The 57,671-nt window shown below is 30.1% G+C and carries 56 protein-coding genes (2 of these 56 only partly in view); 1 reads left to right on the top strand and 55 read right to left on the bottom strand.

The window, feature by feature from the left end; all coding sequences use genetic code 11:
• Nucleotides 1–15: the start of a response regulator transcription factor gene (locus QMG30_RS21615; protein ID WP_281819093.1), read on the bottom strand. Its footprint begins 1,530 nt before the window's first position; 15 of the gene's 1,545 nt are visible here — the first part of the coding sequence; it begins with the start codon at nucleotides 13–15; the stop codon falls past the left edge of the window.
• A protein-coding gene (locus QMG30_RS21610; protein WP_281819092.1) for a sensor histidine kinase crosses the window boundary here: on the bottom strand, nucleotides 1–1,795 show its 5' portion. The gene continues 8 nt to the left of window position 1, outside the view; the window shows 1,795 of its 1,803 coding nt (coding positions 1–1,795); the start codon lies at nucleotides 1,793–1,795; the stop codon falls past the left edge of the window. Before QMG30_RS21610 ends, QMG30_RS21615 begins: the two co-directional genes overlap by 23 nt.
• A 227-nt stretch (nucleotides 1,796–2,022) precedes the next feature.
• Nucleotides 2,023–2,745 carry a nucleoside phosphorylase gene (locus QMG30_RS21605; protein WP_281819135.1) on the bottom strand — a complete coding sequence of 241 codons (723 nt, stop codon included), beginning with the start codon at nucleotides 2,743–2,745 and terminating at the stop codon, nucleotides 2,023–2,025.
• Between the two features lie 98 nt (nucleotides 2,746–2,843).
• The gene (locus QMG30_RS21600; RefSeq protein WP_281819090.1) at nucleotides 2,844–4,046 is read right to left on the bottom strand and encodes an MFS transporter; all 1,203 of its coding nucleotides are present in this window, start codon (nucleotides 4,044–4,046) and stop codon (nucleotides 2,844–2,846) included.
• A gap of 7 nt (nucleotides 4,047–4,053) precedes the next feature.
• Complete coding sequence (locus QMG30_RS21595) at nucleotides 4,054–4,869, bottom strand: energy-coupling factor ABC transporter ATP-binding protein (protein WP_281819089.1); 816 nt, start codon at nucleotides 4,867–4,869, stop codon at nucleotides 4,054–4,056.
• Nucleotide 4,870: 1 nt separating this feature from the next.
• Nucleotides 4,871–5,731: an energy-coupling factor ABC transporter ATP-binding protein gene (locus tag QMG30_RS21590; RefSeq protein WP_281819088.1), complete on the bottom strand. Its 861-nt coding sequence runs from the start codon at nucleotides 5,729–5,731 to the stop codon at nucleotides 4,871–4,873.
• The gene (locus QMG30_RS21585; protein WP_281819087.1) at nucleotides 5,719–6,510 is read right to left on the bottom strand and encodes an energy-coupling factor transporter transmembrane component T family protein; all 792 of its coding nucleotides are present in this window, start codon (nucleotides 6,508–6,510) and stop codon (nucleotides 5,719–5,721) included. Before QMG30_RS21585 ends, QMG30_RS21590 begins: the two co-directional genes overlap by 13 nt.
• Before the next feature lie 15 nt (nucleotides 6,511–6,525).
• Nucleotides 6,526–7,140 carry an ECF transporter S component gene (locus QMG30_RS21580; RefSeq protein WP_281819086.1) on the bottom strand — a complete coding sequence of 205 codons (615 nt, stop codon included), beginning with the start codon at nucleotides 7,138–7,140 and terminating at the stop codon, nucleotides 6,526–6,528.
• A gap of 41 nt (nucleotides 7,141–7,181) precedes the next feature.
• Complete coding sequence (locus QMG30_RS21575; RefSeq protein ID WP_281819084.1) at nucleotides 7,182–7,748, bottom strand: CD3072 family TudS-related putative desulfidase; 567 nt, start codon at nucleotides 7,746–7,748, stop codon at nucleotides 7,182–7,184.
• Between the two features lies 1 nt (nucleotide 7,749).
• Nucleotides 7,750–9,789, bottom strand: coding sequence for a nucleoside hydrolase (locus QMG30_RS21570; RefSeq protein WP_281819082.1), 2,040 nt, complete (start codon nucleotides 9,787–9,789; stop codon nucleotides 7,750–7,752).
• A gap of 164 nt (nucleotides 9,790–9,953) precedes the next feature.
• Here QMG30_RS21570 and QMG30_RS21565 point away from each other — a divergent pair, with 164 nt between their 5' ends.
• The gene (locus QMG30_RS21565) at nucleotides 9,954–10,727 is read left to right on the top strand and encodes a Crp/Fnr family transcriptional regulator (RefSeq protein ID WP_281819081.1); all 774 of its coding nucleotides are present in this window, start codon (nucleotides 9,954–9,956) and stop codon (nucleotides 10,725–10,727) included.
• A gap of 57 nt (nucleotides 10,728–10,784) precedes the next feature.
• Here the strand turns inward: QMG30_RS21565 and QMG30_RS21560 are convergent, their stop codons facing one another.
• The 45 genes from QMG30_RS21560 to QMG30_RS21340 all read right to left on the bottom strand — a co-directional run bounded on the left by QMG30_RS21560 (nucleotide 10,785) and on the right by QMG30_RS21340 (nucleotide 57,645).
• A complete protein-coding gene (locus QMG30_RS21560) occupies nucleotides 10,785–11,384 on the bottom strand; it encodes a class I SAM-dependent methyltransferase (RefSeq protein WP_281819079.1) in 600 nt (199 codons plus the stop codon).
• 40 nt (nucleotides 11,385–11,424) lie between these two features.
• Nucleotides 11,425–12,474, bottom strand: a complete 1,050-nt coding sequence (locus QMG30_RS21555) for a hypothetical protein (RefSeq protein WP_281819077.1) — start codon at nucleotides 12,472–12,474, stop codon at nucleotides 11,425–11,427.
• 62 nt (nucleotides 12,475–12,536) lie between these two features.
• On the bottom strand, nucleotides 12,537–13,283 hold the full coding sequence (locus QMG30_RS21550) for an MBL fold metallo-hydrolase (RefSeq protein WP_281819076.1): 747 nt from the start codon (nucleotides 13,281–13,283) through the stop codon (nucleotides 12,537–12,539).
• 19 nt (nucleotides 13,284–13,302) lie between these two features.
• On the bottom strand, nucleotides 13,303–13,845 hold the full coding sequence (locus QMG30_RS21545; protein ID WP_281819075.1) for a GNAT family N-acetyltransferase: 543 nt from the start codon (nucleotides 13,843–13,845) through the stop codon (nucleotides 13,303–13,305).
• A 144-nt stretch (nucleotides 13,846–13,989) separates the two neighbouring features.
• Nucleotides 13,990–15,060, bottom strand: a complete 1,071-nt coding sequence (locus QMG30_RS21540) for an FAD-binding protein (RefSeq protein ID WP_281819073.1) — start codon at nucleotides 15,058–15,060, stop codon at nucleotides 13,990–13,992.
• A gap of 147 nt (nucleotides 15,061–15,207) precedes the next feature.
• On the bottom strand, nucleotides 15,208–16,023 hold the full coding sequence (locus QMG30_RS21535; protein WP_281819072.1) for an ABC transporter permease: 816 nt from the start codon (nucleotides 16,021–16,023) through the stop codon (nucleotides 15,208–15,210).
• Nucleotides 16,024–16,815, bottom strand: a complete 792-nt coding sequence (locus tag QMG30_RS21530; protein ID WP_281819071.1) for an ABC transporter ATP-binding protein — start codon at nucleotides 16,813–16,815, stop codon at nucleotides 16,024–16,026.
• A gap of 15 nt (nucleotides 16,816–16,830) precedes the next feature.
• Complete coding sequence (locus tag QMG30_RS21525; protein WP_281819069.1) at nucleotides 16,831–17,643, bottom strand: ABC transporter permease; 813 nt, start codon at nucleotides 17,641–17,643, stop codon at nucleotides 16,831–16,833.
• A gap of 195 nt (nucleotides 17,644–17,838) precedes the next feature.
• The gene (locus QMG30_RS21520; RefSeq protein WP_281819067.1) at nucleotides 17,839–18,561 is read right to left on the bottom strand and encodes a CpsD/CapB family tyrosine-protein kinase; all 723 of its coding nucleotides are present in this window, start codon (nucleotides 18,559–18,561) and stop codon (nucleotides 17,839–17,841) included.
• A gap of 2 nt (nucleotides 18,562–18,563) precedes the next feature.
• Nucleotides 18,564–19,253, bottom strand: coding sequence for a YveK family protein (locus QMG30_RS21515; RefSeq protein WP_281819066.1), 690 nt, complete (start codon nucleotides 19,251–19,253; stop codon nucleotides 18,564–18,566).
• 26 nt (nucleotides 19,254–19,279) lie between these two features.
• Entirely contained in the window at nucleotides 19,280–20,068 is a 789-nt protein-coding gene (locus tag QMG30_RS21510) for a tyrosine-protein phosphatase (protein WP_281819065.1), read from the bottom strand.
• Nucleotides 20,069–20,111: 43 nt separating this feature from the next.
• Nucleotides 20,112–20,810, bottom strand: a complete 699-nt coding sequence (locus QMG30_RS21505; protein WP_281819064.1) for a hypothetical protein — start codon at nucleotides 20,808–20,810, stop codon at nucleotides 20,112–20,114.
• 83 nt (nucleotides 20,811–20,893) lie between these two features.
• Nucleotides 20,894–23,383, bottom strand: coding sequence for an S-layer homology domain-containing protein (locus QMG30_RS21500; protein ID WP_281819062.1), 2,490 nt, complete (start codon nucleotides 23,381–23,383; stop codon nucleotides 20,894–20,896).
• Nucleotides 23,384–23,486: 103 nt separating this feature from the next.
• On the bottom strand, nucleotides 23,487–25,424 hold the full coding sequence (locus QMG30_RS21495; RefSeq protein ID WP_281819061.1) for a polysaccharide biosynthesis protein: 1,938 nt from the start codon (nucleotides 25,422–25,424) through the stop codon (nucleotides 23,487–23,489).
• A gap of 349 nt (nucleotides 25,425–25,773) precedes the next feature.
• Entirely contained in the window at nucleotides 25,774–26,940 is a 1,167-nt protein-coding gene (locus QMG30_RS21490; protein ID WP_281819060.1) for a nucleotide sugar dehydrogenase, read from the bottom strand.
• A gap of 58 nt (nucleotides 26,941–26,998) precedes the next feature.
• Nucleotides 26,999–28,012: an NAD-dependent epimerase gene (locus QMG30_RS21485; RefSeq protein ID WP_281819059.1), complete on the bottom strand. Its 1,014-nt coding sequence runs from the start codon at nucleotides 28,010–28,012 to the stop codon at nucleotides 26,999–27,001.
• Nucleotides 28,013–28,059: 47 nt separating this feature from the next.
• The gene (locus QMG30_RS21480) at nucleotides 28,060–29,250 is read right to left on the bottom strand and encodes a Coenzyme F420 hydrogenase/dehydrogenase, beta subunit C-terminal domain (RefSeq protein WP_281819057.1); all 1,191 of its coding nucleotides are present in this window, start codon (nucleotides 29,248–29,250) and stop codon (nucleotides 28,060–28,062) included.
• A 253-nt stretch (nucleotides 29,251–29,503) separates the two neighbouring features.
• Nucleotides 29,504–31,036, bottom strand: coding sequence for a lipopolysaccharide biosynthesis protein (locus tag QMG30_RS21475; RefSeq protein ID WP_281819056.1), 1,533 nt, complete (start codon nucleotides 31,034–31,036; stop codon nucleotides 29,504–29,506).
• On the bottom strand, nucleotides 31,026–32,174 hold the full coding sequence (locus tag QMG30_RS21470; RefSeq protein WP_281819054.1) for a polysaccharide pyruvyl transferase family protein: 1,149 nt from the start codon (nucleotides 32,172–32,174) through the stop codon (nucleotides 31,026–31,028). The genes QMG30_RS21475 and QMG30_RS21470 overlap by 11 nt, the downstream gene beginning before the upstream one ends.
• 37 nt (nucleotides 32,175–32,211) lie before the next feature.
• A complete protein-coding gene (locus QMG30_RS21465; RefSeq protein WP_281819053.1) occupies nucleotides 32,212–33,159 on the bottom strand; it encodes a glycosyltransferase family 2 protein in 948 nt (315 codons plus the stop codon).
• 77 nt (nucleotides 33,160–33,236) lie between these two features.
• Nucleotides 33,237–34,370 (bottom strand): CapA family protein, encoded by a 1,134-nt coding sequence (locus QMG30_RS21460; RefSeq protein WP_281819051.1) that lies wholly within the window; start codon nucleotides 34,368–34,370, stop codon nucleotides 33,237–33,239.
• A 14-nt stretch (nucleotides 34,371–34,384) separates the two neighbouring features.
• Nucleotides 34,385–35,299, bottom strand: a complete 915-nt coding sequence (locus QMG30_RS21455) for an ATP-grasp fold amidoligase family protein (RefSeq protein ID WP_281819049.1) — start codon at nucleotides 35,297–35,299, stop codon at nucleotides 34,385–34,387.
• Between the two features lie 54 nt (nucleotides 35,300–35,353).
• Nucleotides 35,354–36,571 carry an O-antigen ligase family protein gene (locus QMG30_RS21450; RefSeq protein ID WP_281819048.1) on the bottom strand — a complete coding sequence of 406 codons (1,218 nt, stop codon included), beginning with the start codon at nucleotides 36,569–36,571 and terminating at the stop codon, nucleotides 35,354–35,356.
• A 52-nt stretch (nucleotides 36,572–36,623) separates the two neighbouring features.
• Complete coding sequence (locus tag QMG30_RS21445) at nucleotides 36,624–37,715, bottom strand: glycosyltransferase (RefSeq protein ID WP_281819047.1); 1,092 nt, start codon at nucleotides 37,713–37,715, stop codon at nucleotides 36,624–36,626.
• Between the two features lie 87 nt (nucleotides 37,716–37,802).
• The gene (locus QMG30_RS21440) at nucleotides 37,803–38,918 is read right to left on the bottom strand and encodes a glycosyltransferase family 1 protein (RefSeq protein WP_281819045.1); all 1,116 of its coding nucleotides are present in this window, start codon (nucleotides 38,916–38,918) and stop codon (nucleotides 37,803–37,805) included.
• Nucleotides 38,919–38,933: 15 nt separating this feature from the next.
• Nucleotides 38,934–40,028, bottom strand: a complete 1,095-nt coding sequence (locus QMG30_RS21435; RefSeq protein ID WP_281819044.1) for a polysaccharide pyruvyl transferase family protein — start codon at nucleotides 40,026–40,028, stop codon at nucleotides 38,934–38,936.
• A gap of 48 nt (nucleotides 40,029–40,076) precedes the next feature.
• Entirely contained in the window at nucleotides 40,077–41,099 is a 1,023-nt protein-coding gene (locus tag QMG30_RS21430) for a glycosyltransferase family 2 protein (protein WP_281819043.1), read from the bottom strand.
• 84 nt (nucleotides 41,100–41,183) lie between these two features.
• On the bottom strand, nucleotides 41,184–41,903 hold the full coding sequence (locus QMG30_RS21425) for a sugar transferase (protein ID WP_281819133.1): 720 nt from the start codon (nucleotides 41,901–41,903) through the stop codon (nucleotides 41,184–41,186).
• A gap of 25 nt (nucleotides 41,904–41,928) precedes the next feature.
• Nucleotides 41,929–43,140 (bottom strand): DegT/DnrJ/EryC1/StrS family aminotransferase, encoded by a 1,212-nt coding sequence (locus QMG30_RS21420; protein WP_281819042.1) that lies wholly within the window; start codon nucleotides 43,138–43,140, stop codon nucleotides 41,929–41,931.
• Nucleotides 43,141–43,290: 150 nt separating this feature from the next.
• Nucleotides 43,291–43,770, bottom strand: a complete 480-nt coding sequence (locus QMG30_RS21415) for a VanZ family protein (RefSeq protein WP_281819041.1) — start codon at nucleotides 43,768–43,770, stop codon at nucleotides 43,291–43,293.
• 194 nt (nucleotides 43,771–43,964) lie between these two features.
• Nucleotides 43,965–45,095: an aldo/keto reductase gene (locus tag QMG30_RS21410; RefSeq protein WP_281819040.1), complete on the bottom strand. Its 1,131-nt coding sequence runs from the start codon at nucleotides 45,093–45,095 to the stop codon at nucleotides 43,965–43,967.
• Between the two features lie 149 nt (nucleotides 45,096–45,244).
• Nucleotides 45,245–45,694 carry a dUTP diphosphatase gene (gene dut, locus QMG30_RS21405; RefSeq protein ID WP_281819039.1) on the bottom strand — a complete coding sequence of 150 codons (450 nt, stop codon included), beginning with the start codon at nucleotides 45,692–45,694 and terminating at the stop codon, nucleotides 45,245–45,247.
• On the bottom strand, nucleotides 45,682–46,944 hold the full coding sequence (locus tag QMG30_RS21400) for a M16 family metallopeptidase (RefSeq protein ID WP_281819037.1): 1,263 nt from the start codon (nucleotides 46,942–46,944) through the stop codon (nucleotides 45,682–45,684). The genes dut and QMG30_RS21400 overlap by 13 nt, the downstream gene beginning before the upstream one ends.
• A 178-nt stretch (nucleotides 46,945–47,122) precedes the next feature.
• Nucleotides 47,123–49,222 carry a polyribonucleotide nucleotidyltransferase gene (locus QMG30_RS21395; protein ID WP_281819036.1) on the bottom strand — a complete coding sequence of 700 codons (2,100 nt, stop codon included), beginning with the start codon at nucleotides 49,220–49,222 and terminating at the stop codon, nucleotides 47,123–47,125.
• Nucleotides 49,223–49,460: 238 nt separating this feature from the next.
• The gene (rpsO, locus tag QMG30_RS21390) at nucleotides 49,461–49,721 is read right to left on the bottom strand and encodes a 30S ribosomal protein S15 (RefSeq protein ID WP_281819035.1); all 261 of its coding nucleotides are present in this window, start codon (nucleotides 49,719–49,721) and stop codon (nucleotides 49,461–49,463) included.
• A 264-nt stretch (nucleotides 49,722–49,985) separates the two neighbouring features.
• Nucleotides 49,986–50,909 (bottom strand): bifunctional riboflavin kinase/FAD synthetase, encoded by a 924-nt coding sequence (locus tag QMG30_RS21385; protein ID WP_281819034.1) that lies wholly within the window; start codon nucleotides 50,907–50,909, stop codon nucleotides 49,986–49,988.
• Between the two features lie 12 nt (nucleotides 50,910–50,921).
• A complete protein-coding gene (truB, locus tag QMG30_RS21380) occupies nucleotides 50,922–51,821 on the bottom strand; it encodes a tRNA pseudouridine(55) synthase TruB (RefSeq protein ID WP_281819033.1) in 900 nt (299 codons plus the stop codon).
• The gene (locus QMG30_RS21375) at nucleotides 51,818–52,780 is read right to left on the bottom strand and encodes a DHH family phosphoesterase (RefSeq protein WP_281819032.1); all 963 of its coding nucleotides are present in this window, start codon (nucleotides 52,778–52,780) and stop codon (nucleotides 51,818–51,820) included. Before QMG30_RS21375 ends, truB begins: the two co-directional genes overlap by 4 nt.
• Nucleotides 52,781–52,782: 2 nt before the next feature.
• A complete protein-coding gene (rbfA, locus tag QMG30_RS21370) occupies nucleotides 52,783–53,145 on the bottom strand; it encodes a 30S ribosome-binding factor RbfA (protein WP_281819031.1) in 363 nt (120 codons plus the stop codon).
• A 35-nt stretch (nucleotides 53,146–53,180) separates the two neighbouring features.
• Complete coding sequence (gene infB / locus QMG30_RS21365) at nucleotides 53,181–55,148, bottom strand: translation initiation factor IF-2 (RefSeq protein WP_281819030.1); 1,968 nt, start codon at nucleotides 55,146–55,148, stop codon at nucleotides 53,181–53,183.
• Nucleotides 55,149–55,179: 31 nt separating this feature from the next.
• Entirely contained in the window at nucleotides 55,180–55,482 is a 303-nt protein-coding gene (locus tag QMG30_RS21360; RefSeq protein WP_281819029.1) for a L7Ae/L30e/S12e/Gadd45 family ribosomal protein, read from the bottom strand.
• Nucleotides 55,475–55,750, bottom strand: coding sequence for an RNase P modulator RnpM (gene rnpM, locus QMG30_RS21355; RefSeq protein WP_281819028.1), 276 nt, complete (start codon nucleotides 55,748–55,750; stop codon nucleotides 55,475–55,477). The genes QMG30_RS21360 and rnpM overlap by 8 nt, the downstream gene beginning before the upstream one ends.
• Before the next feature lie 48 nt (nucleotides 55,751–55,798).
• The gene (nusA, locus tag QMG30_RS21350; RefSeq protein WP_281819027.1) at nucleotides 55,799–56,911 is read right to left on the bottom strand and encodes a transcription termination factor NusA; all 1,113 of its coding nucleotides are present in this window, start codon (nucleotides 56,909–56,911) and stop codon (nucleotides 55,799–55,801) included.
• Between the two features lie 74 nt (nucleotides 56,912–56,985).
• On the bottom strand, nucleotides 56,986–57,453 hold the full coding sequence (rimP, locus tag QMG30_RS21345) for a ribosome maturation factor RimP (protein WP_281819026.1): 468 nt from the start codon (nucleotides 57,451–57,453) through the stop codon (nucleotides 56,986–56,988).
• A gap of 18 nt (nucleotides 57,454–57,471) precedes the next feature.
• Nucleotides 57,472–57,645, bottom strand: a complete 174-nt coding sequence (locus QMG30_RS21340; protein ID WP_281819025.1) for a hypothetical protein — start codon at nucleotides 57,643–57,645, stop codon at nucleotides 57,472–57,474.
• Nucleotides 57,646–57,671 lie beyond the last annotated feature (26 nt).

The following is a 57,671-nucleotide window of genomic DNA, read 5'->3' as shown; positions in this document are numbered from 1 at the left end:
TATCAATGCTTTCAATAGTATCAACCCTCTCATCTGGAAGTAATATCGTAACTTTTGTACCTATATCTATATCACTATCAATCTCCAATCCATAGGAACTACCGTAATAGAAGTGTATTCTTTCCTCTATATTCTTAAGCCCTATTCTATTATTTGTTGAATCTTTCCCCATTAGAGATTCCTTCAATTCCTTAAGTTTTTCTTTTTCCATTCCTATACCGTTATCTTCAATAACAATACTTAAATAATCATTTATCCTCCTGATGTCAATTAGTACATGACCATTACCTCCCTTAACACCTATACCATGAATTATAGAATTCTCTACGATAGGCTGGATTATAAGAGGTAATATGCAATACTTCTCTAAAGACTCTTCAACCTTGATGTCATAACTGATACTCTCTCCAAATCTAAATTTTTGTATTGTAAAATAGCTTTCCACGAATTTCAACTCTTCTTCAATAGATACGATATCATTAGTCAATTCAAGATTTCTTCTTATCAGCTGACCTAACAATTTGACAATATTGGATATTTCCTTTTCTCCCTGTAAATGTGCCTTCATCCTAATTGATTCCAGTACATTAAATAGAAAATGAGGATTAATCTGATTAGCTAACATTTCAAATCTTATTTTCTCCTGGTTGATTAAGAATTCCTGCTCTTTCTCATGCATATCTGTAATCTCAGCCATGAGATCTTTAATACTCTTAACCATAGTATTCAGATTTCTAGAAAGCTGACCTATTTCATCATCACCATTGATTACTGATACATTACCAAAATCTCCTTGTGAAACTCTATTCATGTCATTCCTTATCTGCTTAATCCTCTTAGCGAAGCCATTAGAAAATATAATTATAAGTATTGTAGCTGTAGTTAAACTTATAAGAATAACGGATAAACCTAACATACTAGCTTGATTAGCAGATTTCAATATCTTTTCTATAGGAAAAGCGGCAACTATCTGCATCTGTTCATTAACCTTGTTATTAGTGACAGTATGTACAATCATCTGAGAACGCTTGCCTCTATAATTAGTAACCCATAGTCCCTGTTCATTATTGAAATCCACTTCTTCCAAATCATTGATATTGGTACCTATTTCATCTGGTATTTTAGATACTATGATATTACCATTATTATCGATAATCATAGTCTCGAAAGTCTCATCTTCAATTAAGGAAACCAAATAATCTATATCCACCAGAATCATTATGACTGCTTTATTTTTCGTATTACGGTAATACCGATTTATAGCAAGAAAATTCTTATTTTTTATCTTGTCATAATAATACTCACATGTAATTTTACCATTGGCTTCTACTGCTTTTTGGTACCACTTCTTATTCTTTATCTCATCAGTGGCCTGCATGAAATCCAAGTTATCAAGTAGAGTTGAATTCTCAACATATATTCTTATATCTTCAATATCTCTATAGGTGATTTCATAATCAGATAATGTAGTATAGGATGAATAATTTCTGAATATCTCTAAAGCATCACAATACTCTCTACTAATTATTTCATAGACTTTCAAGTCCGCAATGATCTTATTCTCAATGAGTTCAGATAATTCCAGAATCTCGAGTAATTCACTTTCTATCCTATCAACATCACCTTTAGCCTCTCTAACAGATTGCTCCATAGCGTTTTTTTTCATATTATCAGTCAAAAAAACACCTACAAAAAGTACTGGTATGAACACTACCAGCACAAAACTAAGAATAAGCTTATTTTTTATTTTGATATTACTTAATCTCATAGAAAATTTAATTTTCCCTTGTCTCATAGGCGTTTTCCTTCCTTATCCATCTATTATATCCTTTAATAACTCCTACATTACAAATACATTGATGATAGATTACAAGTATCACCAATGTATTTTTCAGTATATAATATAATAATATCAGTGTCAAATTCAAATATTGTATTATATTAATAACACATGACCTAAAAAAAGGTCATAGTCAATTGTTATGGCTAAGACCTCTGATTCACATTTTCTTCATTTCTATTTTATTCTTTATCCGATTCTATTATCTTCATCAATGCCTCGCAGGCAATTACTATAGTTTCTTTCATATTCTTAAAACTCATAATCGCTCCTGCTCGACATTCTCTTATGGAGGAAATTACAAAAAGTGCTGCGGTTTCCATTTCACTTGCCATAACATTTCCATTGCACCATGCATCCCAACGCTGTTTCAATATATCTCCATTAGGTAGACCGCTAGGATCATGCTGACCATAAAAACTATCTTTACTCTGTACTATGCCTTCAATATAATTAAGATGATTTGCCTTAGCTGCATCCGCTAAAGCACCAACAATATGCCTATCAGCTACTGCTGGATATTCAATAGGTATGTAATGCCTTGTTGTTCCTTCATCTCTTACAGATGCAGTACATATAACACCATCTAAACTTTCGTCCCATGATTTTTTACAAACGTGACCAGCTGTTCCGATTCTAATAAATGTATCAGCTCCGCAATGAATCAATTCTTCCAAGGCGATTGCCATAGAAGGACATCCCATTCCTGTAGAAGTAACACTGACTTTCACTCCATCCAAAGTTCCAGTCCATGTTTTATGCTCTCTATTATGAGCAACCAATTTTGCATCATCCAAATAACTTGCTATCAAATCTGTACGGAAAGGATCCCCTGGAAGCAAAACATATCTTCCTACATCACCTTTTTTACAACAAATATGATATTGTTCACCTTTATCATTCATAACTTCTTTTACTTTCAAAATACCTACCTCATTTCTTATTGACTATCGTCTATACACACAATACTTTTTTAAAAATTATCATTTTCCTTTAATAAGAATTAATTACATTCCAAAATTTCTAAAGGCTCTTTTGTATTTGGGTTTCTTTTGTATTTTATTCTATATAAGAACGAAGATATCACACAAATAATACACATAACAGTACAATAATAAAATATTGACTTTACACTAGTAACTCTAATAATGAATCCTGTTATTAATGGAGATAAAATATCTGCTCCTCCTCCGACAAATCCTACAGCTGCAGCTGCCATTCCAGCATGGAGAGGATTCAAGCTGACTGATATTGATATGAGCAATGAAAATAATACCCCGCAAAAAAAGCCAGCAATAAAATATGTTATAAAAAATACAGTCGGAATATGATATATAGCAGCTACCACCAAACAAATGAATGTTAATAACATATTGATCCATAGAATTTTTGTTTCACTCACTTTTTTTAATATAGGAATAAATGCAAAAGAGCCAATCATACATCCTACACTATAAACCGTTAATACTGACACGGAAATACTTTCATCTATACCAAAACTTTGTACAAAAGTTGAAGTATATGTATGAATGGTATTAGTAGTTCCAAAATATGTGAAACACATTATACCGAAACAGATATATTTCCACTTATTCTTCTTTAGATTGAAGCAACGAATATTAAACTGTTGTGAACTCGTTACCTTTTTATCCTGAGGTAATTTTAAGAAGGGTATCAAAATCAGCATGAGTATCCCAATTATCCCAATTATAAAATAAACTATTTTAAAATTCAATTCTTGAGCTAGTGCAATTCCCATTAGTAATGGTGATATGAAACACCCGATACTGAAAAAAGCCTGTCCTGCACTCAAGGAACTACTATAACTTTCTGGAAACGTCTGTTTTAAAATAATCGCACAGCAGGTATCCTGTGTACTCATACCCACACCTGCCAAAGCTGACAAGACTAAAGCGACAAAATAATTTGTTGTTATCATTGCTCCAAAAAGGAACAATATAAAATTTATTACCCCAATCGTTAATGTAAGTTTTGCCCCGAATTTTTCTGTAAATGCTCCAACTATAAATACAGTAGCCACCCTTCCTATAGCAAAGGCTGATGCTAATACAGAAATCGCTGATAGGCTTTTACTATACTGCTGCATTAAAGATGGGATGCTACTACCAATCACAACACAAGTAGCACCTGTTAACAGATACATGGCAAAAACAGTAATTGCTGCAATTATACGTTGTTTTTTCATTTTAGTATTAACCTCTATCATATATTTCTTTTATGCTTTCTACTGCTTCTTCTATGGAAATAACATTGTTTCCGATTTTCAATTTTCTACATAACTGTGATACATAAGTTTGCTTCAACATGGCTTTATCCATTGTTTCAAAATCCCAGAATATCTCTTTTGGAGTACCGGTTTTGACTACTTTTTTATTTGCCATTACAATTATTCGATTAAAATTATTTGTAACGAACTCCATATCATGAGAAATTGTTATCACGGTTTTACCTTTTTTATGTAATTCTTTCAAAATACTTGCTAAGCGTTTATTACCTACAAGATCTTGACCTGCAGTTGGTTCATCAAAAATCATGACCTCAGTATCCATAGCGATAACGGCTGCAATAGTAACAAATTTTCTTATAGATAATGGAAGATTATAAGGGTTTTCCTTACTTACTTCACTCAATCCAGTTATATCTAATGCATAGTCCACTATCTCAGTTAATTTTTCTTTCTCTATTTTCATCATCCTAGGTCCAAATACTACCTCATCATATACAGTTGAATGAAAAATCTGATCATCTGGATTTTGAAAAACATATCCAACCTTTCTTGATATTTGCGCTGTCGTATAATCTTTTGTATTCATATCTCCAATTAAAACATCACCCTTAGTAGGTTTTAATAGACCGTTAAACATCTTTACGGTAGTAGTTTTTCCCGCACCATTTTGACCGATAATTGCAACATTTTCATTTTTATTGATATTTATATTTGCTTCATCAACTGCAACGAATCCATTGGGATATGCAAAGGTAACATTGCCTAGAGAAATATATGACATTTCATTTCTCCTCCTTTAGGGTAACTTTTCCAATTACTTTTTCTGCTTGTTTTTCTGTTACTGGGATATAATCCAGAGGGATGCCCTGTTTCATCAATTCATTACCAAGAATAGCCATTTGAGGAAGCTGTACTCCATGTTCTATCAAAGAAATATCACTCAAAATTTCTTGTTTATCACCAAATCTTATCATTTCTCCTTTTTCTAGAACAATAATTTCATCAGCATATTCTGCAATTAAGTCTATCTTATGCTCAACTAATATTACCGTTTTCTTACTTTCCTTTAACTTAGCGATTATCTCAAATACGCTTTCCGTACCTTCTGGGTCTAGTTGAGAAGTAGGTTCATCTATAACAAGAATATCCGGTTTCAAAACCAGTACAGATGCAAGAGCTACTCTCTGTTGTTGTCCTCCTGATAGTTCAAATGGATTTTTCTCAGCTATATGACTTATTTTGGTAGATTCCATTACTTCAATAACTCTTTTTTCTATTTCATCCACAGGAATACCAAAATTCTCAAGACCAAAAGCTATTTCCTCAAAAACAGTTTCTTTAACACCACTAATCTGATTAAAGGGATTTTGAAATACATATCCAATCTTTAGAGACAGTTCACCTGTTTTATATTCAACGGTAGGTTTACCATTTATCAATACTTCACCTTTTAGTTCCCCTTGATAGAAACTAGGAGCGAATCCTCTGATTAATAAGCAAAATGTAGTTTTTCCGGAACCATTCTCTCCAATAACTCCATAAAATTTACCTTTTTCCAATTTACAGTTTAAGTTTTTAACTGTTGGTTTATCTGTCAGAGGATAATTATAAGTTACATTTTCAAATTCTATTACAGTGTCCATAATAAGATCCTCCATATTAAAATTGCTACAGTAATCATAATAGCAATACCATCAGCTAATTTTTCATTTCCAGATTTAACAACTTCAAACAAATGTGTCTTGGGACCATTAACATCAAATCCTTTTGATTCCAAAGTCAAAACTCGTTCTTCAGTATTGGTAATTGCTCCAAGAATAAGGGGAACCATGGATGGAAAGAATGCTTTGCTCCTTACAATTATATTTCCTTCCGTTTCCACACCTCTTGCCTTTTGTGCATTCATAATAGTTTTACTACTATTTCCCAAAACTTTTACCATTTGTAGAGAACTAATAAAAACATAACAAATTTTATAATTCAGACCAGAATTTTCTAATACTCTAGATATTTCTTTATTCTCAGTCGTCTTAAAATACCAAATAAAAATACCAGCTATAGTAAGAATTGAAAATGATAATGCTATACCACTTGCAAGTCCTGCTTTATATACTTTTATGAATTTCCATCGCCATACAATAATTTCACTAGGTATAAATAAACTCTGTACAATAAAGATAAGCGCAGCTATGAATAATACCGCCTTTATAGCTTTTCTAAATTCTTTCCATACGCCACTTGCCAAACATAATATAGGAACAACCAGAAACCAAGGAATCAGAAATATAGAATATGTATCAACTTTTATGGTTCCGATAATTATTACACACAAAATATATAGACATACAATCAAAAACTTAGAAGATGGATGTAACGCTGCTATTTTATTATCTTTCTTAACTTTTAGTTTCTCTTTCCACATATTAACAACCTCTTATTATTTTGATATATTTTTGTTAATAAAATTTTCACCACAACTTAATTTTACAAGTATTCTTTCTGGAATAACTTTCATCACTGCATAACTAATGAAATAAGAAATTATTCTATCCAATACTGTAAATATACCTTCAGTACCAAAAACTGCTGCCCAAATATTTGCGCCAGCTGCCATAGCTGTTGCTGTAATAATGGAAGTTCCACCACCTGTAATGCCACCGAATACGTACACAACAATTGGTGCAGCTACTATTATGGAAACTAATCCCATTATTATCATAGAAATCAACCATTTCCACCAAACATTGAACATATTTTTTCTTGATAGATATCCAGTAACTAGACCTAATACAACACTAACAGGAATAAATGCAAAGTTAACTGGATTTGCTATACCTGTTAATACATTTGTTAGTAAACCAGTTGCAGCTCCTACCCATGGTCCACAAAGCATAGCTGCAAAAATTGTTCCTATCGTATCAAGATACATTGGTAATTTCAGTAATGAAGCCAGTTGCCCTCCTACAAAATTAACCGCTACAGCAATAGGAATAATTAACAGTGCCATCATTGAAAAATCCGTTTTAATAGAATACTTCTTTTCTTTTGCCATTTTCTTTCCTCCTAGTTTAATAATTGTTATTCTTTACTTAATCATTCGTCTACTAAATCCAAACATTTATTTGGTTCTTCTGCAAATAAACTGGTAATTGGAATATCTGTTAACCCACACTCCATTAGTGATTCTCTCAAAACCTGGATCAATATTCCTTCTGATTTACAAAGAGAAACATCGTGAACAATATCCATTACTTTATCATCTCTACCAGTTATACACCCATACCAACTTTTTCCTGTACAAGTATAATCAACACCACAACTGGGACTTCCATCAATTCCTACGATTCCTAATATTTCAAAACGATCTGGATTATTTTTATATTCTAAGATTTGATTAATTATAGGAATCAATATTTTCTTACAATGATTTCTAAAAAAGATATTATCAAATTGCTCGCTTACATGTCCCCATCTTTTTGGTCCGTATAGTGTGAATTCCGGGCAAGACATCTGAATAATTTGAATACCATTATCTACAGCTTTCTTAATAAAGCGTTTTCTTAAATCTTCCTCTGCTTCCATATCTTTCTCTTCATACATTACAACTTTTGAAGCAACATTCAAAAGGCAATGACTAACAATAATAATTTTCTGCTTCATATTAAGCCCCCAGAGTTTTGAAAATATAATCTTTATAAACATCAACTTTCAACTTGCTGCATACATAAGCATTTGGTTCTTTTTCACTAAAACGATACTGGTCTACCAAAACACCACCATAACTTGGACCAAATGAAGTATCTACTTCACAATAATATTTTTCACATTCTTTTATACATTCATGATTTAAAGCTGCTGCAATCGCAGAAGGATCAGCCATATCAAGACAATATTCTCCAAAACGCTTCTTATTCATTTCCATTAGACAAGTGTTACAGTCAATTACGAATTTTCCAAGTTCACCACTATTCCTTATACGATTAATTTCCTCTTCATTCAGCATAGCTTCATCAATACATGCATCCCATCCCACATACATTATCGGAACTCCAAAATCATTAACAATTTTGGCAGCCTCTGCATCTTGCCATATATTAAATTCTGCAACTGGAGTCACATTCCCAACTCCTAGTCCAGCAGTTCCCATAATTGTAATTCGTTTTACTTTACGCATTGTATCAGGAGCAAGGCGAATAGCTAATGCAATATTAGTTAACGTTCCTAATGTGATGATTTCAATTTCTCCTGGATCATGTTTATCAAGTGCCTCTATAATCTTATTTACAGCATGTCCAGAAGTAGGTTTTGAATTTTTCACTTTCAAGCCAATATCACCCATACCATCCATGCCATGGGTCTCATGGGCAAATACCATATTACGTATTAGTGCAGTATCACATCCTCTATACACTGGTGGTTCATAAGTTCCAGCATATTCTATGGTCATCAAAGTATTATAGGTAGCCTGATCTACATCTACATTTCCAGCAACTGTTGAAAAAAATAAAATCTCATAATTTGGATCGTTCAGAGCCATAGCAATTGCCATCGCATCATCTGAACCGCAATCTGTATCAATAATTATTTTTTGTTTTCCCATAATTTTTCTATATCCTTTTTTATTTTTCTTGAAATTAACTGCTTCATCATACATAGCCACAATATTTTCTACAGGCGTATCTCCCTGAATGTAATGAGCACTGGTAAGTATATATCCACCATCTTTACCCAGAATATCAATTGCATTCCTTACTTCCTCTCGAACATCCTCTTCTTTTCCGTTTGGAAGTGTATCTTGAATGTCAATACCTCCGTGAAAACTAAGTTCTTTTCCATAATTATTCTTGATTCTATTGAAATCCATACCTTTTGCACGAGGTTGAAGAGGATTCAATACATCTATGGGTAATTTTTTAAGCTCATGGATAATATCATATATTGCACCACAAGAATGATACATAACCGTTTTTTTGTATTTGTGAATGACTTTATTCAGCCTTTTATGACATGGTTCAAGAAATTCTTTCCACATTTCTTTTGACATCAATAAAGAATTCTGTGTTCCAATATCATCATACGTATAAACCATATCTATCTTACTACCAGCATTTTTCATTGATCTTTCAACAAATTCACACCAAAAATCAGTAATTCTTTCTAAAATGTAATGTGCTATCTCAGGATTGAGCACCATATCCATCATAAAACGTTCATACCCTCTAAGCGCCCATGCTAATTCAAATATCCCTCCTGTTTCCATCTTGATATAATATGTTTTATGAGCATCCCCAATAATATCTGAAAGCCCTATGAAATCATAATTATCTATATCAGGCCATCTATCATAACTTGCAAAGTCATTAATATTTTCAACATAACCAAGAGGGGAACTTGCATATTCCTCATATTCACAGTAATCATTTTTTATAATTCGCCTATGTACACCCATTGCATCAAAATAAGTTCCATCATCATTTTTCAAAATAGGTTTTCCAATATATTTTGGTTGAAACTGACGAACATCAATATGTAATCTCTGTAGAATCTTTTCTTTATCATTTGTCCCAAAATATTTTATTAATTTTTCCCATGTTTCTTGAACTGCCCAAAAATCTAGAGGAACTCTATCTACTTCATCATGTGACAACGACATTATGACACGTTCTCTAGGCAAAATTCCTTTTTTAACACTTTCATTCATTTCATCACTCCAATTCAAAATTATTTATTGAACATTTTAATAAAAACGCAAAATTATAATATTGTTTTGTTAATTTGGTTGTTTTTTCTTTATATTTATATTAACATATTATACATAGTATACAAGTGACAAGTGTCATCTTATTTAAAAAGGAGGAAATAATTATGTACAATCTTTATGACGAATATCTGTGCAAAGTGCTAAAACTATTTTTGAAGAAGGACATTTCCAATGCTGATTTGGAGGGAATAAAGCCCACTAAAGATTTAACCCTATGTAAATATAAAAAAGTTAAAACAAATACATACATATTAACCAAAGGCTTTAATGTGAATTCAATTTATATTTTATTGGTTGGAAGCTGTAAATGTATGGTCTACTCTTCTTTTGGTAATGGTATTGTTGCAGATACTATGGTTTCTCCCTATATTTTTGGATTACTGGAACTAGTTATCGCTCTTCCTAAATACACCGCCTCAATAATTACCACAAAAGAATCCGTATATCTAGAAGTACCAGTACGAATATTTCAACATGCCATGAAAAATAGCCTTATAGTTTCCAATATATGTACATGCTATTTTGCTAATGTTGGACAGTATTATATGGATATGGCAGAAATTCGTGCACTTTACAATATTGATGACACCATACTTCTTTACATTTATAATAACTGTGATAAAACTGATATTCCATATAAGATAACTACTACCCGCAAAACCATAAGCCATCTTCTACATATCAATCTTCGCAGTTTATATAGGCATCTCAAAATTTTAAGTGAACAAAAATATTTTGATGTCATCAACGGAAAGATAACAATTACAGAAAAGCAATATGATAAGCTTGAACATTACTGTACGAACGACCTTGAGACAAAACATTATCCAATTCAAATATATCCTGAAACCTTAACTACTTTAATTGATGCCGAATAATAGTCAAAAAAAAATCGTTACTCACTGAGTAATGATTTTTTATTTATGATTCTGATTTTATTTTCTTAAGATACAAGATAGGAAATCTCTATCTCCTTTACGTAGTACTTCATTATATTCTTCAACCTTAAAATAATAACCAACTATATCTAACAACTCATCTTTCGTATAGGAAGCAAAAAATCGCTTAGGTTCATATATATCTTGTTCATATATACCTTCCTCACATTTACCTCCATACATACCTAGATAAAAGATACCACCATCATTAAGAATCCTTTTAACTTCCTTAAGAACTATACGAATATCTTTTTTGGGAACATGCAATAATGTATTCATTGACCATACATAGTCAAATTGATTATCTTCTATGTCCAGATTATAGAAATCCATTACTTCTGCATTGAGATTCTTTGACCTGCATAGTTCAATCATACTCTTAGATATGTCAATACATAAAACATCTAATCCCTTGTCAGTATAATACTTAGCAAAAGTTCCTGCTCCAGCTCCCAGATCCAATAATTTATTATGGTTTTTATTACAATATGATAAAAATCTATCTACTTCTTTTGCTTTCCATTCAGGAATTATGTCACTTCTTAATGAAGCATTTCTATTATAACTCTCAGTTATCAACTCTTTTATGCTCTCCATAATCACACTCCCACTTTGTCTATAGTACTATTTTTATAATTTATTTCTGTTTATCTAAATTTTCAGGGCTTATGAAATCAAATTCATTAGGAAAACATGCAAACCAATCTTTTACAGTATTATCATTTCTTACTATAATAACATGTCTACTATTTAGGATAAATATATCTCTATAATCATAAATAATTAGTTTTTTATATTCTATACGATTTTCAGTTTCTATAGGATAACTACCAAATCTTAATCCAACAAGATTTCCATCCATATCTTCTCCTACTGAATCAAAAATAATAGATGGATTACAAGTATCAAAAAGCATTCTCATTAATGGTATATAAGTAAGCTTAACTGGTAAACTTAAATTATCCTTTTTAATATCTTTTATATTATTTAAACCAAAAACCTCACCGCTGTTATTAAGACATAATGAGGAGTAATACTCTCCTGAGACCAATTGTTTTACATTATCCATAACAAAATTAAGCTTAATAGTTTCCTTATTATTTTCATTTGTAATATCAAACCAATAAACTTTACCATTATTGTCCAACATGTAACCATAACCTATATCTTTTACATTTTCTAGCAACTTAGTTATTCCAAAACTGTTACAACCCATTTCTATTTTCTTATCATAACTATATATATAATATAATACTCCTTTATTATCTAGAATGAATATATAATCATCATAATTAAAAATTTTAACGATATCTGATACTGCTAGATTATCAGGCAACACTCCTAACTGATGTTCGACCATTGGATATACGTTCCAGCTCCATATAGTTCCATTACTTAATAAACTTATTTTATCACCAATCAATACTGCATTAACCATTCCAGGGATTTCATCAGGACCCTCTAAACAATATCCTACTGCCATTCCTCCTCCACGTACATACCAGACTTTCCCATCATTATCCAAGACAGTACCATTACAAAACTGTTTTGCTGTTATTGAAAGCAATCTATAGCTAGAGTATTTATCAATCTCACTCTCTTCACAACTAACAGTTATACTGTTGATTCTAAATGTCACTGTTAATATAATTCCTAGTAATAAAATTATTCTTCTTGATCCTTTCATATTCTCACCTATCCTATCATTATATTTCTACTATCACTTATTACTTATTCATGACTGATATATTAGTCAATGTTTAAGAACTTAAGATTATCTTTATGTTTCTTAATCACTTCCTCTGATTGAAATTCCATAAATTCATTATTCTTGAGTTTATTTATATAATCAATATTACTTCTTATAACGTTCTCGTCAATCACTTTCCCATGACTCTGAACAACTCTATGTGCTTGGTAGGTCAGATAATGATTAAGAGTATCCAAGTATTTATCTAGATCATTACTATCCATGCTAGATGGTATTGGATCATCTACATTATCTCCTACAAATAATGTATTATCTATCATATCATAACATGAACTGGAATCCTCACTATGTCCAGGGCTATGAAAGAATTTCAATCCTTCTTCATGAAATGTTATGCTAGATGAAAATGTTATGTTAGGAAGTACTATTTCAATATTCTCCTTAGTGAAACTTATGTTTTCCTCTAATTCCTGCTTGCCATTTATACTAATGTAATCTCTGCATTTCTCATGTGCTATTATCATGTCATTGCTGAATTCACTATTTCCCCATATGTGATCCCAGTGACTATGAGAATTAAAGACAATACAATCCTTACTACCATAATTATCTTCAAGGAATTTCTTGATTTTTCTCATATAATACTTGCCTAGATAAGTATCGCAGATGAAATAATTATCCACTCCTATTATAACATATACATTGGTTACACAATCATATGGCGGCTTGTTCAATTCATCAAAAGTAAAGAGTATTCCTCTATTACCAACTTTAGTATGTACCATTTTACCCTCCATTCAATTATTATAGGACATATTCTAACTGACAATCATAAGGTTCTAATTCTACCTGTCGTCTATCTATCCATGTTGCATCAACACATCCTATTGACTTGTAGAATCCTTGAGTTTCTACAGCAGGATTACCTGAAATATAGATTTTCTTTGCTCCATGTCTTTTTGCTTCATCTATACAACAATCAAATAATTTTTTACCTATACCTTTGCCTCTACAATCGTTGGAAACTTGTATTTTGGATAATTTCAGATATTGATTATTTTCTCCATACAATACACCACTTAATGATGCGAATCCTATCAACTTATTTTCTATATAAGCTGCAAATACTTTACCGTGATTCATGATATTATCCTTTAACTCTTTAATCACTTTTTGTATTGCATCATAATTCCAATCTTCAATCATATTCATGTCTTTTATGATCTTCTTATTATTCTCTATACACCATGCTTTATTTATTTCTTGGTATCTACTGTAGTTGTCTAGTAAATTTTCTTTAATATCATTTAACTCTAATTCACGTATAATCAGACCTTCTCCATTCATCATTAATACCCCTAATCTATTATATAAATTTTATAATGTAACTAAGCTTTTATTATAATACTTATTATTACCAGATTCAATATAATAAGTCGTTTAAATCACATATAATAATTATATTTAAAGTACATCTTTTTGTCAATTGAGTCATACATCTTCCACATTCATACTTAATACTTTTGAAATCATAATAATTTTTCTGAGAAATCTATTATACATTATTGAAGCTTTTATGTTCTTGATAATAATATTTGATTTGATACTTTTAATTCTAATATTATAATCTCTGGCAAAATCAACATTACATTTATTAATACTATGTGCTAACATCGCTCCGCTCTTAAGTGCATAACTTATCCCTTCAGCAGAACTAGGACTTATGAATCCTGCTGCTTCACCTATTAAAGCAATATTAGCATTAGTTGTTTTAATCTGCTTGAGTCTCCTAGTTCTCATAATCATAGTTCCTGTTCTCTTACACTCTTCACCTATATCAAATCCATAATCTCTAAGCCTATCTATCATCAAATCAAATTTCTTATTAGCTTCATTATCATCAGGTATAGCAGAACCTATTAACAAATATTTGCCTTTCTGTATTATCCATGAATAAAAATCAGTTATATCTCTGTCAAATATAGATGTATAATATGGCATTTCATTATTAGTTTTATACCATCTTTGGATAGAAACATATGTATCAGGTATAGCACCATGAGTAAAAGCCTGTTTCCTTACTCTTGATATAGCACCATCCGCTCCCACTAATATCTTAGTCTTTACAATATGTTCTCTATCATCATCTCTATATTTAACTTCGATATAACCATCTTGTTTTTTAAAAGATTTGAATATACAATTAAACTTTATATCAACAGAATGAGGTATAAGAGATACAAGCCATCTGTCAAACTTCTCTCTATCCACATTTATATAATGTCTCTGATAATGTCTTACCAATCTATTATCAAAATCTATAGACTTAACGCTGAACATCTGAGGTCCTGTCAAGACTTCTTCTGGAATACCTATACCTAGATGAGCTAACATTTTCTGTGCATCTGGAGCAATAAGACCTCCACAGCATTTTTCTCTCATGTAATCACTATTATCATTAAGATTCCTTTTATCAAGTATCAGAACCTTAAACCCTTTATTAAGCATTCTAGCTAAAGTTGAACCTGCTGGTCCTGCACCTATTACAACTACATCATACATGCTATTGACTCCTTTACTCATATTAATAATAACTTCAAGATTTACATTTATTATATTGTTATACAAGTAAAATGTCAATGTTTATTAATAATTATTTATTGTTTTTCAATAAACTACATTGCACTATTCAGATATATGCAACACATATTAAAATAATGTTGCTGTGCCGTTTTCCATTGCATTTCTCTCACCGATTTTCATCATCAAATGTGAGATTATTAATAAAAACGTTCCTATGAGAGAACATATTATAAAATCTGGTAACAGCTCAACAAATCCTGCATCATACATTAATGCTTTTCTAAGAACTATTATTATATATGTAAGAGGAAATATATATCCAATGATCTTAGCCCATAATGGCATATAACTAAATGGCATTTTAGCACCTGTAAACATATCAATGGGTCCTTGAAATATTGTATATAAAAATCCACTATCTCGTGATAATAAAAACAAACTATTCAAGAATACGCCCCAGATAACAGCCAAAACACATAATAACAATATACTGACTAGAGCTGATAGAATATTAATCTGTAGAAAATCTTTGAAAATCACAATCATACCAGATGCAAATATTATGAACATCCAAACACTTCCAAATAATGAAGCTATACTATTACCTATGAGCATAGCCATTCTACTGGATGGAGACATATATATCAATTCTAATGCCCCAGAATATCTTAATAGATAACTTGATTGCCATGCAGATTGTATGAGTGTATAGAAAAATCTCATAGCAACAAATCCAATCAATAGATATAGATATATTTCTTCATCATGCTTCAAACCTATCTTATTTAACAGAATATCATTATTGAAAGGTTTATATGTATAATAGATATTTATGAATTCAATAACAGGCCATATGAATAGAGATAGATAAATCCTCTTACTAAAAAAATAATTTTTATATTGTGCTCTGACATTAGCCAATACCAATCTAATGAAATTCATTTATATCACGTCCCTTTGTTTATTTACATCTTGTGCCATCTTCAATAGAACATTCTCTAATTTACTATCTTTCGCTGTAGACAATTTAGTTATATCTTTAACAGTCCCTTCTCTCAATAACTTTCCCTCATTCAAAATATAGATATATCTGCATAGCTCTTCGACTTCCTTCATATAATGAGTCGTCAATAGAATACCTTTATTATCCTCTTTCACTAATCTAACAAAAAACTCTCTCATTTCTTTAGCTATCTGAACATCAAGTCCAAGAGTAGGTTCATCCAAGAAAATATAATCAGGATCATTAATCAGACCTCTTGCAATCTGCAATCTCTGCTTCATACCCTTAGAAAATTTCTCTACAGGAATATCCGCTTTATCCTGTAGCCCCACTAGCTCTAATAAATACTCCATTCTCTCTTGCAACTCTTTACCATGCAAACCATACATACTCCCAAAATATCTAAGGTTTTCTTTAGCAGTCAACCTCCAATATATCATTCTCTCTCCACCAGCTATCATATTGACTTTTCTCTTAATCAATTTTTCATTCTTCTTAAGATACTTACCATCGTATGATATATCACCTTCTGTAGGTTCAAGGAGAGTTGAAAGCATCTTAACTGTAGTTGTTTTACCAGCACCATTAATACCTAACAATCCAGTAATCTCACCTTTTTTTATATTGAAACTAAGTTTATCAACTGCTGCTAAGTGTTTTTTACTCTTCTTCAAAAAACCTTTCTTTTCTTTTACAACATATACTTTAGTCAAATCCCTAACTTTTATCATATATAATCAATCCTTTCATCCATCAACTTTTTCAAGTGCAATCTTTTCCACTTTTTTTAGTGTTAAAAAACCTATTACCGTATATACAAAACCTTGTAATATTAATGCAACAACTGAATTTATCTGAGTTCCTACAGTCTCCCCTCTTAATAATATCCCTCTAAATAGCTCTATAGAATGAGTAACTGGTATGAAATAAGATATCTTAGACACAAAATCAGGTAAATACGTTATAGGAAAATTAATCCCACATATTAAAAACATCACTGTAAATAAAGTATTCTGTGATATATATGTATCTCTCGTATACAACATCAGATTAGCTAATAGTAATGAAAGTCCCAAAAAAGCAAATAGTGATATTATTAGAACCACTAAGAATGATAGGAAATCAAAATAAGCGAATCTTACTCTGAATAATAATAGAATAGGTATAGCGAAAACCAATTCTCCAAAGGTATGGATTGTCTGGGCTACCATATAAGCTAAGAAGTATAAGCCTCTATTATATGGTGCCAGCATTACACTTTCCAATGTCCCTAATCTTTTTTCAGTAATAAGACTTCTGCTGACATTAAGTAAAGTACTTACGGTAAAAGAATATACCATAGCCCCTACTAATATGTAACCCATATAATTGCTGGTTCCTACTTGACTTACAAAAGCACTGTCAACCTGACCATCAAAAACATATTCGTACAGAATAAAAGAATAAAGAAGGGTATAGGTTATAGATAGTATACTGGATATAAAAAAACTTCTTGGATAGGCTCGATACAAAGTTATAAAATATTTGTATACGTTCGCCTTAAAAACATAAATGTTCAAAATAAGACACTTCCTTTCATAATAATCGGCCATATAGAGCAATACACAGTCACTTGATTAACCATATAGTTAATCAAATCACATGTATCTTCTAGGCTGGATTATTATATCAGGAAAATCTATCATGTCAATAAGAATATTTAAATATTAAAAAAGGTCCTTGATATAAGAACCTTGAGTATATTAGTATATGTTTTATTTTCGTTTGTGTTTTCTTTTCTTATGTTTCTTAGTTGTAGCATCTTCTCCGTATTCGTAGTAGTGATAATAATATCCACCAGTTTTGGATATATCTGCTTTTGATAATACTACACCTAAGATATTAGCATGTACTTTTTGTAATAATTTCTTAGCAAGTTTGGCAGATTCAATGTTAGTTTCACCTGAAGCTACAACTAGAATGACTCCGTCTACTAGATTTGATAAGATAGCTGCATCGGTAACACTACATACAGGTGGAGCATCAAATAGGACTACGTCATATTCGTTCTTAAACTTATCAATCAATTCCTTCATCATAGTAGATTGAAGTAATTCAGCAGGATCAGGTGGTATAGGTCCTGCAGTTATTATATTAAGGTTAGGAATAGAATCTATCTTATGTATTACGTCCCTAACAGATTTGTTTTCAACAATAACATTAACCAATCCCATATTATTATCTAAATCAAATGTCTTATGTACTCTTGGTTTTCTTAAGTCACATTCTACTAATAATACCTTCTGACCAGCTTGTGACATTGTAATAGCCAGATTAGCCATAGTCGTTGTTTTACCTTCACCAGGATTAGAACTTGTTACTACGATAGCTTTGTTCTTGTTATCAATATTAAGATAATGTAGATTAGTTCTTACCATCCTATATGATTCAGATATAGGTGATTTCGGTTCTTTGAAAGTTATTAGATTATCTGCCATAATTATCGTTCCTCCCCTTCAAACTTAGGTATAACACCAATTACCGTTAGACCAAGATGCTTTTCTACATCTTCTTCTGATTTAACGGTATTATCGAAGTATTCAATTAAGAATATCACAAATAATGCAAGCATGATTGATAGAACTCCTGCTATTGCAACATTCAATTTCTTGTTAGGTTTTATTGGGCTTGTAGGAACTAATGCCTTGTCAATAACTTGGATGTTCTGAACCTCAATAATCTCTGATACCTTCTCAACTAATGTTTTAGCTAATTCATTAGCTATATCTGTCGCTAATTTAGGATTAATATGACTGACATTGACAGTAAATAACCTGGAATCACTTACTGTACTAATAGATAAATTAGATCTAAATGTCTTTAGGTCCATTTGTAGATCAAGGTTACTAATTACTTCATCAGCTATTAACCTACTCTTAGCTATCTCTCTATAATCTGTTATCAACTTACTGTTAAGTTGTAGATCCCCTAGAGAAATACTTCCTAAGTTGCCTTTTTCCTTACCAATAAATAAGGATGTCTTAGCTTGATAGACTGGTTTCATACAATAAGATGTAACAAGATATGTGGAAATCGTACCTATTACAAGAAATATCGCAATAATCCACCATTTCTTAATTACTACACGTATAAGCTCTTTCAAATCTATCTCTTGATACTCATTTTCCATCAGTTTGTCTCCTTCTGGCTCGTCTATTAGTTCATGTTAAAAATATATTTTAATTTATGTATAAGCCCATTGTTAATTTTATCTTTTGGTTCAACGTATTCAATAAGACTATCATTTATTACCTTCAATCCGTTATCATTAAATATCTGCTCAGCATATCTAGCTCCACATCTATTTTCAACAAACTCATACGCTTTTTTAACCCTTGGTGAACGTCTTCTATGAGTATGAGAATCTGTTGCAACAAAATGAACCATATGTCTATCTAGCAACTCTATAGCTATCTTATTAACTTTTTCCCCATATATACCAGTAACAGATCCTGAATTCATCTGCAAATAGCAACCTTTTTTTACTAACTCTTTCAGAATAGTATCCACATCATCTGGCGCAAAAGTCCTTTCAGGATGAGCGATAATAGGTGTATAGCCTTTCAAACTAATATTATAAATCAGATTATTAATACTATATTTCGCCGTTCTTGGTGAAAATTCAACTAAAACATATTTACTGTTCCCTAAAGTACAACACTCACCATTAACCAACATATCAGGTAGCATTGCATCAGCAAACAACTCATTACCTAGCATGAGCTTAATAGGTATATTTTCCTTCTCTATGATGTTACATACTTCCTCATACCTGCTTAATAAATCAGCTTTAGTATATTTATTCGCTCCTATAATATAATGAGGGGTGGCTATTATTGACTCGATACCTTCATCTACTGCAATCCTTAACATTGACATTGTCTGCTCCAATGAAGCTGAACCATCATCAACTCCAAATAATATATGACTATGAATATCTATCATATAGATCCCTCCTTAAATATTCTTAGGAACATTTTAGTCTCTTTTATTCGTCCATCATATAATTATACCTATCAAATAGTACATTCATCTCTTGGTACTCTGCATCACTCAATACTATCTTCAAATATTCTTTTAAATCAGCTTTCTCTTCATTAGTCAATCCATCTTCCAGATATCCTAACACAATATCATCATCTATCTTATCACCAATAAGTAATCCAGTATCCAAATCCTCATCAGCGATCTCTTCTCTATTTTCATTAATCTTATCGTCAACCCAGTCATGATTAGTATAACTCTTATAATCTTCTTCAGGTTTATCTGATTTATCAGCATTATCTTCATCACTAGATTGAGTAATATCATTATTTTCTTTTTTTACATCTTCATTATCATTTTTTGTACTATCTATAACATCTGCTTTATCATCTTTTATATCTTCTTTACTAATATCACTACCATCTTGCTCATTGGTCTTATTAGTATCAGATGTCTCTTTATCCTTAGTAATTTCTTCTACCGAATCATTATCTTTTGAACTTTCAACTTCTCTATTATCTATATCTTTGTTTTTATTACCTAATTGTTCATCGTCATTTTTAATCTGATTCTGAGAAATATAATTCTCATCAACCTCATATGTCTGTATCTTCTTGTTAAATGCAAGAACATTAATCCCAATAATAATAAATATTGCAATAAGCGTACCTGATAAAATAAATATGATTTTTTTGTTTTTCATTGGATACACCCCTTTGCCTTATATTCATAAATACTACCAGTTACCATTAAATGGCAGCTGGTAGTAAATGTATTATCAATCTATTAATCTACTAAGAATAGATTATAAATCATAACTGCTGCTTCTGCTCTAGTTGTTTCTTGTTTTGGATTGAAATTATCACCATTTTGTGCAGTGAAGATTTCTTCTCTAACTGTTGTTGAAACAGCGCCTTGAGCCCATGAATCGATATTGTTGAAGTCAGCATATACATCTTTTACAAGATCGTTATTAGCTTCTTCTTTGTATCCTAAGTATTCTAAAACATTCATGATAACTTTAGCTGCTTCTTGTTTTGTTATTGTATTGTTAGGAGCAAATTCTGTTTCAGATACTCCATTGATTATACCATTTTGATAAGCTGCTGCTACATCTTGAACATACCAAGCGTCAGCTGCTACATCTTCAAATGGTGAATCTTGACTAGCTTCTAATTGATACATTCTTGTTATTAATGCAACAAATTGAGCTCTTGTCAATTTTGAAGAAGGGCCGTAGATACCTTCACTCATACCATTAATTATACCTTTACCAGCTAATACTTCAATAGGTTTTTCAGCCCAACTGTAATCAGCTAAATCAGTAAATTTGTCTGTTGAAGCAGCTACAAAATACTTACTGAAGTGTTTTCTCATTACAGAAATTCTTCCTGTTAATGGGTCGTATTTACCAGCAGCCTTTTCAACTTTACCTTCATCTGTTAATAAGTAAACTGAAACTTTCTCTGCATCTTCACCATCTTTTAATTCATAAGGAACTGCAACTTCTACAGCTTTATTGAATTCTGATACTTTATTACCATCAGTATAAGCATTAAGATCAATAAGTGTTTCTACTCCACTAGGTACAGATTGTTGTTGAGCACTAGTCAATGCACTTACATCAACATTAGTAGCACTAAGTTTCACTTGAGCAGCTTCTTTCTTACCAAATGTTTCTGCACTAAGTTCAAATGATGCTACACCAGATTCAACTTTTACTTTATCAACAGAAACAAATGCATCTGTTAAATCAGGTAATGTTACATTAACTTCTTTAGTATTTTTAGTTGTTGGAACTTCTAATACCATTTTTACATCAAAATCTTTAGCTGCATCAATCTTATTATCAGCTAAGAATTTAGTCATTTGTTTTTCTGCTTCTACTGCTTTTTCAATTTGAGCTTTATAGCTATATTCTGATAAATCAGCTGTAGCTTTTCCACCAGCAAAATTTACTTTGCTAGTAGCAATTCTTGTTGCTCCAGCTTTACTAACAGCTACTTCTGCAAGATTTACTGCTACTTTGTCTAATTTCTTAACACTTGCAACATCATCTTTTAATACATCTTTGATACCTGCTACATCTTCAATAATAGCTTTTGCTTTTAAATTAACTGTTGAAGCATTATCAATCATATCTAATACTACTAATGTACTATCTAATGTCTTTTCTATTTGTTTAACAACTTCTTTTTTAGAATCAGCATCTTTTAACTTACCTATAACTTTTTCTGTACTTCCTAATACTGCTGATACAGATTTTAATGCTGTAAAAGCACCTTCTTGGTCTTTAATATCAGCTAAGCTTTCAGCTAATTCGTCAACTATTTCTTCAACTTTAGAAGCTGCTTCTTCACCTGATAATTTACCGCTACCTAATTTGCTAGCTAATTCATCTAATTTTTGGTCAGATGCAGGAGTTGAACTACTATCATCACCTGATGATGGATGGCTTCCTCCACCATTACTTCCACTATTTCCACTATCTCCTGATGAATAAGTATTTATTAAATTATACTCATTTAATATATACTTGATTGCAACTCTATTATTGTTATCATTATATTCATCAATAACTAGTTGAAAAGCCGCTCTGATAGAATCTTGATTTTCAATTATTTCTACTTTTTTCATATAGTCAAAATATCTATTTAATCCACTATTGTTTATTGACATATAATTAGTTTTTGTGTTCAAATTAACTATGTCTGTTCCAAATTCAGATGCTCCATATAAATTTTTATATATAGTATCTAATTTATCTATACTATCCTTTACTTTAGTTGGAGTCAATCCTTCAATTTTAGCTAATTCTTCTCCAAACTTTCTGCTTTTTAAAGCTTCTGTTAAACTTGCTACATTTTCATCTTCTTCAAGACCTAGTTGCACTTCTAAATTATGTATATCTGTATCTAAATCTCCAGATTCAGATTGTCCTAATACATAATCTGTTAAAGCATTTACAACTTCCATTGAATCTGATATTTCTAGATTTGTTTCAATTCTTTCCCTTTGACCATCTTCTAATTTAGAAAACATATCTTTTAATAATGTTTTCATATCGTCCTTTTGGTCAGCTTTTAATAATGTTTTTACAGAATTAACAATTCCTTCTCTACCAGCTTCTGACATTCCTGTTACAGCACTAACAAATTTTGTTACAAATTCATCAGCTTCAGATTGTTCAGATGCTTTAACGTTAATAGGAGTTATTACTAATACTAACGCTAATACTAGTGTTAACATTTTTTTCATACTACTAGTACATTTCATCTTTATCTCTCCTTATCTTATGTTTTTATTGATATCTACAGAATAGAAATCATATTCTTCATTATACAATACTTTCTGTAGGATAATCCATAATTAGTTAGTCTCATCCCTTAGCAGCAGCAATCTCTCTTTCAGCTATACGCTGCATAAACTCTCCATTGATAACCTTATTCTCCATCTTATATGTAGGTATTAAGTCAGATAAACTCTTCTTAATTAGAAGATGATTATCTTTATTTAATATGTTCTTAAGTTCATCAAGAGAATTCAGTAACTTCATGTAGTCAACATCTGTAGGTCTACCTATGAATATCTTATTATGAGAAGTAGAAGTCATTCCTTCTTCTGCCATAAGTAATTCTTCATACAACTTCTCACCTGGCCTAAGTCCTGTTACCTCTATAGGAATATCAGTATAAGGCTTTAGTCCTGATAATTTTATTAAATCCTTTGCCAAATCCATAATTTTAACTGGTTCACCCATATCCAATATAAATATCTCTCCACCCTTAGCTAATGCACCAGCTTGAATAACAAGCCTAGCAGCTTCTGGTATAGTCATGAAATATCTTATTATATCTTCATGAGTTACTGTTAGCGGGCCCCCTTCTGCAATTTGTTTTTTGAACAAAGGAATTACACTACCATTACTTCCTAATACATTACCAAATCTAACAGCAGCAAATTCTGTTTTGCTTACTTTATCTATTGATTGAATGACTAATTCACATAATCTCTTGGTGGCTCCCATAACATTTGTTGGATTAACTGCTTTATCTGTAGAGATAAGAACAAACTTCTTCACATTATATTTATCGGCACATTGAGCAACATTCAAAGTACCAAACACATTATTTTTGATAGCTTCTGTAGGATTGTCTTCCATTAATGGTACATGTTTGTGAGCTGCAGCATGAAATACTACATCTGGTTGTATATCTTTAAATATTTTGTCAATTCTCTTTTTATCTCTAACAGATGCTATAATTACCTTAAGTCTAATCTTTGCCTTATGCATCACTTGCTTACTATCACATAGATTATGTAGTTCCACATTGCTTTTCCTAATCAATTCATTCTGCAGATCATAAGCATTATTTTCATATATATCAATAATAACTAATTCACGTGGACCAAATGAAGCAATCTGCCTACATAACTCTGATCCGATAGAACCTCCACCACCTGTTACAACTACTTTCTTACCTTTTAGGTAATTATTGATTCCATCAATATTGAGATTGACTTCTTCTCTTCCAAGTAAATCTTCTATCTGTACATCCCTTATGTCCCCTAATTTAACTTTTCCATTTATTATCTTATCTATCCGTGGAAGAATCCTTAGTTTACATTTAGTACGTTTACATTCTTCTATTATATTCTTTATACTATTTTTATCTGCTGATGGTATGCATATTATTATTTCGTCTATTTTCTTCTTATATGCTACACTAGCTATATCCAGCCTCTGCCCTAAAACTGGAACATTATTGATTATTTTTCTTTGCTTCGTAACATCATCGTCGATTAATGCTACAGGTTTACCATTAAAGTTATCATTATTCCTAATCTCTTTCATAACCATAACACCAGCATCACCAGCACCAACTATCATTATTCTTTTTCTCTCATTACTTGATAGAATTTCACTGTTCTTTACCCTTCTCATCATACGATATGTAAAACGTACTCCACCAATAAACATTATCTCTAGTAACGTAGTAACTACATATATTGATCTGGGTAAATGTTGTTGTTGCAGATACATATAGGCTACAAATGCACCGTTTGCACATAAAACTCCACCTACTACCTGTAACAATTCTTCTATACTTGCGTATTTCCATAAACTCTGATACAACTTGAACATATAGAGTACACATATTTTTATTGCAGATATTACAAAAATATTAGACAAATATATGTTGACATACTGTTCTATGAATCCGTCGAATCTTAAGTATATTGAAATAAAGTAAGCTAGTTGAATTAATATTATGTCCATAGAAATTAAAAATAAAATTCTCATTCTTTTGTACATTTAGTTCGCCTCTTTAACGTAATAGTTTATTAAAACATCGGTACTCGATTCTGTATTTAGGCATAACAAAACGAAATATTTTAGATACATACCAAAAGTTAATTAAGATTATCCAATGATAAATATGTACATATAGTAATACTAAAAAATATCTTCTTAATTTTCTTTTTGTATTAATAATTCAAGTTTGTTTGATAAAGCTTGTTTAATTCTCTATCGATATAATGACACACTTTAGATTATGTCATATGTAATCAGTTATCATAATATACCAAATGGTATATTTTGTCAATATAAATTGAGGTGTGTAAAATCAAAACACGATTTGCAATTTTCATTATATACCGACTTAATCTCTGCTATATAAATCCCTAGTATATACTTTATCTTCTACATCCTTAATTTCCTCAGACATTCTGTTTGTTACAATAACATCACTCATTTTTTTAAAATCTTCTATATCATTGATTACCTTTGAATTATAAAAAGTATCTTCTTTAAGTGATGGTTCAAATACAACTACTTCAATACCCTTAGCCTTAATCCTCTTCATGACACCTTGTATTGATGATTGCCTAAAATTATCTGAGTTAGTCTTCATAGTTAACCTATAAATACCTACTATTTTAGGTTTCCTTTTAATAATCATATCAGCTACATGATCTTTTCTTGTTCTATTGGCATCAACTATTGCTGCCATTATGTTTTGTGGTACATCAGAATAATTTGCTAGTAATTGCTTAGTATCCTTTGGTAAACAATATCCACCATAACCAAAAGATGGATTATTATAATGTTTACCTATTCTAGGGTCTAAGCATACACCTTCAATTATTTGTTTTGTATCAAGTTCTCTAACTTCTGCATATGTATCAAGCTCATTAAAATAAGCTACTCTCATTGCTAGATATGTATTAGAGAATAATTTTATTGCCTCTGCTTCTGTGGAATTTGTAAAAAGGACATCAATATCTTTTTTAATGGCACCTTCTACAAGTAAATTAGCAAACACTTTTGCTCTTTCTGATTGTTCACCTACAATAATTCTTGAAGGATATAGATTATCATATAACGCTTTTCCTTCACGCAAAAATTCTGGTGAAAACATTATATTATCTGTTTCAAACATTGCCTTTACTTTTTCTACATATCCAACTGGTACAGTTGATTTTATTACCATAACTGCTTCTGGATTAATTGATAACACATTAGCAATTACTGCTTCCACTGTTCTTGTGTTAAAATAGTTTCTTTCTGGATCATAATTAGTAGGTGTAGAAATAATTACATAATCAGCATCTTTAAATGCTACGTAATTATCTGTTGTTGCTACTAGATTCAATTCTTTGGTTGATAGATATTCTTTAATTTCTTTATCAATAATAGGTGATTTTTTATTATTAATCATGTCTACTTTTTCTTTAATAATATCTAATGCCATTACTTCATTATGTTGTGCTAATAAGATTGCATTGGATAATCCTACATATCCTGTTCCAGCAATAGTTATTTTCATTTAAAGTGCCCCCTTGATTTTAATATAAGTTAATTATATATAATTGATTGGTGTATTATTAAACCTTATAATAATCTCTATACCAATCTACAAACTTCTGTAATCCATCCTCAATACTAGTAATTGGTCTGAAGTCAATGTCTTTCTCTAAATCACTTACATCAGCATATGTTCTCAATACATCACCTGGCTGCATATCCATATATATCTTTTCTGCTTCAACACCCAATGCATTTTCAAGAGCATTAATAAACCTCATTAATTGTACTGGATTATTATTTCCAATGTTATATATTTTGTAAGGTGCAAAGCTTGTACTTAGACTATCTCTACTTTCATCCCAATCTTTATTAGCTGTTGGAATTTTATCTATTAACTTATATATTCCTTCAACAATATCATCTATATATGTAAAATCTCTTTCCATCTTACCATGATTAAAAACTTTAATTGGTTTTCCTGCTAGAATATTTTTGGTAAATGAAAAATAAGCCATATCAGGTCTACCCCATGGACCATATACAGTAAAAAATCTTAATCCTGTTGTTGGTATACCATAAAGATGGCTATATGTATGTGCCATCAGTTCATTTGATTTTTTAGTAGCTGCATAAAGACTTACTGGATGGTCTACATTATGATTTGTTGAAAATGGTGCTACCTTATTACCACCGTAAACTGAACTTGATGAAGCATAAAGTAAATGTTTTACTGGATAATTCCTACATGCTTCTAGAATATTCATAAAGCCTATTAAGTTTGAATCTACATAAGCGTATGGATTTTCTATAGAATAACGAACCCCTGCTTGAGCAGCTAGGTTTATTACATAATCTGGATGATAAGTTTTGAAGATATTATCTAGTGTAGTCTTGTCCTTTAAATCTATTTTGTGGAAAATAAAGTTACTGTGTTTTTGTAAATTTTTAATACGGTCTTCTTTTATCTTTGTGACGTAATAGTCATTTAAGTTATCAATTCCTATCACCTGATAATCATAATCAAGTAATAAGGATGATAGGTGAAATCCTATGAAACCGGCTACTCCTGTAACTAAAATTTTAGAATTCATCTTTTACTACCTCATTTCATTTTAATTAACTATTAAAATAGTTATTTCTACTTACCTAAAATAACTTTAGCAATCCTTAATAAACCTGTTTTTATTAATATAACACGTACTATAAATTTAACTTTTCTTTTTAATCTTATTAATAATTTATCTGAACAATACTTCATTACTAACCTATCAAAAGAATAATCATTTAAATGATTAAAAAAATCTACTCGTTTTGTATTATATGCAACTGATTTTATTGCTGCCGAATTATACTTAACAGCTTCCTCAATATTCACTTCCTTATATATAATTTTATGCCTAATCTGTTTTATCATAGATTTTCCAATATCACTATTTACAAAGATAAGTGATGTTCCTTTATCATCATCCATCTCTGGTAATACGTTCCATATACCCCAAAAGTCTGCAAGAGTAATATCACTTTGTCTATTTAACGATTTAAAATTACATTCATAGCAAGATGGACGCAAACAAATATTCTTTAAAAAAGCTTTCATAAAATAATCTTTGTCAAGTGTTTTTTGATACTCTATATTATTCTTAAATAAGAATGATACAGAGAATCGCTTCCAGCCTTCATTCTTACTTCTGAAAGCGATTCTCTGTGTTGGTAATCCAACTTTTTCCTCTCGATATTCAATATACTTATGCCAAACATCTGGAGATGGTACTCCATGGCAAACAATATCAATACAAATCAAATTATCATAAATTTGTCCTAAATATGATTTTAATCCACCAATCTGACAAGGTGTTCCCGTAAATAGAACTTTTCTTCCTTGTCTTAGAAATGTTTTTGCTTGTTTGAATGTATCTCCAATTCTACTTTGTACATATTTAGATCCACGTAATTTTTCTAGTTCTTCTTTTGTTTCAATATATCTATGTTCTACTTCAAAATTTTCATTGAATCCCACTCCAAAAACTACTCCACCATTATCAATTACTATTTCGGCCACTAGAGTAAATATCCCTCCAGATGAACTTTTTATCCTTATTGTCTCATCTTTATTTATACAAGCATAAGCATGTGGCTTATTTTGGATTTTTTCTAAATTTAAAACTGGACACACTCTATCACATAACCCACAATCAATACATTTATCCATATCAATAATTGGATACCGAAACCCTTCATTATCACTCTGCATAGAAATACAATTTTGTGGACATATATTATAACAGGCATGACACCCTGTACAGTCTTTTTTATTAATCATCTTCACCATAAATTCACCCTCAATAATTAAATCTTAATAACTTACTAAATATCTTATTGCCTAAAAAATTTATTTAGTAACGAAAATACTACAAAAGCTATAAATTAGTATTATAACAACTTGTATTAATTAATAAAATGTCTCACAATAATCCAATAGGCAAATTACATGATGATATACAATCATTTACATACCAATACTTTTTTCAGTACATTGAAATAGTAATAATTAGTTTGAAATTTTATTTTTAGTATTCGTTACATTACTGACTATATTTTTTACATTTCTTTATAATTTTTTTTATAGGTTTACTAATTAAGTTCTTTTCATATTTATTCATCCCAAAGCACGACATAGACAAACCAAATACTGCTACATAGATAATTACAGACTCTAAAAAAACTACAACATTGTTTAGTTCAACAAACATATTTAATAATACTCCAACAGATATTGGTAATAAAAGAGACGGAACAAATTTTACTATCTGACTCCAGAAATAATTAATATTCAAACCAATTCTTTTATGATAATACCAATTCATAATTAAACCATTACCTATTAATAAAGAAATTGCTGTACCTAATGCACTTCCAATCCCTCCATACATTTTAGCAAGAGGAATACTTATAAGAACATTTAATATTGCTATAAATAAATACACTTTAGAACGAAATTTATGCATATTCTTAGCCTTTTGGATTTCTATACCTAAATTTTGTATTAATGGTATTGTCACGGGAATAATAAGTAGCAACATTATTGCATATGACTCATTATAATCAGCACCTGCCCACATATTAATAAATGATTTTCCAAAGAAAATAAGTCCTGAACATACTAGCGAAAGCAATATAAACTGTAATCTTCCTATTCTAGTAAATAAATCACTCAATTCCTGATTATCATTAGTGGTAGCTACTATTTTATTGACTCTTGGTATAAATACATTAGATATTGCTGTAGATAAAGATAAATAATATGTATTAAACTGTGCTGCTAACCCATATGTAGCAACTGCAACAGTACCCCTAATTCTCCCTAAAATAAATTTATCCACATTCCAATTTATCTGATCAATAATCATATTTATAAATATAAATGACGAAAAAACTGTCATTTCTTTCATTAAAGAAAAATCAAAATGGCGGAATGAAAATCTAATTTTTAACTTTTTAAAACAAAAAGTTGCATTAGCTATCTCTATAGAAATATTAAGTACCGTTGTCACAATAACCATACCAATTGATTTATAACCCATTAATAATACCGGTAGCATAATAAAAGGGTTTACAATAATCTTAATCATTTGTATCAACTTTTGGAAAATATATTTCTCATTAGCAGTAATATGAGAATTAAACACACTCATTGGAAAAGATAATGCAATATTAATAACCATTATTATCACCAAAATCTTTGATTTAGCTAATTCATTTATTGTAAGTTTTCCACCTAAAATTAAGTCAATATTAAAAACAAATATAGTTCCTACTATAACGGTAATCAACCCAATTGCCGAAAACACAATTAGAAACATTCCATTAAGTTTAGCAATATTATCCTCATCATTCTTAGCTTTATAACACAAGTAGTATCTCATGTAAGCACTACCAAAACCAAAACTAAGTAATCCCAGATAACTAACTACTGAAGATACTAAATTATACAGTCCATATTCACTTTGTCCCAATAAGCGTAGCATAATGGGAGTATATATTATTGATATAATATACCCCAGCCCCATAGATATATATGATAAAACAGCTCCTGCTTTTAACTGATTAATCCTCATTAACTTCATCCTCAATATTTAATGCTTCTTTTAGATAATCTACAGCTTTTTTACGTTCTAATTCTAAAATTGGACCAACATGAGAAAAATCCATATTAAAAATTTGATCTTTACTATTAATATTATGAACCTCTCTACATCTAAATCGAAACATATCCAGAAGAGTTTCAATTCTAGAATACATAGATGATGATTTACTTATTCTATTATATACAACAAATGGAGTCTCCATCAAAATTGAAAAAACAACTCCATGAAAAGAATCTGTAAAAAAAACACTGGCTGAATTAATATAATCAATAAATTCACTTGGTCCTGTTGTATAATTTTGTTTATCTTTTATATCTACCAAATTTACTATTCTTAAATTATAATATTTAGAAATATTACTAATATATTGTTCAGTTTCTTTAGACGATATTCCTAAAAAATATGTTAATATATATTTGCTTTTAGGCTTACTAGGACATTTATTAGATATCGTTAACCATTGTTCTTTTGTAATCATTAAAGTTGGGTCTACTAAAACTAAAGCTTTTTTTCCTGATAGCTCATGTATAATCTTAGCACCTGCTTCTTCTCTTACAGATAAGAATTCCATTCTAGATAACCAAGTTTTATATTTTTCTTTATATTCAAGAGGTATATTCGATCTACCAAAACTAGGTGCGTAAGAAATTCTTTTTCTTTTTTCTGTAAATGTTAGAAAATAAATAGGAGCTTTTTTTATATACAAAGGATTCCAAACTTGATCACTTCCAGTAATAAAAAAATCATATTCACTTGAAATTTTCTCTAATTCTAAATTTGAATTATTGTAAAATTTTTCATTTAAATGTATCTGCGAGAACTTTTTAAAACACTTTATTCTTTTATCAATCAAAGCTTTATTTTCATAATAAAATTTCCTTTTATCAATTTTTTCTACTAAATTCTTAAACAATTCCTTAAAAGACATTTTTATAGCTTTCTTAAATATTCTCAAGCATTTGTTCTCATTTTTGTAAACTTCTTGTATCACTACAGTATGTGGTAAATATCCAAGATTTTTAATCACTTCTTGTAATGCATAATTTTGAAGTTTATTTCCGTAGTTTTCATAACCATGTAAAGTTATTATTCCAACTTTTTTTTTCATTTCACTTATTATACCCTCATTTCTAGAATCTAATTTATTATCCTACTACTTTTTTTATTTTACCTTTAAAACATAAAAATAAATTAAATAACCGTTTTGGTATAAAACTTAATATATAAACTTTTACTAAAACCTTTTTATTTAATTTTGTATATCTATATTTATATAAAAGTTGTCTACCTTCTTTACACTTATCTTCAAAAATAAGTAATTTAGATTTATTAATTATCTTTTTTATCATATATTCTTCAAAATATACTGAATTGTTTCCAGATTCTTTCTCTTGTAACAAAATATCTTCTGCATAATTAGAAAAAGCATAATATATATTAACTTTTTTATTACAAGCTCTATTTTCCGCATCATGAAAATATGTAGCACATATACTGTTAAAATATGCTATCCTATATTTCAAAGCTATTCTACACCACATATCTAAATCCTCACCCCTATTAAGCTTTACATTGAAATTCCCTAAATGATTAAAAATCTTTTTAGGTACAACTACAGATGAAGCTGAGATTAATGGAGCATTTAATGAGAATCTAAAATAATCATCAATTATACCTTTCCAATTTTTTTTAAGATTCCTCCCACTTAAAGATGTAATTATAGCACCATCTCCTCTTTGTATTCTGTAAGATGTAGCATAAACTCCTGCCATAGGATATTGTTTAATCAAATTTTTAATTGATTGAAGAAAATTGGGCATCCATATATCATCAGCATCTAAAAAACCAATATAATCATACTTGGCCTCAGCAATTCCCTTATTTCGTGCAGATGATACGCCACCATTATTTTGTCTTATAAGCCTAATTCTAGAATCTTTTATCTTAATTACCTCTTTAGCACTATTATCTGTTGAACCATCATCAATAACAATAATCTCAAAATCTTTATAGGTTTGATTTATTACAGATTTAATTGCTCTTCCTACATGATTTTCTTTATTATATAATGGAATAATTACTGAAAATTCCATAAAATCACCTCATATCCTATGTACAAAAATATTTCTAAAAAATTATTTATTAAATTTTCTAATACTTATTTTCCTAACTATCCTATGTTATTTTCTTTAGACCTTAATCCTTCAATAACTAATTCTCTATGTGCCTCACATTCTATATAATTATGTATTGCTAATAATTTCTTTTTATTATATTTATGCCTTAACAAATATCCCTTTAACAAATGTCTGTCAATTCTTGATAACCATTTCCCAAACCCTAAAAAACTTCTTAAATATAGCTCTATATTTTTTTCAGCATATTTATTATACTTTTTTTCAATAAAATCCTCTTGTAATATATTAGATGATCGTAAATAGAAGTTTTCTAATATTTCTTCAGATTTATCTCCTTCTGCTAACCGAACAACATTCTTTTTCTTTACAACTGGAATATATTCTACATTTAGTACATGATTAATTTCTATCTTTATTAATAAACTGGTCTGCCAATATTCACTATCTGAATAATCAAATATAAAATTGCCTTGTCCATATAAGATAGTTGAATCCTGATATTTTTCAAAGCATCCTATACAATGACTATGTTGACATACTACTAAATCTGCACCCTTTTGAATTATCTTCCTACAAACCTTTTGAAGATAGGGTGTTGGATAACGATAATGCTCTTTCCCTCCATGATACAAAACAATCACGTAATCACACTTATCTTTCAACTTATATATATGATCAAGGCTTTCTAATGGATTAAAAGGATTTGCACCAGAAGTATTTTCAGTTGCTATAGAAAATTCACATTCCGCACAAGCATATATACCTATTTTTAATCCATTCTGTTGAAGTATATATGTCTTACTTGCTTCAGTTAGATTGTCTCCTACTCCAATAAAAGGTAACTTGTTTCTATTCAAAACATTCTGTGTTGATATAAGACCTTGTTCCCCCTGATCCAAAATATGATTATTTGCTAAAGTAATTAATGATGGATTAAGAGCTTTGATTCCATTTACTGTACTTGTAGGAGAAATAAGATTAGGTCCACACTTATTTATGAAATTTTCTTTATCTGTAAGAGGTACTTCTAAATTAAAAATTCTTGCATCTATATTGTTCCATAATGAGAGTAAATCTTCACCGAGTAAAGTGTTTATATCAGCATTGTTGAATAAATCTATATTGGATTGTGTTGGCACTAAATCTCCTGCTATTAGTATTTTCATATAATATAATCTCCCTAATTATTTTCTGTTTTTGAAGGTAACTTTATCCAACTACCAAAAATTTCATCATATTTTTCAGGCTCAAACTTTTCAAATCCACTAAAATGATAAAAAGTTAACTCTCCAAAATAAATTTTACCTTTAATATCATAGAAATCTACTCGAACATGTGGAATATTTTTAGACAACTTTGATGCTAATTCTACCATTTCATTAAACCCTACTGGTTTAACAATCTTTTTAATCCCATTTTTATAATGTTGCATAAATGGAAGATGCTTAAATTCCGTGTCATAAAAATCAAATCGTGTGTCAATATCTCTATCTGTTGCCACAAAAAGAGCTTTTGGTTCGCCATCAAAGCAGAAGAATTTATAATCTTTAAGTTCTGTACCTGATTCATCTACCATATATTTTTCACATATGATTTTTGGTTTTACATTTTTGTATGGCCATTCTCTACCTAGGTAATAATAATTTCTTTTTAAGGACTTATTAATTTTCCTTTTTGCAGCTTCAATATCTAATTTACTTTTATTCTTACATATTACTAGTCCACCTGAATCATGGTTACATTTTAGTACAAATTGATTGGGTAGTTTAGAAAAATCAATATCTTCAAATCTATTCCATACTCCTATTAATGGAATAAGATATTTTTCTCCAATAATTCTAGCTATATATTTTCTAACATCATACTTATCAACTAATTGAGTATATGAAGGATTTCTATCATATATTTTGAGCCATTGAAGTTTTTCGTTAAAAGTTTTAGGGTTTTGAAATCTTAATTTCTTTTTCATTTTCCCACGATAAATTAACTTAAGATAAATATCATCAGGAATAATCTTTAATATTCCTTTTTCTCCAAAATAAGATATCAATTTATATGGATTATTAAATACTTCTATTATTTTTTTATATTTCATATGCTATTCATCTCCATAATTAACTTCTATTAATTTTCAAATTATAAAACTAATTTATTTTACTGATGATTTTGTTTTTATTAAAGCTAAAGCTAACATTAAGTAATTTGGATACCATTTATAACTAATTAATCCCCAATCAATTATTAGCATACATAATAATAATGAAATACAAAAAACATAATAATCTTTTTCATTTTTTATTTTCGATTTAATTCTATTAATATTTGTTTTTATAATGATACTTATGTAAAATAAATAATAAAGCAAAAAACCAACCAAACCATTATCAACTAATAATTCTATATAGTTATTGTGAGAATATGTCTCATGTCCACTTTGCCAACCATATAAATATCTAAAATTTTCTATACCATGACCGAAAATAGGTCTTTCTTTAAAATACTCTAGTCCTAATTTAATCATTGTTTTTCTAACATTAAACGACCCCTCTAAGCTGACTTCATTAAAGAATATATTCTTAAAAATACTATCTATTCTCCATCCAATATTATTATACAAAAAGTCTATATTAAATAGTGCATAATATGTTGTTATAAATAAAAAAACAAACATTATTAAATATCTTATCTTTTTTTTAATTTTTTTGGTGTTCAATATTATAATAAATAAATTTAATGATATTGGAATAACACAAAATATTACTCCTTTTCTAGATCCAGTTAATAAAATCGCCAAAAACATTACTACTAAACAAAAAATATTTTTGTATTCTTTTTTATATAATAATCTATACACGGACATATTGAATGAAAATCCAATTAGCATAGCAACAGCATTACGATTTCCGATTTTTTTTAGTAACACATTTGAAGCATAATATGTACCTTCCATTAATCTATTAAAATCTGTTAAAGAAATTGAATATATACTCATTATAAATCCAAAAAGAATAATGCAAATCATAAAAATATCTAATCTTTGTTGCGTATTGATTATTAATGGTATAATAATTAATAATACTAAACAGCATATTAAAGTAATAATATTACCAACAAATACATCATTTCTTATACCATAAATACCTGATGCACAAACTACTACTAAAAATAAAAAGTATATATAAATGCTTTTATCATAATATATTTTTTTATATTTTATACCACAAATTAATAATGTGATGCCAATTATAACAAATTTGCTGTAATATATTCCTTGTGTTGTCATATCAGTATACATAGTAAATAAAAGAATTATGGTTAACAAAAATTCTATAGTATATGTGTGTGTTGTTTTAATAGTCTTTTTCAATTTCAATCACCTAACATCTTTATTAATAAAAAATTATGCATTGCATCAATTTTCAACCATTTATTATATTTAGTATATAATCATTCCATAATTGGAATATGTTATCAGTTGTATGAGTATTGCAAATATTTTTTGCCTTTTTACCCATCTCATTAGCCTTATTTTGATTTATTAATAAATATTTCATTTTATCAGCCAAATCCCTAACATTTCCTACTTGAAAAAGTAACCCATTTTCTCCATTATTAATTAATTCTTTTGGACCACCAGGAGGACAATCTGCTGAAATACACGGAATTCCTAAAGCCATTGCCTCCATCAAAGCATTTGGCATTCCTTCATAAAGAGAAGGTAAAACAAACATTGAAGTTCCATAAATTTTCCTTAATATTTCCTTTGTTGTTCCCATTAATTTAACTCTATTTTCCAATTTTTTTTCTTTTATTAATAGTTTTAATTCTAATTCCAAGACCCCCTCACCATATATCTCTAAAGTATAGTCTGGAAATTCTTGTGCTATTATTGAAAATGCATTAATAAGTAATTTATGATTCTTTTGATTACTCAATCTACCGACACTAATTATTCTAGTATCTTTTTCATTCTTAAAAGGATATGTTTCATATTTAATATACAAAGGATTATGAATAACTATTGATCTCTTTTGTATTTTTTTTGAAAAATATTTCTTGGCCCCCTTTGTTTGAAATACAAATCCATCTAATTTAGGTAAAATATAATTTCTTATTTTTTTAATAATAAATCCATATTCTAATTCAGGATCATTTCTTTCTGCATAGATAACTTTAATATCTTTATTATGCTTTAAAACAAAAGTATACAAAGCAGGATGTAACCAAAATGAAATAACAACATCAGGACTATATTCACAAACAATTTTTTTAGTATTTTTCATGATTTTTAAATGAGTAACAATTTTATTACCTTTATAATCTTTTGAATAATGATATTTTACATTTTTATTTATAGGATAAACTATATGATTACCTAATAATGAAACCAAATGAACCTCATGTCCAAATTTTTCAAGATTGTTTGCTAACATAATCATAGATTTCTCAGCACCACCAAATGATAATGCTCCTTTTCGTGACCTTAAGAAACCTAATATAATAATTTTCATTTTTGTTCCACTCCTATTCAAAATTATAGTTCTTTTATATAAATAATACTTGTTTTCATTTTATTATAGGGATAATTTTTCTTATAACTATAAATCAATATAAAATTGTTGAAGCTTTTTTGCAGCAAATTTTGCATCATACCCTGATTTAACAATATTATTATATGTATCTTCTCTAATATTTTTTTTTGTAATTTCTATTAACTTATTTGCCCAGTAATTACAGTCATGACTTAAACTTATAAATTCAACATTATCCGTAATTTTTATCTCATCTGTAATACTATCAGACAAGATACATGGTAATCCTGAAGCTTGTGCTTCTATACCAACTAATGGTAACCCCTCAAATAAAGAAGGTAATATAAATAGATCAAAAGCTTGAAATAAATCAGCAACATCACTTCTTATTCCTAAAAAATACACAAATTTTTCCAAGTTTAATCTTTTTACTTTTAATCTTATTTCATTTTCAAGTTCCCCATCACCAATTAAAATTAATATACTATTTTTTTTAACTTCATGAACTTTTTGAAAAATATCAATTAAAAAATCGTGATTCTTTTGATTATTAAATCTCCCTACATGTCCTAAAACAAGTTTATTCTGTATACCTAATTTCTTCCTTGTTTTTTCCCTTATAGATTTATTATATCTAAATTTTTCTGCATTTATTGCGTTATTTGCTATATATACTTTACCTTTATCAATATTATTCTTACCAAATAAAAATTTACCTGCTTTTTTTGAACAGGCAAAATATATATTAGCCATTTTTTTTAATGGTATTTGCATAAAAAAGTTTCTTATACTATTTAACTTTTTGTCAGAATACTTAGTATTATGACTATGTACAATTAGATAATTAATACCGTGTTTTTTAGCTTGAACAAAATTAAATACTCCTATATTCGCAGAATGAACATGTACAGCCTTATAATCATTATGACATTCAAAAAAGTGGTTTAATTCCTTTAAATATTTGAGAGTGTTTTTATATCTTAATTCTGGCAAAACATAAACTTTTCCTCCTAATTCTTTTACTTTCCTATCAAAATCACCTTCTGGAGTTTCAGCATTTATTAAATATTCAAATTGAATCTTTGATACATCAATATTACTATGCATATTTAATAAAAATGTTCCTATTCCTCCTCTTGGACGCTTCCCTATTATATGTAAAATCTTTATTTTATCATTCATAATTAATAAGCCACCTTATTTTATTATTATTTCATTTATTTTACTGTATAAATCACTATATATCTCAGCATTATATGGAATAACTTTTATATTATTAAGTTGTTGTATTGCTGAATATATCTCTTTCTTTTCACACTTTATAAATTTTATATAATTGAGATGTTCCAACCATTTATATTGGTCAATTAATTTATGATTATAGTTGCTAAAAACTATGCACGGCGTAGCTGTAATTGCAGCAAATATCATCCCATGTAAACGATCGGTTACAATTAACCTAGATGATGAAAATGTATTCCAAATTTTATTCAGTTCATTTTCTCTTTCTTTAATAGATATTTGATAGTCAGTAATTGTATCTGTTATATTTATATGTTCAAATTGATTTTTACAGCAATTTATAACCATTTGCTTATGTTTATTTGTTAAAATACCTTCTTTATCAGATCTAAGACATATAGTAACACCTATTCTATCATTTTTTATTCCTAAATTCCCTAAAGATAATGTAATATCTGGTACTAAAAATACTTTATTATTTAAATAATTTTTCACTAAGTCAAATGAAGTCCTATCTCTAAAAAACGCATAAAATTGAGAATGATTCGTAAAAACATTTATTGTATTTACAAATTCACGTTTACCTTTTGATGTATTTGGAAAATACACAGTTTGAGGAAACATTACAATTTTGTTTTTGTTAAATTTTTTCAATAAAATTCTTCTATATAACTCCTCTCTAAAATACTCAAGGCCAACATTTCCTCCCCCTTTTAAAGTTAAAATATCATCAGGTTTTATTATTGATAACAAATATTTTAAGTATTTTAAAGTATCATTTACTAGAATTTCAACAACCTGAGTATCAGAATTGTTCTCCCTAATATATTTTATATGAGCATATGTCATAGCATGATCACCTAGGTTAGAATAATCAGTACTTAATAAAATAAATATAGTTTTCTTTTTTTTGTCAATGTTTTGCACTTTTTTAGGAAATAGAGTATATTTAATATACTGTGTAGCCACTATTATCCTTATTAAGATTAATTTTAACTCTGATGGCAGAATAGACTTGATTTTTTTTATAATCTTAATATGATTCCACATTTATACATCCTCATTTCATTTTAATTATATTTTTTAATAATTAACATTTCAGTTAATATCTATTTTTATAAAAGCTCTATTTTCATGTAACCAAATTGGCAATTTGAAAATGCCTTTTATTGTTCCTAGTCCATAACTTATATGGAGTAAAAAAAACAACACTGGCAGTAATAGATAACTCAACTCAAATCTTTTACTAATTATTGAAAAAACTGTATTAATAATATTGAAAAAACTATATAATATTGCTAAAGACAAGATCGGTACTGCAAATCCAAAATTACTTAATAATAATCCACTTAAAATTGCTAACACAAATAACAATGGGACAAAATGATATACTGAAAAGCATCTTGGAGAAACACCAAGTGTAAGCCCTATCCAATAACCATTCATGAATTTTTGCTTAAGCATCTTTGTAAAAGTATTTCTTGCATGATGATATGATTTAATATCTGGATCTAGTAAAAATTTAAATCCCGCCTTTTTCATACGATAATGGATTTCATTATCCTCAGTTCTAGCTAATCTTTCATCATATCCCCCAACTTGTTTGAACACTTCTTTTGAATAAGCAGCATGAGCTAAAGTACTAACATATTCCTTTTCTTTGATTCTTCTATAACTGGCTATTCCGCTCCCAAATAAAGATGTTTCTGCTATCAGAAGAGTTTTCTGCCACGCACTTTTTTCATCAATGATGCTAATTCTATGTCCACCAACAATCTTTTCACCTGATTGTATAGCACTAACATTTTTTTGAATAAAATTAGATGGTATTGAGGAATGGGCATCTACTCTTAAAATTATATCACCTTTGCTTTCTTTAAGAGCTATATTCCAACCACAAGGTAATATCTTTTTAGGATTATCTAATATACAAATTTTATTAAAGTCATGCTCTGATTTTGCGAAGTTATACATTATTTCTTTTGTATTATCCTCTGAATTACCATCAACAAAGATAATTTCAATACATTTATGATCATAATCTTGTTTATTAATATCTTGAATTAAACTCCTAAGTTTTTCTCCTGCATTAAGAGCTACAACTATAAATGAAACTAACAACTCAGTACCTCCTTAACATTTTCTAACAAATCTATAAAAATTATAATTAAAATCGTCTATACTATAGATATGGTTCTTTTTATTTTAACCATTTATATCTACATTTAATTTAATATCATGTTTCTTTACAACAACCACTACTGTTCTAATCATTGTTCTGATATCTCCAAGGAAACTAAATGCCTCAATACTCCTTAAGTTATACTTCATCTTTTCTGGTAGCACTTTTTTTACATAGGTCTCATTAGCAGCTTCAGCTAAAGTTAATACTAACTCTTCATCCTTATACTGTATACTAGCTTCAGAAGTAACACCGGCAGGAAGTAGTAAAGTAGCAATCATTTTTTCCGTATATCTTTCAACATATTTACTAACTTCAGGCCTAGTACCAACAAAACTCATATCACCTGTAATTATATTAAATAATTGAGGAAACTCATCTAATCGATATTTTCTTAAAAATTTTCCAACCCTTGTTACCCTAACATCATTTTTAGTTGTTACTTGAGATCCTAATTTTTCCGCATTAACAACCATAGTACGGAATTTATAAATTCTAAAGGGTTTTCCATATTGAGTTATCCTTACTTGTCTAAACATAATTGGTCCTTTAGAATCTATTTTAATTATAATACTTAAAACAATAAATATAGGTGATAAAACTATAAAAATAAGAATAGCAAATATTATATCAAATATACGTTTTAATAATAAGCTAAATCTTTTTTTACACAATATATCATAATATTCCTTAACACTAGCGTTTTTCATATTGCTGGGTAAGTCATCCCATTTTCTTAACAACACTTACCATTCCTCCATATTTATATTAGTCTAAAATTATCTTTAAGTTATTAATTATATATTGTATATCATCATCACTAAGTAACGTATGAAGTGGGAAAGTAATCTCATTCTTATACATATCATAAGCATTAGGATAATGCTTAATATCAAACCCTAAATTTTTATACGCTGTAAACATAGGTAATGGTTTATAATGAACATTACATGCTACACCTGCTTCAGCCATTTTTATAATAATTTCATTTCTCTTTGCCTCTTCAATCTCAGGTATTCTAGCTAAATAAAGATGTCCACTAGAAGAAAAATCATCACCATAGTGCTGTAAACTCATTATGCCTAACGGTTTAAGTGCTTTATCATACATCTCTACAATTTGCTTACGTCTCTTTAACAATTTATTATATCTACTTAACTGAACAAGCCCAAGTGACGCAAGAATATCAGTCATATTACACTTATACGCAGGATAAACAATATCATATTCCCATGCACCTTTTTTTGTCTTGGCTAATGCATCCTTAGATTGGCCATGTAAACTATATAGCATATATTGTTTATATAGTTCTTCATCATTTAATCCCGTATTATTACGCCAAACAGCAGCCCCTCCCTCAGAAGTAGTGAGGTTTTTAACTGCATGAAATGAGAAACATGTAAAATCTGCTACTTGCCCACAGATAAGACCTTTTCTTTTAGCACCAAAAGCATGAGCTGAATCTGCCATTATGATTATCCTATTAAATAGTTCTTGAATTGTATTATTTGGTTTAAATAGTTCTTTTTTGCTTTCTACAATTTTAAATATCTTATCATAATCACACATTTTACCTGCTAAATCAACAGGAATAATAACTTTTGTATTCTCTGTAATTGCATCAGCAAGTTGTTCATAGTCCATTTCAAATGAATTAGGCGCTGTGTCAACCAAAATAATCTTTGCACCAACATGATTTATAACTGAGGCTGATGCAGTATATGTATATGCAGATGTAATAACTTCGTCTCCAGGCCCTACACCTAAAATACGTAATGTCATCTCCATTGCAGATGTTGCCGAATTAAAACATACTGCTTTATTAACACCAATATATTCAGCTATTTCTTTTTCTAATTTTTTAGTTCTTGGACCAGTTGTAATCCAACCAGACTTCATCGCTTTAATCACTTCATTTATCTCCGCATCAGTAATATCTGGCGGTGAGAAAGATATGTTTCGAACTATCTTTTCATTCATAATAACTCCCTCTTTATTTTAAATTTAATACTCTAAAAAACATTGATAACATTACACAAAATAATTTCATATATATGTACCACATAACATTATACAACTCTTTATTTGTATGTCAACACAAAAAATAATTTATATATTAATATACATATATTAATATTTTTCCCCTTTTTTCTTATTTATAAATAACATAATCACTTTACATACCAATATTCCACACAATGCTCCCGAACTATCTATAATAACATCTCTTATCTCTCCGCTTCTCCCATTGACAAAAGTCTGATGATATTCATCAAACATGGCATAAACAATCGCAATAATCCAAGCAATAAAAAACGCCTTCCATGGATTTTTCATTTGCCAATAAAAAAATATATATAATATGAACGCAAGGAAAAAATAAATACTGAAATGAGCTGCTTTCCTGATAATATGATCAGCTTGTTCGATTATTGGATGGGAATCATCTTGAGCTTGTTCCTCTGTTATGATCCCTAATTTTGTTACTACAGTCTTTGCTATCTTTGATGATACTCTGTCTGATTCAGTAGCTGTCTGAGAAGAAAACAAATTTATTCCAACCATTAACGCTAGTATAACTATTATTACTATTATTTTTTTTATGTTCATTTAAATTAATGCACATCCTTGTTTTAATACTCTGAAATCTGTTTCCATAAATTTCATCTTTATATACTATACCAAATTTTTCTATAATATACAATAAAATATGTTACAAAAAAACATTTTACTCTACAAAACCATGCTAGAAATGAATGAAAATTGTATATTATCGAAAAAGGAGATGCCTTAGGCATCTCCTACTATTCAAAAAGCTCTTCAACTTCTTTTAGTTTCTCTCTTATGTTCAAATGTTGTGGACATTTCTCTTCACACTGTCCACATTCAATACATGCGCTTGCTTTATTCTCTTTTTTAACAAATTTACTATATTCCAGTTTAGCCATATCAAAGTCAAACATGGAAGATTCATTGTATAACGAAAAGCAAGCAGGTATATCTACACCTTTTGGACATGGCATACAGTAAGCACATTTTGTACAACCGACTTTAATCTTATTTTTATATTCTTCTTTTACATTATTGATTAGTTGTATTTCCTTGTCAGTAAGTGAATTAGGGGTAGTCTCTGAAGCAATCCTGATATTTTCCTCTATATGCTCCATCTCATTCATTCCACTTAGGACTACATCTACTTCAGGATGATTGAATATGAATTTCAATGCCCATTCAGCAGGTGATCTCTTGATATCAGCCTTGTCCCATATGGCTTTTATATCATCTGGAACTTTCTTGGAAAGATTACCACCTCTTAATGGTTCCATTATGACTACACCCATACCTTTTGCTTTTGCATATTTTAGTCCTTCTGTACCTGCTTGATAATTTTCATCTAAATAGTTATACTGTATCTGGCAGAAATCCCAATCATAAGAGTCAACAATTTCTTTGAATAAGCTTAGTTCATCATGAAATGAAAAACCAACATGTTTAACTCGTCCATCTTTCACTATGCTTTCTAAGAAGTCTAATACATCATTTTCTTTTAATGTATTCCAGAATTTCTTGTTGAGTGTATGTAATAGATAGAAATCTATATGATCTGTTTCTAATTTCTCTAGCTGTTCATTAAGATATTTATCCATATCTTCTCTTGATTTAATTAACCATGAAGGTAATTTAGTAGCTAATTTAACCTTTTCTCTATAACCATCTTTTAGAACTTTTGCAACTAGCTTCTCACTTTCTCCTCCGTGATAATTATATGCAGTATCTATATAATTAACACCATTGTCAATAGCATAACGTACCTGCTTAAGTGCAATTTCCTCGTCTATTTTTCTACTGTATCCGTTTTTAGTCTGAAACCTCATGCAGCCGAAACCTAGTCTTGATACCTCTTCATTCGTTTTCCCAAATAACTTATACTGCATTTAACCACCTCATTAATTTTTTTTAACACGTAAGTTATATAAGGTCATGTATAATAACACTGTATGACTCCTTTTAAGTATAACATCAACGATTATAATATAAAAGCCTTACGTTTAAGTTTCATAAGGCTTATTTACTATATATATATTTATTTGCCAGTATGACCGAAGCCTCCTGAACCTCTAGTTGTTTCTTCTAATGTATCTGTTACTTCTAAGTCGACTTGCTCTATTTTATTGATTACCATTTGAGCAATTCTTTCTCCGTGTTTGATGAGAAAATCTTCTTCACCAAAGTTGATCATTATTACTTTGATTTCTCCCCTGTAATCTGCATCTATAGTCCCTGGAGTATTGACAAGGCTTATACCATGTTTTAATGCAAGGCCACTTCTAGGTCTAATCTGAGCTTCATATCCAGAGGGGAGGGCTATCTTGATACCTGCCGGTATCAATTTTATTTTACCTTTTTCTAATAACACGTCATCTTCTAAGCAAGCGTATAGATCCATCCCTGCTGCATCTGTACTCATATACTTGGGTAATGGTAATGTCTTTCCACTGTCTGTCTGCTCTACATAGACTTTTATCTTATGCATATATTTTTTATCCTTTCGATATCTATATCTTTATGTCTTCCAACGAGAGAGGTACTCATCTCGCTGTAATTGAATGTTTTTTTGGCGAAGTTAATGAAACTGTCTAGGTTAACAGCGTTGATTCCTTCTATCATTTCATCCTGTGTTTTGATTCTATCTATCATGAGTTTTGTTTTTCCGTAACTTGACATTCTGGAATTCATGTTTTCCAGTCCTATTATCAGGTTACTCTTTAGTTGTTCTTTTGTCTGATTCAATTCTTTTTCGTCTATTCCTTTTTCTAGTAGAAGATTGATTTCGTCCATAACACTTAGGATAACTTGTTCTATCTGAGTAGGGTTGGTCGCTGCATATATATTAAGCATGCCTGCGATATTGTAAGATTCTACATATGAATATATAGAATATGCCAGTCCCTTTTCTTCACGTATTGTTTGGAATAGTCTTGAGTTGATTCCGCCTCCAAGAATAGTGTTGAGTATGGATAAAATATATATATCATCAGAGTTATATGGAATGCTTGGAAAAGATAGACATAGATGAACTTGTTCAATGTCTTTATCCTTGGTTACAAAACATTTTTTGTAATCTAGTTTATCTATTCTAGGAATTCTTTTTCTACTTTTTAGTGCAGAAAACTTATTGCTTATTTTTTCGAACATTTCATCAAAATCAAATTTTCCCACTACTGATATGACAATATTTTCTGGTATATAATATTTGGACATATAGTCCTTGATATCTTCTTTGGTAAAATTGTTAATTAGTTCTTCTGTTCCAAGAATGTTATAACCTAACGTAGAACCGCTCCAAGCTTCTTCTTGAATCAGATCATGAACAATCTCTTCTGGTGAATCTTCATACATATTTATTTCTTCTAATATGACACCTTTTTCTTTTTTCATATCTTCGGGTTTCATAGAAGAATTGAGTATCATATCAGATAGGACATCAAGTGCTACATCTATATGGTTATCAAGTGTATGAGCATAGTAGCACATATATTCTTTTCCTGTAAATGCATTGATTCTACCACCAACTTCTGACATTTCGTCAGCGATATCTTTTGCTGTTCTTTTTTCTGTTCCTTTGAACATCATATGTTCTATGAAGTGGGAAATTCCATTATTCTTTTTATTTTCATCTATCGAACCATTTCTTATCCATATTCCAAGTGCAATGGAGCGTACGAATGAATTTTCTTCACCAACTACACATAATCCATTGTCCATAGTTTTCATTTTAACCATTCTCTATCCTCCAAAAATTGCTTAATCCGTCATTGTATCATAAATAATAATTTATAATAATACATTATGTGTATTTGCTTCAACACGATAAAAGCAAGAAGAATTAAAAAAGGGTAGACACCCTCCTTTAATTCATACCATAATCAAGCTACTAAACTTCCAATATATATATCAACAATTATTTCTCTTTTGGTAATGCATCTTTTCTTGATAGATTAATTCTTCCTTGACGATCTATTTCTGTAACCTTAACTAGGATTTCATCTCCTATGCTGACAACATCTTCAACTTTTGCTACTCTTTCATGAGCAAGTTTTGATATGTGTACAAGTCCATCTTTTCCTGGAGCGATTTCAACGAATGCACCGAATTTAGTGATTCTTGCAACTTTTCCAGTATAGATCTTGCCTACTTCAATATCTTTAGCGATTGATTCAATGATCTTTAACGCTTTGTCAGTAGCTTTGCTGTCTACACCACAGATGAAGATTCTTCCATCGTCTTCGATATCAATCTTAACTCCAGTTTCATCAATTATCTTATTGATAGTTTTTCCACGAGGTCCGATAACTTCGCTTATCTTTTCTGGGTCAATCTTAGTTTGGAAAATCTTTGGTGCCATATCAGATAATTCTTTTCTTGGTTCGTCAATAGTTTTCAACATAACTTCGTCTAGGATAAATAATCTAGCTCTTCTAGTTTGATATATAGCTTTTTCTATTATTTCATTAGTAAGTCCATGTATCTTAATATCCATTTGGATTGCAGTGATTCCTTTTTGTGTTCCTGCTACCTTGAAGTCCATATCTCCGAAGAAGTCTTCAAGTCCTTGAATATCTGTTAGCATTACATAATCATCGTCAGTCTCACCTGTTACAAGTCCAACTGAGATACCTGCTACTGGTGCTTTGATTGGTACACCAGATGCCATAAGTGATAATGTACTTGCACAGATACTTCCTTGTGAAGTTGAACCGTTGGAGCTTAGTACTTCAGATACGAGTCTTATTGCATATGGGAACTCTTCTTCTGAAGGTATTACTGGTAGTAATGCTCTTTCAGCTAATGCACCGTGACCTATTTCTCTACGTCCAGGTCCTCTTGATGGTCTTGTTTCACCAACAGAATATGATGGGAAGTTATAATGATGTATATATCTCTTAGATGTTTCTAATTCATCTAATCCATCAAGTACTTGAACTTCTCCTAGTGGACCTAATGTTGTTATTGTAAGAACTTGAGTTTGTCCACGGCTGAATAATGCTGAACCATGTGTATTAGGTAATAAGTCTACTTCAGACTTCAATTTCCTGATTTCGTCGAGAGCACGACCGTCTGGTCTTTTGTGGTCTTTTAAAATCATTCTTCTTACAGTTTGTTTTTGGTATTTGTATATTGCTTCGCCTATATATTCTAACCAGTCTTCATGTTCTTCCTGGAATTTCTCAGTAAGTTCATCTGTAATTGCTGATATTCTCTCTTGTCTTTCTTGTTTTACATCAGTGAATACAGCAGTTTCCATTCTTTCATCGCCTACATAGTCAACGATTGCTTCGTATACTTCTTCTGGAACAATTGATTGTTCGTAACCGGCCTTTTCTTTTCCTTCTTTTTCAACTATTTCATTAATCCATTCTACAACTTTTTGATTTTCTTCATGAGCTTTAAATATTGCTTGTACCATAGTCTCTTCTGGTATTTCGTCAGCACCAGCTTCAATCATAACAACTTTTTCACTAGTAGATGCAACTGTTAAAGCTAATTTGGATTTTTCTCTTTGGTCGGCTGTAGGATTAATAACAAATTCTCCATCTACATATCCAACCATAATAGAACTTGTAGGTCCTTGGAATGGTATATCTGATATTGATAATGCTATAGATGATCCAATCATGGCAAGTAATTCAGGTTGACAATCTTGGTCAACAGATAGTACTGTATTAACGATAGCACAGTCATTTCTGTAATCTTTTGGGAATAATGGTCTGATAGGTCTATCAATTACTCTTGAAGTCAGTACAGCATTTTCTGTAGGTTTTCCCTCTCTCTTAATGAAACCACCTGGTATTTTTCCTACTGAATATAGACGTTCTTGGTAATCAACGCTTAATGGGAAAAAATCAATTCCTTCACGTGGTTTTTCTGAAGCTGTAGCAGTGGTTAATACAACAGTATTACCATATCTTAATAATGCAGCTCCATTAGCTTGTTCGGCAACTTTGCCAATTTCAACAGATAGTGTCCTACCTGCTAATTCTAATGAATATACTCTAGACATTTAACAATCTCCCTTCAAATAATTTTGGTTGTCTTTAGTCTAGGTCCTTAGTCGTTAGTTTTCATCTTCAAATGCTTATCTATTAAAAACAAAAACTAATGACTAAAGGTTAACTATGCTAGTACTAAAGACAAGTGTCAATAACTCATATTCATAATTTAAAATTATAGAGCGGATTTCTCCGCTCTTTTAATAACCTAAAAACAGGTTTCTAGGTTGTAATCAAATAAGAATTCAACTATCTTCTTAATCCTAATTTCTTGATTAAGACACGATATCCTTCAATATCTTTGTTCTTAAGATATTGTAATAAACCTCTTCTTTGACCTACCATCATAAGTAATCCTCTTCTTGAGTGATGGTCTTTCTTGTGCATTTTCAAATGCTCAGTTAAGTGATTGATTCTTGCAGTTAGTAATGCAATCTGAACTTCTGGTGAACCAGTGTCAGTAGCATTTCTTCCAAATTCTGCGATAATTTCTTGTTTAGTCTTTTCCATTATTTCTTACCTCCATAATTTTAGATAACACCGATTGCTAAGAAAGGGTCGGAGTTTCCCAAGTATCTGAGCAATGGCTTCCATCAATAAATTTTATCATAAATAGATATTTTTGTAAACAAATTATTTTGTATGGTATTTCATTATTTTTTTTGTCCAAGAATATCTATATTAACAACTATACATTATAATCTCTATACTTAGTATATTTTTAACATTTTTACTAAAAATAATACAATTTACTAATTATTTCTTTAATTAATTTTAATCCTCGTGTTTGCGGATTAATTCTGTAACATAATTAATATTGTTAGTTATTTCTTGTTTTAATTCATCTATAGAATTAAATTTCTTTTCTTTTCTAATGAATTCTATAAGTTCAACAATTACAGTTTCTCCATATATGTCTTCATCAAAATCTAATATATGTGTTTCTACAACTTTTTGTTGACCATTCAATGTTGGGTTAATACCAATATTAGTAATACTATGATATTTTTGATTATTCACGTAGATATGGGAATAATATACCCCGTTAGGTGGTAATATCTTGTATCTATGGGGTATTATGTTAGCTGTAGGGTACAAAAATCTCTTTCCATTCTTTTTACCTTCTACAACTTTTCCCTTTATACTAAAATTGGCACCCAATAGTTCATTAGCAAGACTGATATTACCTTCTTTTATTTCTTTTCTGATCCATGTACTGCTTACGATATTACCATTGTATTCAATTTTATCGATTGTAACTAGTTTATAATCATATATAGAAGATAGTTTTTCTAATAATCCAATATCTCCTTTTCGTTTGTGTCCAAATCTGTAATCTTTACCGACTACAACATATTTAGCATTCAGTTGCCCAGCTATAACTTTTTCAACAAAATTCTCTGGGGTCATCTTTGCTGTGTTAAGATCATAGGGATATTCAACGAATACATCTATGTCTTTTAGGATTCGTTCTTTTTCACAGCGTAGATATATAAGGTCAACAGGTTCCTTGTTTGCTAATACAAAACTTGGATGTGGATCAAATGTCAAAACCAATGATTTCAAACCAAGTTCTCTTGATAGCTGAAGGGCCTTACATATTAGTTTTCTATGACCGATATGTATTCCATCAAAATTACCTAGGACTACAACACAAGGAGAAGATGTAAATTCTTTTGTGCCTTTTATATATTCCATCTGACAGTCTCCTTACAAGAACAATTTAACCGGCTTCAGAATCATACTTTCGTCTACGATCACTGTCCTATATATGCCGATGAAATTGTTATTCTCATCATATATTCTATACTTAGTTTGTTCAGCTATATCTTTATTACCCTTTATATATTCTTGCTTCAACTTATTTCCATTATAAAGGAATTTATCAAATTTTGAATGAATAATTAATTCACCGTAATCTGCAAATACTTGATCTACATTAGTGATTATTTCATTCAAACTATTATTTTCTATATAATAATCTATCTCTTTTAACTTAAGACTGGATTCTATATGGAATAGACTTGATTTTGTTCTTACAAGCTTACTCATATGAGCTCCACACCCAAGTTCAGCTCCGATATCTGCACAAAGCGTTCTTATATATGTACCTTTGGAACACTCCACTTTAATATCAATATTGTTACCTTCTATTTTAATAATTTCTATATCGTATATATAGATATCTCTTGCTTTTCTTTCAACAGTTTTTCCTTGTCTTGCTAATTCGTATAATCTTTTTCCATTTACTTTTAAGGCAGAATACATTGGTGGTACTTGTTTATAATCACCTATAAAAGATTTTATAGCTTCTTCTATTTCTTCATGGGTGCTTGTTACTTCCTTCTGGTTTAATATTTTACCAGTATGATCTTGTGTATCAGTTTCTATACCAAGAGTCATGGTTGCTTGGTATATTTTAGTAGTATCAGTAATGTAATCGGCTACTTTCGTAGCTTTACCGATACATACAGGAAGTACACCTTCTGCTTCTGGGTCCAGTGTACCTGTATGTCCAACTTTTTTGATTCTTAACTTTTTACGTAGTATTGCTACTACGTCAAATGATGTATAACCTTTTTCTTTGTAGATGTTGATTATTCCGTTCATGCTCTTTCCTCTATCTGCCTTTTAACTACATTGATCAATCTTTCTTTTATAGAAGTAAGATTACCTGAAATTGTACATCCAGAAGCTTTTATATGTCCACCGCCGCCGAATTCTCTGGCAATTGCACATACGTCTACATTGTTACGTGACCTCAAGCTTATTTTATACTCATCACTGCTTACTTGCATAATGAATATGGCACATTCTGATTCAGTAACTTCATTTAATATCTGCACTATACTTTCTGTATCTTTTTTATTACAGTCATATTCTTCAAGTTCTTCTGTACTGAGTGTTGTCAATATCAATTTATCGTTAATATGACGTTCAGTATTTTTTATGGCAGTGCCTAGTATTTGAAGAGATTTGTATGACTTGTAATAGAATAACCTATTAGTTATATCAGTAAAATCTATTCCGTAACTAATTATGTCACCAGCTATTTGGTGGGTTCTTCTGGTAGTATTACTGTGTTTGAATGCTCCAGTATCATATATAAGTCCAGTATATAGAGCTTCACATATATCTTTATCCAATAGGTCAGTATCATCAGACCCATCAAGTATTTCATATATTATCTCACATGTAGAACTTACGTCTGACACATAATTGTAGTCAGCGAATTGGGTATTACTGATATGATGATCAATGTTTACAGTTACAGCTGCTTCATCAAAAAGTTTAGAGTTGCTTCCAAGTCTTTCTTTATCACCACAATCAAGAGAGATAAAGATATCTATATCTTTCTTGATTGTTTTTAATAAGTAATTACTTCCTACTAGATAATCATATGTATCAGGTACATCATCTAGAGCTATTTCTACATCTATTCCTTTTTTATGGAGAATTGATGCTAATGCATAACATGCACCAACACAATCTCCATCTGGATGAATATGTCCTGATATTATAATATTTTTCTTGTCACCACATATATTTATTATTTCTTGTAGATTCATGATTATTCACCTTTTGGTTTATTAACTTTATCAATTAATTTTGACATATTGATTCCGTATTCAATAGATTGATCTACCACAAATGTTATTTCTGGAGTGTTTCTTAGATTAATTTTTCTAGCAAGTTCATTTCTAATATATCCTGTTGAACGTTTTAGGCCTTCTAGAGTATCACTCTGAGATTTTTCATCTCCAAGAACACTTACATATATTTTACAGTATTTCAAGTCTGGAGTAGTATCCACACTTACAACACTTGTCATATGATTCACTCTTGGGTCTTTTAAGCCTCTACTTATTATACTGCTTACTTCTCTTTTAATTTCTTCATTGATTTTAATAATTCTATTGCTTCTCTTTTTCATTTCTACTCACCTTCTAATATTATGAGCACTATTAACTATCTAGGTATTTCTTCCATAATAAATGCTTCAACAATATCTCCTTCTTTTAGATCATTGAACTTATTAAGCATAATACCACATTCATATCCTGAATTGACTTCTTTAACGTCATCTTTAAATCTCTTAAGTGATGCTAGTTCACCTTCATATACGACAATACCGTCACGAACAAGTCTGACTTTTGCATTTCTTACGAATTTACCATCTAGCACATAAGAACCACCTATAGTACCAACACTAGATACTTTGAATGTCTGTCTTACTTCTGCATGACCGATAACTTTTTCTTTATATTCAGGATCAAGCATACCTTTCATAGCTGCTTCGATATCTTCGATAGCATTATATATTACTCTATATAGACGCATATCAATTTTTTCACTATCTGCAACTGCTTTTGCACTGGCTTCTGGACGAACATTGAAACCTATTATGATTGCATTAGATGCAGATGCTAACATTACGTCAGATTCGTTAATAGCACCAACTCCACCGTGGATTACTTTTATCATAACTTCTTCGTTAGATAATTTTACCAGACTTTGTTTTACTGCTTCGACTGAACCTTGAACATCAGCCTTAACGACTATGTTAAGTTCTTTCATATCACCTGATTGTATTTGGCTGAATAAATCATCAAGAGTAACTTTTTGAGGTGTATTCTGGATAAGTTTCTCTCTGTCTCTTCTTATGACTTTTTCAGCAACGTGTCTTGCTTCTCTTTCGTTTTTAGCTGTATAGAAAGCATCTCCGGCTATTGGAACTTCTGATAGTCCTAATATCTCAACTGGTATAGAAGGTCCTGCTTTTTTGACTCTTCTACCTTTGTCATCAATCATGGCTCTTATTTTACCATATGCAGTTCCTGCAATAATTGCGTCACCGACTTTTAATGTACCGTTTTGAATAAGAACAGTAGCTACTGGACCTCTTCCTTTATCAAGCTGTGCTTCAATAATAGTACCACTTGCTTTTTTGTTAGGATTAGCTTTCAGTTCTTCCATTTCAGATACTAGAAGAATCATTTCAAGTAATTGGTCAAGTCCTGTTTTTTCTATAGCTGAAACTGGTACACATATAGTATCTCCACCCCAGTCTTCTGCTACTAAACCATAATCTACTAATTCTTGTTTAACTCTATCTGGATTAGCTCCTGGTTTATCAATCTTATTGATAGCAACTATAATCTGTACGTTAGCAGCCTTAGCATGGTTGATTGCTTCTATTGTCTGAGGCATAACACCATCATCAGCAGCAACTACAAGTATAGCTATATCTGTTGCCATTGCACCTCTTAGACGCATGGCTGTAAAAGCTTCGTGTCCAGGTGTATCTAAGAATGTAATATCGTTATCATTAATACTTACGATAGATGCACCAATATGTTGTGTTATTCCACCGGCTTCTCTTGATGTAACGTTACTTTCACGTATTGCATCTAATAGAGATGTCTTACCATGGTCAACGTGACCCATTACAACGACAATAGGTGATCTTGTAACTAGATCTTTTTCATCATCTGGTTCTTCCTTGAAGAATTCTTCTACAATGTCTGTTTCCTCTTCTTCTTCTGTAAGGAAGTTGTATTCTAATGCTACTGAAGTTGCAGTATCAAAATCTATTTCTTGATTGGCAGTAGCCATAATGCCTTTTAGCATAAGAGATTTTACTATGTCTGAAGTTTGTTTTTCCAATTTTTCTGCTAAAGCTTTTACAGTAATATTCTTAGGTATAAGTATTACATCTGCTTCTTCATTTTCTTGTGCCTCAATAGCCTCATCTGCTACTGATTCTTTGTTTCCTTTGTTAGGAGCATAGTATTCATTAATTATACTTGCTTCCTCATCTGTCAATGAGCTCATATGATTTTTCACTTCGATATCGAATTCTTTTAACGTGGAAAGTAATTCTTTATTACTTAGTCCAAGTTGTTTAGCGATTTCATATACGCGAACTTTTGACATATTACCACCTCCGCAAATTTAAGTCTTGAAATTAGTTACGAGTATTCTCAAAAATAGTTTTTGCAAATCCTTCATCCAGAATGCCTATAGAAGCTCTAATATCTTTACCAATAGATTTACCTAATTCTTCTTTGGTACCAAACTCTATAAGCTTGATATTATTGGTTAAACATATATTGCTGAATAGTTTTTTCGTGTTTTTTGAAGAATCTGTTGCAATAATAACTAATTTTGCTGTTTTGTTCTTTACTGCTTTTTCTGTCATGAATTCTCCTGAACTAAGCATCGCAGCTCTTTGACATAGTCCTAAAAGAGAATAAACTTTTTTACTCATCTATTTTAATTAATTCCTCCTTAAGGGCACTATATACATCGCTTGGTATGCTTCCTTTAAAAGATCGTTCTAATCCTTTGTTCTTAATAGCTTTTTCAAGACATGTTATAGATTTGCATATATATGCACCTCTACCATTTTTTTTACCAGTACTGTCAATGGATATGTTACCTTCTTTTGTCTTCACAATTCTAATCAATTGTCTTTTATCCTTCATTTCTTGGCAACCTGTGCATTTTCTTAAAGGTATTTTCCTAGCCATATTCATCATTCCCTTCTCTATGTTTTTTAAGAATGGTTATGAAAGAAGTAAATACTAGTAAAGTTCTTCTTCATCTAGAGCGTTTCTTGATAAAAGCGCTCCTAGAGTCTCTTCTTCAGTTATAAAATTAGTCTCTTTTGCTTGTGTTTCACTCTTAATATCAATTCTGTAACCTGTAAGTTTAGCTGCTAATCTTGCATTCTGACCTTCTTTACCTATTGCAAGAGATAATTGATAGTCAGGAACGACAACTTTAGCACTTTTTTCTTGTTCATTAACAATAACTTTCACTACTTTTGAAGGACTAAGAGCTGATTGTATGAATTTCACAGGATCTTCATCCCAAGGAATTATATCTATCTTCTCTCCTCTAAGTTCGTTAACGATTATTGAAACTCTCGCACCGTTATGACCTACACATGATCCTACAGGATCAACATCCATATTAGTGGAGAATACAGCTATTTTGGTTCTGGAACCAGCTTCTCTGGATATGCCTTTTATCTCTACAACTCCATCATGTACTTCTGGAACTTCCTGCTCGAATAGTCTTTTTATAAGTTCTGGATGAGTTCTTGAAACATATACTTTAGGTCCTTTAGTACTTTCTTTTACTTCTAGAACATATACTTTATATCTTTCATTAGGATAATATTTTTCTCCTGGAACTTGTTCTTTGTCTGCCAATATTGCATCAATCTTACCCAAGTTGATAATGACATTATCTCTTACTTGCCTTTGGATAATACCAGTGATTACGTCTTTCTCTTTAGTTATATACTGATTGAATATAACTTCTCTTTCAGCTTCCCTTATTTTCTGAACAACAACCTGTTTAGCTTTTTGAGCTGCTATCCTACCGAAATTCTTAGGTGTCACTTCAATGTTTATTATATCACCAAGCTTATAGGTTGGATTGATTTTCTTAGCATCCTCTAATGAAATGGTAAGGTTTTTGTCTTCTGCTTCTACTACAACTTCTTTTTCAGCATATACTGAAACATCACCATTAAAACGGTCAATCTCCACTTTTATATTCTGTGCAGTACCAAAGTTATTCTTACATGCTGTAACTAAAGAAACCTCAATTGTCTCAAGTAATACATCCTTACTAATACCCTTTTCTTTCTCAATTTGATTCAATGCTTCAATAAATTCAGCATTCATTTTAATCCTCCTCAGTATTTTTATATATCTTATAGAAAAGTATTTAATTCAGCCAATGAAACAGCTAAATATATTTAAAATATTATTGCTAGCCTAATAATTGCTACATCAGTCCTTGCAACAGACCATTCTTTTCCATCATCTAATAAAAGTGTTATACTATCGTCATCGTAGCTTTTTAATACGCCTACAAATTCTTTTTGCTTATTAATAGACTTATATAATTTCACTTCTACTTTTTCACCTAGGCTTCTAGCAAAATCTTTATCTTTCTTCAATGGTCTATCAAGCCCTGGTGAACTGACTTCTAATATATATGGTTCTTTTATTGGATCTTTATCTTCAAATTCACTGTCAAAAGATTTGCTTACAAGTTCACAATCATCTATTGTAACCCCACCATCTTTATCAATAAAAATTCTTAGATACCAATTGGAAGCTTCTTTTACATACTCAATATCTACAAGTTCGAATTTATTCTCTTCTAGAATTGGTGTTAAAATTTCTTCTACAAGTGTTTCTACATGTTCTCTAAATGACAACTTCTATCATCCTTCTTTCTATTGGCTTATATACATAACAAGAGTGGACTTTCGTCCACTCTTTCTAGTACTCATTATTATATCTGAAACTATTATAACACCTAAAGCTTCATTTTGCAAGAAAATACTTGTTATTAATTTACAGATGCCGAAATAATAAGTTATAGATACTTTTAGCTTAGGTGTCTTCATAATAAGTACCTTACGTCATTTATTAT

This window comes from Vallitalea longa, from assembly GCF_027923465.1.
Lineage (GTDB): Bacteria > Bacillota > Clostridia > Lachnospirales > Vallitaleaceae > Vallitalea > Vallitalea longa.
Note: the sequence above shows the minus strand (reverse complement) of the source record. Positions and strands in the feature narration are given on the sequence as shown.

Bases quoted from the DNA above. Each gene is read 5' to 3' on its own strand.
- QMG30_RS21605 (WP_281819135.1), bottom strand. From the start codon at position 2,745: ATGAATGATAAAGGTGAACAATATCATATTTGTTGTAAAAAAGGTGAT.
- QMG30_RS21600 (WP_281819090.1), bottom strand. From the start codon at position 4,046: ATGAAAAAACAACGTATAATTGCAGCAATTACTGTTTTTGCCATGTAT.
- QMG30_RS21595 (WP_281819089.1), bottom strand. From the start codon at position 4,869: ATGTCATATATTTCTCTAGGCAATGTTACCTTTGCATATCCCAATGGA.
- QMG30_RS21590 (WP_281819088.1), bottom strand. From the start codon at position 5,731: ATGGACACTGTAATAGAATTTGAAAATGTAACTTATAATTATCCTCTG.
- QMG30_RS21585 (WP_281819087.1), bottom strand. From the start codon at position 6,510: ATGTGGAAAGAGAAACTAAAAGTTAAGAAAGATAATAAAATAGCAGCG.
- QMG30_RS21580 (WP_281819086.1), bottom strand. From the start codon at position 7,140: ATGGCAAAAGAAAAGAAGTATTCTATTAAAACGGATTTTTCAATGATG.
- QMG30_RS21575 (WP_281819084.1), bottom strand. From the start codon at position 7,748: ATGAAGCAGAAAATTATTATTGTTAGTCATTGCCTTTTGAATGTTGCT.
- QMG30_RS21570 (WP_281819082.1), bottom strand. From the start codon at position 9,789: ATGAATGAAAGTGTTAAAAAAGGAATTTTGCCTAGAGAACGTGTCATA.
- QMG30_RS21565 (WP_281819081.1), top strand. From the start codon at position 9,954: ATGTACAATCTTTATGACGAATATCTGTGCAAAGTGCTAAAACTATTT.
- QMG30_RS21560 (WP_281819079.1), bottom strand. From the start codon at position 11,384: ATGGAGAGCATAAAAGAGTTGATAACTGAGAGTTATAATAGAAATGCT.
- QMG30_RS21555 (WP_281819077.1), bottom strand. From the start codon at position 12,474: ATGAAAGGATCAAGAAGAATAATTTTATTACTAGGAATTATATTAACA.
- QMG30_RS21550 (WP_281819076.1), bottom strand. From the start codon at position 13,283: ATGGTACATACTAAAGTTGGTAATAGAGGAATACTCTTTACTTTTGAT.
- QMG30_RS21545 (WP_281819075.1), bottom strand. From the start codon at position 13,845: ATGAATGGAGAAGGTCTGATTATACGTGAATTAGAGTTAAATGATATT.
- QMG30_RS21540 (WP_281819073.1), bottom strand. From the start codon at position 15,060: ATGTATGATGTAGTTGTAATAGGTGCAGGACCAGCAGGTTCAACTTTA.
- QMG30_RS21535 (WP_281819072.1), bottom strand. From the start codon at position 16,023: ATGAATTTCATTAGATTGGTATTGGCTAATGTCAGAGCACAATATAAA.
- QMG30_RS21530 (WP_281819071.1), bottom strand. From the start codon at position 16,815: ATGATAAAAGTTAGGGATTTGACTAAAGTATATGTTGTAAAAGAAAAG.
- QMG30_RS21520 (WP_281819067.1), bottom strand. From the start codon at position 18,561: ATGGCAGATAATCTAATAACTTTCAAAGAACCGAAATCACCTATATCT.
- QMG30_RS21515 (WP_281819066.1), bottom strand. From the start codon at position 19,253: ATGGAAAATGAGTATCAAGAGATAGATTTGAAAGAGCTTATACGTGTA.
- QMG30_RS21510 (WP_281819065.1), bottom strand. From the start codon at position 20,068: ATGATAGATATTCATAGTCATATATTATTTGGAGTTGATGATGGTTCA.
- QMG30_RS21505 (WP_281819064.1), bottom strand. From the start codon at position 20,810: ATGAAAAACAAAAAAATCATATTTATTTTATCAGGTACGCTTATTGCA.
- QMG30_RS21500 (WP_281819062.1), bottom strand. From the start codon at position 23,383: ATGAAATGTACTAGTAGTATGAAAAAAATGTTAACACTAGTATTAGCG.
- QMG30_RS21495 (WP_281819061.1), bottom strand. From the start codon at position 25,424: ATGTACAAAAGAATGAGAATTTTATTTTTAATTTCTATGGACATAATA.
- QMG30_RS21490 (WP_281819060.1), bottom strand. From the start codon at position 26,940: ATGAAAATAACTATTGCTGGAACAGGATATGTAGGATTATCCAATGCA.
- QMG30_RS21485 (WP_281819059.1), bottom strand. From the start codon at position 28,012: ATGAATTCTAAAATTTTAGTTACAGGAGTAGCCGGTTTCATAGGATTT.
- QMG30_RS21480 (WP_281819057.1), bottom strand. From the start codon at position 29,250: ATGGTGAAGATGATTAATAAAAAAGACTGTACAGGGTGTCATGCCTGT.
- QMG30_RS21475 (WP_281819056.1), bottom strand. From the start codon at position 31,036: ATGAGGATTAATCAGTTAAAAGCAGGAGCTGTTTTATCATATATATCT.
- QMG30_RS21470 (WP_281819054.1), bottom strand. From the start codon at position 32,174: ATGAAAAAAAAAGTTGGAATAATAACTTTACATGGTTATGAAAACTAC.
- QMG30_RS21465 (WP_281819053.1), bottom strand. From the start codon at position 33,159: ATGGAATTTTCAGTAATTATTCCATTATATAATAAAGAAAATCATGTA.
- QMG30_RS21460 (WP_281819051.1), bottom strand. From the start codon at position 34,370: ATGAAAATACTAATAGCAGGAGATTTAGTGCCAACACAATCCAATATA.
- QMG30_RS21455 (WP_281819049.1), bottom strand. From the start codon at position 35,299: ATGAAATATAAAAAAATAATAGAAGTATTTAATAATCCATATAAATTG.
- QMG30_RS21445 (WP_281819047.1), bottom strand. From the start codon at position 37,715: ATGAAAATTATTATATTAGGTTTCTTAAGGTCACGAAAAGGAGCATTA.
- QMG30_RS21440 (WP_281819045.1), bottom strand. From the start codon at position 38,918: ATGAATGATAAAATAAAGATTTTACATATAATAGGGAAGCGTCCAAGA.
- QMG30_RS21435 (WP_281819044.1), bottom strand. From the start codon at position 40,028: ATGTGGAATCATATTAAGATTATAAAAAAAATCAAGTCTATTCTGCCA.
- QMG30_RS21420 (WP_281819042.1), bottom strand. From the start codon at position 43,140: ATGAATGAAAAGATAGTTCGAAACATATCTTTCTCACCGCCAGATATT.
- QMG30_RS21415 (WP_281819041.1), bottom strand. From the start codon at position 43,770: ATGAACATAAAAAAAATAATAGTAATAATAGTTATACTAGCGTTAATG.
- QMG30_RS21410 (WP_281819040.1), bottom strand. From the start codon at position 45,095: ATGCAGTATAAGTTATTTGGGAAAACGAATGAAGAGGTATCAAGACTA.
- dut (WP_281819039.1), bottom strand. From the start codon at position 45,694: ATGCATAAGATAAAAGTCTATGTAGAGCAGACAGACAGTGGAAAGACA.
- QMG30_RS21400 (WP_281819037.1), bottom strand. From the start codon at position 46,944: ATGGTTAAAATGAAAACTATGGACAATGGATTATGTGTAGTTGGTGAA.
- QMG30_RS21395 (WP_281819036.1), bottom strand. From the start codon at position 49,222: ATGTCTAGAGTATATTCATTAGAATTAGCAGGTAGGACACTATCTGTT.
- rpsO (WP_281819035.1), bottom strand. From the start codon at position 49,721: ATGGAAAAGACTAAACAAGAAATTATCGCAGAATTTGGAAGAAATGCT.
- QMG30_RS21385 (WP_281819034.1), bottom strand. From the start codon at position 50,909: ATGGAATATATAAAAGGCACAAAAGAATTTACATCTTCTCCTTGTGTT.
- truB (WP_281819033.1), bottom strand. From the start codon at position 51,821: ATGAACGGAATAATCAACATCTACAAAGAAAAAGGTTATACATCATTT.
- QMG30_RS21375 (WP_281819032.1), bottom strand. From the start codon at position 52,780: ATGAATCTACAAGAAATAATAAATATATGTGGTGACAAGAAAAATATT.
- rbfA (WP_281819031.1), bottom strand. From the start codon at position 53,145: ATGAAAAAGAGAAGCAATAGAATTATTAAAATCAATGAAGAAATTAAA.
- infB (WP_281819030.1), bottom strand. From the start codon at position 55,148: ATGTCAAAAGTTCGCGTATATGAAATCGCTAAACAACTTGGACTAAGT.
- QMG30_RS21360 (WP_281819029.1), bottom strand. From the start codon at position 55,482: ATGAGTAAAAAAGTTTATTCTCTTTTAGGACTATGTCAAAGAGCTGCG.
- rnpM (WP_281819028.1), bottom strand. From the start codon at position 55,750: ATGAATATGGCTAGGAAAATACCTTTAAGAAAATGCACAGGTTGCCAA.
- nusA (WP_281819027.1), bottom strand. From the start codon at position 56,911: ATGAATGCTGAATTTATTGAAGCATTGAATCAAATTGAGAAAGAAAAG.
- QMG30_RS21340 (WP_281819025.1), bottom strand. From the start codon at position 57,645: ATGAAGACACCTAAGCTAAAAGTATCTATAACTTATTATTTCGGCATC.